At 57.4% G+C, this 57,671-nt stretch carries 50 protein-coding genes and 1 pseudogene (1 of these 51 running past the window's edge); 28 read left to right on the top strand and 23 right to left on the bottom strand.

Annotated elements, in window-relative coordinates; all coding sequences use genetic code 11:
- From trbG to ERE07_RS19360, 4 genes are all read left to right on the top strand, one after another.
- Positions 1-191, top strand: the final stretch of a protein-coding gene (trbG, locus tag ERE07_RS19375; RefSeq protein ID WP_130010689.1) for a P-type conjugative transfer protein TrbG. The gene continues 814 nt to the left of window position 1, outside the view; only the last 191 of its 1,005 coding nucleotides appear in the window; its start codon lies beyond the left edge, outside the window; the stop codon is at positions 189-191.
- Between the two features lie 2 nt (positions 192-193).
- Positions 194-1,471, top strand: a complete 1,278-nt coding sequence (locus ERE07_RS19370) for a TraB/TrbI/VirB10 family type IV secretion system protein (protein ID WP_130010688.1) — start codon at positions 194-196, stop codon at positions 1,469-1,471.
- Positions 1,468-1,680, top strand: a complete 213-nt coding sequence (locus ERE07_RS19365) for a DUF2274 domain-containing protein (RefSeq protein WP_130010687.1) — start codon at positions 1,468-1,470, stop codon at positions 1,678-1,680. Before ERE07_RS19370 ends, ERE07_RS19365 begins: the two co-directional genes overlap by 4 nt.
- A gap of 315 nt (positions 1,681-1,995) precedes the next feature.
- On the top strand, positions 1,996-5,907 hold the full coding sequence (locus tag ERE07_RS19360; protein ID WP_245153790.1) for a reverse transcriptase domain-containing protein: 3,912 nt from the start codon (positions 1,996-1,998) through the stop codon (positions 5,905-5,907).
- Positions 5,908-6,252: 345 nt separating this feature from the next.
- On the opposite strand, the gene ERE07_RS19355 is transcribed toward ERE07_RS19360, so the two are convergent.
- The 4 genes from ERE07_RS19355 to ugpB are packed head-to-tail and all read right to left on the bottom strand — an operon-like array spanning position 6,253 to position 10,496.
- Positions 6,253-7,347, bottom strand: coding sequence for a sn-glycerol-3-phosphate import ATP-binding protein UgpC (locus ERE07_RS19355; protein WP_130010685.1), 1,095 nt, complete (start codon positions 7,345-7,347; stop codon positions 6,253-6,255).
- 55 nt (positions 7,348-7,402) lie between these two features.
- Positions 7,403-8,245 carry a sn-glycerol-3-phosphate ABC transporter permease UgpE gene (gene ugpE / locus ERE07_RS19350; protein ID WP_130010684.1) on the bottom strand — a complete coding sequence of 281 codons (843 nt, stop codon included), beginning with the start codon at positions 8,243-8,245 and terminating at the stop codon, positions 7,403-7,405.
- A gap of 39 nt (positions 8,246-8,284) precedes the next feature.
- Positions 8,285-9,166 carry a sn-glycerol-3-phosphate ABC transporter permease UgpA gene (gene ugpA / locus ERE07_RS19345; protein WP_130010683.1) on the bottom strand — a complete coding sequence of 294 codons (882 nt, stop codon included), beginning with the start codon at positions 9,164-9,166 and terminating at the stop codon, positions 8,285-8,287.
- Positions 9,167-9,188: 22 nt separating this feature from the next.
- A complete protein-coding gene (gene ugpB / locus ERE07_RS19340) occupies positions 9,189-10,496 on the bottom strand; it encodes a sn-glycerol-3-phosphate ABC transporter substrate-binding protein UgpB (protein WP_130010682.1) in 1,308 nt (435 codons plus the stop codon).
- A 201-nt stretch (positions 10,497-10,697) separates the two neighbouring features.
- Between ugpB and proC the strand changes: the two genes are divergently transcribed.
- The 6 genes from proC to ERE07_RS19310 all read left to right on the top strand — a co-directional run bounded on the left by proC (position 10,698) and on the right by ERE07_RS19310 (position 16,678).
- Positions 10,698-11,531 (top strand): pyrroline-5-carboxylate reductase, encoded by an 834-nt coding sequence (gene proC / locus ERE07_RS19335; RefSeq protein ID WP_130010681.1) that lies wholly within the window; start codon positions 10,698-10,700, stop codon positions 11,529-11,531.
- Positions 11,532-11,781: 250 nt separating this feature from the next.
- Positions 11,782-12,903 carry a high-affinity branched-chain amino acid ABC transporter substrate-binding protein gene (locus ERE07_RS19330; protein ID WP_130010680.1) on the top strand — a complete coding sequence of 374 codons (1,122 nt, stop codon included), beginning with the start codon at positions 11,782-11,784 and terminating at the stop codon, positions 12,901-12,903.
- A 100-nt stretch (positions 12,904-13,003) separates the two neighbouring features.
- Positions 13,004-13,930: a high-affinity branched-chain amino acid ABC transporter permease LivH gene (gene livH / locus ERE07_RS19325; protein ID WP_130010679.1), complete on the top strand. Its 927-nt coding sequence runs from the start codon at positions 13,004-13,006 to the stop codon at positions 13,928-13,930.
- Entirely contained in the window at positions 13,930-15,159 is a 1,230-nt protein-coding gene (gene livM / locus ERE07_RS19320; RefSeq protein ID WP_130010678.1) for a high-affinity branched-chain amino acid ABC transporter permease LivM, read from the top strand. The genes livH and livM overlap by 1 nt, the downstream gene beginning before the upstream one ends.
- A 32-nt stretch (positions 15,160-15,191) precedes the next feature.
- Positions 15,192-15,977, top strand: coding sequence for a high-affinity branched-chain amino acid ABC transporter ATP-binding protein LivG (livG, locus tag ERE07_RS19315; RefSeq protein WP_130010719.1), 786 nt, complete (start codon positions 15,192-15,194; stop codon positions 15,975-15,977).
- Positions 15,977-16,678 carry an ABC transporter ATP-binding protein gene (locus ERE07_RS19310; protein WP_130010677.1) on the top strand — a complete coding sequence of 234 codons (702 nt, stop codon included), beginning with the start codon at positions 15,977-15,979 and terminating at the stop codon, positions 16,676-16,678. The genes livG and ERE07_RS19310 overlap by 1 nt, the downstream gene beginning before the upstream one ends.
- A 5-nt stretch (positions 16,679-16,683) precedes the next feature.
- Here the strand turns inward: ERE07_RS19310 and ERE07_RS19305 are convergent, their stop codons facing one another.
- Positions 16,684-17,292 (bottom strand): glutathione S-transferase family protein, encoded by a 609-nt coding sequence (locus tag ERE07_RS19305; protein WP_130010676.1) that lies wholly within the window; start codon positions 17,290-17,292, stop codon positions 16,684-16,686.
- A gap of 27 nt (positions 17,293-17,319) precedes the next feature.
- Positions 17,320-19,164, bottom strand: coding sequence for an alpha/beta hydrolase family protein (locus ERE07_RS19300; protein ID WP_130010675.1), 1,845 nt, complete (start codon positions 19,162-19,164; stop codon positions 17,320-17,322).
- A 116-nt stretch (positions 19,165-19,280) separates the two neighbouring features.
- On the opposite strand from ERE07_RS19300, the gene ERE07_RS19295 reads away from it, so the two are divergent.
- Complete coding sequence (locus ERE07_RS19295) at positions 19,281-20,249, top strand: D-2-hydroxyacid dehydrogenase (RefSeq protein WP_209021192.1); 969 nt, start codon at positions 19,281-19,283, stop codon at positions 20,247-20,249.
- A gap of 1 nt (position 20,250) precedes the next feature.
- On the top strand, positions 20,251-21,414 hold the full coding sequence (locus ERE07_RS19290) for a glycerate kinase (RefSeq protein ID WP_130010674.1): 1,164 nt from the start codon (positions 20,251-20,253) through the stop codon (positions 21,412-21,414).
- A gap of 6 nt (positions 21,415-21,420) precedes the next feature.
- On the opposite strand, the gene ERE07_RS19285 is transcribed toward ERE07_RS19290, so the two are convergent.
- Complete coding sequence (locus ERE07_RS19285) at positions 21,421-22,353, bottom strand: LysR family transcriptional regulator (protein ID WP_130010673.1); 933 nt, start codon at positions 22,351-22,353, stop codon at positions 21,421-21,423.
- A gap of 155 nt (positions 22,354-22,508) precedes the next feature.
- On the opposite strand from ERE07_RS19285, the gene ERE07_RS19280 reads away from it, so the two are divergent.
- On the top strand, positions 22,509-24,056 hold the full coding sequence (locus ERE07_RS19280; RefSeq protein WP_130010672.1) for a CoA-acylating methylmalonate-semialdehyde dehydrogenase: 1,548 nt from the start codon (positions 22,509-22,511) through the stop codon (positions 24,054-24,056).
- 20 nt (positions 24,057-24,076) lie between these two features.
- Here ERE07_RS19280 and ERE07_RS19275 read toward each other — a convergent pair whose 3' ends face one another.
- Complete coding sequence (locus tag ERE07_RS19275) at positions 24,077-25,576, bottom strand: MFS transporter (protein WP_130010671.1); 1,500 nt, start codon at positions 25,574-25,576, stop codon at positions 24,077-24,079.
- Between the two features lie 126 nt (positions 25,577-25,702).
- Here ERE07_RS19275 and ERE07_RS19270 point away from each other — a divergent pair, with 126 nt between their 5' ends.
- The 8 genes from ERE07_RS19270 to zwf all read left to right on the top strand — a co-directional run bounded on the left by ERE07_RS19270 (position 25,703) and on the right by zwf (position 34,617).
- Positions 25,703-26,584 (top strand): LysR family transcriptional regulator, encoded by an 882-nt coding sequence (locus ERE07_RS19270; protein ID WP_130010717.1) that lies wholly within the window; start codon positions 25,703-25,705, stop codon positions 26,582-26,584.
- 116 nt (positions 26,585-26,700) lie between these two features.
- Positions 26,701-27,777 (top strand): type I glyceraldehyde-3-phosphate dehydrogenase, encoded by a 1,077-nt coding sequence (locus ERE07_RS19265; protein WP_130010670.1) that lies wholly within the window; start codon positions 26,701-26,703, stop codon positions 27,775-27,777.
- Positions 27,778-27,806: 29 nt separating this feature from the next.
- Entirely contained in the window at positions 27,807-29,207 is a 1,401-nt protein-coding gene (gene fumC / locus ERE07_RS19260) for a class II fumarate hydratase (protein ID WP_130010669.1), read from the top strand.
- A gap of 62 nt (positions 29,208-29,269) precedes the next feature.
- Positions 29,270-29,632 carry a DUF488 domain-containing protein gene (locus tag ERE07_RS19255; protein WP_130010668.1) on the top strand — a complete coding sequence of 121 codons (363 nt, stop codon included), beginning with the start codon at positions 29,270-29,272 and terminating at the stop codon, positions 29,630-29,632.
- Between the two features lie 73 nt (positions 29,633-29,705).
- On the top strand, positions 29,706-31,349 hold the full coding sequence (locus ERE07_RS19250) for an NfeD family protein (protein ID WP_245153789.1): 1,644 nt from the start codon (positions 29,706-29,708) through the stop codon (positions 31,347-31,349).
- A gap of 2 nt (positions 31,350-31,351) precedes the next feature.
- Complete coding sequence (locus ERE07_RS19245) at positions 31,352-32,113, top strand: slipin family protein (RefSeq protein ID WP_130010667.1); 762 nt, start codon at positions 31,352-31,354, stop codon at positions 32,111-32,113.
- 24 nt (positions 32,114-32,137) lie between these two features.
- Complete coding sequence (gnd, locus tag ERE07_RS19240; protein WP_130010666.1) at positions 32,138-33,163, top strand: phosphogluconate dehydrogenase (NAD(+)-dependent, decarboxylating); 1,026 nt, start codon at positions 32,138-32,140, stop codon at positions 33,161-33,163.
- Entirely contained in the window at positions 33,160-34,617 is a 1,458-nt protein-coding gene (zwf, locus tag ERE07_RS19235) for a glucose-6-phosphate dehydrogenase (RefSeq protein ID WP_130010665.1), read from the top strand. Before gnd ends, zwf begins: the two co-directional genes overlap by 4 nt.
- Before the next feature lie 29 nt (positions 34,618-34,646).
- Here the strand turns inward: zwf and ERE07_RS19230 are convergent, their stop codons facing one another.
- Entirely contained in the window at positions 34,647-35,072 is a 426-nt protein-coding gene (locus tag ERE07_RS19230) for a universal stress protein (RefSeq protein WP_130010664.1), read from the bottom strand.
- Positions 35,073-35,204: 132 nt separating this feature from the next.
- Between ERE07_RS19230 and ERE07_RS19225 the strand changes: the two genes are divergently transcribed.
- Together ERE07_RS19225 and ERE07_RS19220 are read left to right on the top strand one after the other, a co-directional pair.
- Positions 35,205-37,001, top strand: coding sequence for a glycoside hydrolase family 15 protein (locus ERE07_RS19225; protein WP_130010663.1), 1,797 nt, complete (start codon positions 35,205-35,207; stop codon positions 36,999-37,001).
- A 29-nt stretch (positions 37,002-37,030) separates the two neighbouring features.
- Positions 37,031-37,327, top strand: coding sequence for an acylphosphatase (locus ERE07_RS19220; RefSeq protein ID WP_130010662.1), 297 nt, complete (start codon positions 37,031-37,033; stop codon positions 37,325-37,327).
- A gap of 18 nt (positions 37,328-37,345) precedes the next feature.
- On the opposite strand, the gene ERE07_RS19215 is transcribed toward ERE07_RS19220, so the two are convergent.
- The 7 genes from ERE07_RS19215 to paeA all read right to left on the bottom strand — a co-directional run bounded on the left by ERE07_RS19215 (position 37,346) and on the right by paeA (position 45,210).
- Positions 37,346-38,608: an NAD(P)/FAD-dependent oxidoreductase gene (locus tag ERE07_RS19215; RefSeq protein WP_130010661.1), complete on the bottom strand. Its 1,263-nt coding sequence runs from the start codon at positions 38,606-38,608 to the stop codon at positions 37,346-37,348.
- Positions 38,609-38,788: 180 nt separating this feature from the next.
- Complete coding sequence (locus ERE07_RS19210; protein ID WP_130010660.1) at positions 38,789-40,294, bottom strand: tripartite tricarboxylate transporter permease; 1,506 nt, start codon at positions 40,292-40,294, stop codon at positions 38,789-38,791.
- 12 nt (positions 40,295-40,306) lie between these two features.
- The gene (locus tag ERE07_RS19205) at positions 40,307-40,768 is read right to left on the bottom strand and encodes a tripartite tricarboxylate transporter TctB family protein (RefSeq protein WP_130010659.1); all 462 of its coding nucleotides are present in this window, start codon (positions 40,766-40,768) and stop codon (positions 40,307-40,309) included.
- Between the two features lie 225 nt (positions 40,769-40,993).
- Positions 40,994-42,385 (bottom strand): HAMP domain-containing sensor histidine kinase, encoded by a 1,392-nt coding sequence (locus ERE07_RS19200; protein ID WP_130010658.1) that lies wholly within the window; start codon positions 42,383-42,385, stop codon positions 40,994-40,996.
- Positions 42,382-43,098, bottom strand: coding sequence for a response regulator transcription factor (locus ERE07_RS19195; protein WP_130010657.1), 717 nt, complete (start codon positions 43,096-43,098; stop codon positions 42,382-42,384). The genes ERE07_RS19200 and ERE07_RS19195 overlap by 4 nt, the downstream gene beginning before the upstream one ends.
- A 132-nt stretch (positions 43,099-43,230) precedes the next feature.
- Entirely contained in the window at positions 43,231-43,872 is a 642-nt protein-coding gene (locus ERE07_RS19190) for a phosphoribosyltransferase (RefSeq protein ID WP_130010656.1), read from the bottom strand.
- Between the two features lie 12 nt (positions 43,873-43,884).
- On the bottom strand, positions 43,885-45,210 hold the full coding sequence (gene paeA, locus ERE07_RS19185; RefSeq protein WP_130010655.1) for a polyamine export protein PaeA: 1,326 nt from the start codon (positions 45,208-45,210) through the stop codon (positions 43,885-43,887).
- Between the two features lie 251 nt (positions 45,211-45,461).
- Between paeA and ERE07_RS19180 the strand changes: the two genes are divergently transcribed.
- The 4 genes from ERE07_RS19180 (at position 45,462) to ERE07_RS19165 (ending at position 48,623) form a co-directional block, all read left to right on the top strand.
- Entirely contained in the window at positions 45,462-46,250 is a 789-nt protein-coding gene (locus ERE07_RS19180; RefSeq protein ID WP_130010654.1) for an amino acid ABC transporter substrate-binding protein, read from the top strand.
- A 35-nt stretch (positions 46,251-46,285) separates the two neighbouring features.
- Positions 46,286-46,939, top strand: a complete 654-nt coding sequence (locus ERE07_RS19175) for an amino acid ABC transporter permease (protein ID WP_130010653.1) — start codon at positions 46,286-46,288, stop codon at positions 46,937-46,939.
- A gap of 40 nt (positions 46,940-46,979) precedes the next feature.
- Positions 46,980-47,732: an amino acid ABC transporter ATP-binding protein gene (locus ERE07_RS19170; RefSeq protein WP_130010715.1), complete on the top strand. Its 753-nt coding sequence runs from the start codon at positions 46,980-46,982 to the stop codon at positions 47,730-47,732.
- 63 nt (positions 47,733-47,795) lie between these two features.
- Positions 47,796-48,623 carry an isocitrate lyase/PEP mutase family protein gene (locus ERE07_RS19165; protein ID WP_130010652.1) on the top strand — a complete coding sequence of 276 codons (828 nt, stop codon included), beginning with the start codon at positions 47,796-47,798 and terminating at the stop codon, positions 48,621-48,623.
- On the opposite strand, the gene ERE07_RS19160 is transcribed toward ERE07_RS19165, so the two are convergent.
- From ERE07_RS19160 to ERE07_RS19130, 7 genes are all read right to left on the bottom strand, one after another.
- Positions 48,595-49,527 carry a spermidine synthase gene (locus ERE07_RS19160; protein ID WP_130010651.1) on the bottom strand — a complete coding sequence of 311 codons (933 nt, stop codon included), beginning with the start codon at positions 49,525-49,527 and terminating at the stop codon, positions 48,595-48,597. The two genes, ERE07_RS19165 and ERE07_RS19160, sit on opposite strands and share 29 nt — an antisense overlap.
- Before the next feature lie 183 nt (positions 49,528-49,710).
- A complete protein-coding gene (locus tag ERE07_RS19155; RefSeq protein WP_130010650.1) occupies positions 49,711-50,061 on the bottom strand; it encodes a cupin domain-containing protein in 351 nt (116 codons plus the stop codon).
- Positions 50,062-50,063: 2 nt separating this feature from the next.
- Positions 50,064-52,025, bottom strand: a complete 1,962-nt coding sequence (locus tag ERE07_RS19150) for an amidohydrolase (protein ID WP_130010649.1) — start codon at positions 52,023-52,025, stop codon at positions 50,064-50,066.
- Positions 52,026-52,051: 26 nt separating this feature from the next.
- Positions 52,052-53,029, bottom strand: coding sequence for a Bug family tripartite tricarboxylate transporter substrate binding protein (locus ERE07_RS19145; RefSeq protein WP_130010648.1), 978 nt, complete (start codon positions 53,027-53,029; stop codon positions 52,052-52,054).
- A 219-nt stretch (positions 53,030-53,248) separates the two neighbouring features.
- A complete protein-coding gene (locus tag ERE07_RS19140) occupies positions 53,249-54,205 on the bottom strand; it encodes a LysR family transcriptional regulator (protein ID WP_130010647.1) in 957 nt (318 codons plus the stop codon).
- Between the two features lie 59 nt (positions 54,206-54,264).
- A complete protein-coding gene (locus tag ERE07_RS19135) occupies positions 54,265-55,290 on the bottom strand; it encodes a CobW family GTP-binding protein (protein ID WP_130010646.1) in 1,026 nt (341 codons plus the stop codon).
- The gene (locus ERE07_RS19130) at positions 55,287-56,921 is read right to left on the bottom strand and encodes an amidohydrolase (protein ID WP_130010645.1); all 1,635 of its coding nucleotides are present in this window, start codon (positions 56,919-56,921) and stop codon (positions 55,287-55,289) included. The genes ERE07_RS19135 and ERE07_RS19130 overlap by 4 nt, the downstream gene beginning before the upstream one ends.
- 581 nt (positions 56,922-57,502) lie before the next feature.
- Between ERE07_RS19130 and ERE07_RS19125 the strand changes: the two are divergent.
- Positions 57,503-57,671: pseudogene (locus tag ERE07_RS19125) on the top strand (alcohol dehydrogenase catalytic domain-containing protein); the annotation flags it as partial.

The raw sequence follows: 57,671 nt of genomic DNA, 5'->3' as shown, positions 1-57,671 counted from the left end.
TCGCCCAGGGCGAGTTGCCGCCGCTGTTTGTCATCGGCACGCAGGGCGACGGGCAACTGGTGAACTATCGCTTCCGCTCGCCGTACTACATCGTGGATCGGCTGTTCGGCGCGGCCGAACTGCGCCTGGGGGCCGACAAGGGCGACGCGGTGCGCATCGAGCGCACGGATGGCATCGCCGGGAGGAACTGAACATGAGCCAGGACGATACTCCCGACCTTGCCACGCCGCAGGCGGACAAGGAGGCACCCGAGGCGGTGGCGCTGCGCGCCCAACCGCGCCCGGTCACGCGCCTGAACCGGCGCACGCTGGCCATCCTCGCCGGAGGCTTGTCGGTCGGCGTGATGGGCGCACTGATCTGGTCGCTGCAACCGCAGCAACGCGGCGCGGGCGAATCCACCGAGTTGTACAACGTGGATCGTGTCTCGAAGTCGGAAGGGCTGGATGCGCTGCCGACGGACTATTCCAAGCTGCCAGCGCTGCCGCCTGACGTGCCGGAGCTGGGGCCTCCTTTGCCCGGCGACCTGGGGCCAGCCATCGTCAATTCGCAGCAGCCGGTCGCCGCCACCTATGCCGCGCCGGGTTACGACCCCAACGATGCGCTGCGCAAGGAGGAAGAAGCGGCGGCAGCTTCATCGGTGTTCTTCCGCACCGGCTCCCCACAGGCTGCGCCCGTGGCGCAGTCGCAGGTCGCTGCCGCGCCAGGCTTCGCTGCCAATGCCGCCTTCGATCCACTGGCCGCTGGCCCGGCCTCCACGGCGGCCCAGCCTGCTGATCCGACTGCCGTGCAGAACCGGCAAGACCAGAAAGAGGCGTTCCTGACAGGCGGCTCTACGGAAACCCGCAATTCCGGCAACCTGCAAATGCCCACCTCGCCGTATCAGGTGATGGCCGGAACGGTCATTGCCGGGGCGCTGGTTACGGGCATCAAGTCCGACCTGCCGGGCGATGTGATCGCCACGGTGACGGAACCGATCTACGACACGGCCACTGGCAAGTTCCTGCTGATCCCGCAGGGTTCGCGCATCCTGGGCAAGTACAACAGCCAGGTCAGCTACGGCCAGAGCCGCGTGCAGGTGGTGTGGAACCGCATCATCCTGCCGGACACGTCTTCGCTCACGCTCGACAACCTGATCGGCACCGACCCGGCAGGCTATGCCGGTCTGGAAGACGACGTGGACTGGCACTGGGATCGGATTTTTGCCGGTGCGGTGCTGACCACGCTGCTGGGCGTCGGTGCCGAACTGGCCGCGCCCGAGAACCGCCAGGACGGTGATCGCGTCATCATCGCCGGGCGCGACAGCCTGCAGGACACTGTGAACCAAGTCGGCCAGGAAGTGACCCGGCGCAACCTCTACATCCAGCCCACGCTGACCAGCCGCCCGGGCTTGCCGGTGCGCATCATCGTGAACCGTGATCTGGTGTTGCGGCCTTATCAGCCGCTTTTCTTCAACAAGGGGACTTCACGATGAGCACGACCAGGAAACTGCGGCTGGGTCCGCTGCCCAAGACCGAGAGCATCAAGCTGACCTTCGCTTGCCCGGCCAGCCTGAAAGCCGACCTCGACCGCTACGCCTCGCTGCACGCGCAGGCGTATGGCGAGGCGGTCGATGCGGCGACACTGATCCCGTACATGCTGGGGGCGTTCATGGCGGGAGATCGGGGATTCAGAAAAAGATAAACTAAACAGGAGGTAACAAAATACAAACTAAATTTTATAATGCCTGGAGTGGACCAACTCAACGCATCGTCATGACAGCATCTGTTGTGCCCTAGAAGCACTGCGGCGCGCCACATTTTGCGTTGAATTTGCCTAATGCGCAGCGCAGGTATTGCAATCCATGCTGCAGATTGATCCTAACCTGATGGGCTTTAGTTTGACTTCGTATGCTGTCAGGTGTTCGGGGCGCGTGCGCAACAAGAACAAGGGGAATGAGTGTCTATTATCAAAGAAGAGTATCGAGATCTTCCGCCAAAAGGCGATAAGCTCTGTGATGTGGTTGTCCTCGCACAAGCATGGAAGAAGTCGCATACCTACATCCGCCGCCATAACTGGTATGCGGATGTTTTGGAGTTAGATGCTTCAACTATCGACCTGGAAAATCAGCTAAAGCATTGGGCAGCTCAAGTTTGCCAAGCCGATTTCCGACCGAAGGATTTGCAGCTCGTTCCCGCGCCCAAGAACGCTCATTGGTGGTTTCGCCCGATACCCACGATTACTTCCGAACAATTGTTGGAGCTTAACGTCGATGACCTAGGCAGTGAGCCGACGTTTGACGATTGGACGCCCAGCGAGCCAAGTCTGGGAGAAAATCCTGGTGTGCAGACAGAACAAGAACAGCCACGCCTGAAGCTGCGACCACTGGCCCACTTGTCTATTCGTGACCAAACCTTGGCGACGGCGGTAATGATGTGCTTGGCGGAGGCTGTTGAGTCTGCGCAGGGCGATACGACGGGCGCAGATATAGGGGCAATGCGCGCCAGTGGGGTGGTGAGCTATGGCAATCGGCTGCACTGCACATGGGTAGTCAATGCTGGCGTCCGGCCCCGCGCCAAATTTTCCTGGGGAAACAGCAGAACATATCGCCAGTACTTCCAAGATTACCGGGCGTTCCTCGCACGCCCTCGACGGGTCTGTGCGGATTTGGCGCATCGACTGCGGCCACGACGAGAGCTGTTCGTGGTGTCTTTGGATATCAAGTCGTTCTTTGATCATGTCGATCGCGATGCCTTGCTCGCAGAGTTGAAGGTCTTCGAGGAGGAGCATCAGGCGGAACACGGGTTGCCTGACTGGGCGGCGGCAGACGCACAATTCTGGGAGCGAGTTGCGCGAATCTTCTCTTGGCAGTGGCGCGCTGATGATCAGCAAGAGGCCGCACTGATTCGCGGCGAAGAGCATCAAGAGCTTGAGCTCGGGTTGCCCCAAGGGCTCGTCGCCTCGGGCTTTCTGGCAAACGCGTATTTGATTCGTTTCGACCGCGACATGCAAAAGTCTGTAGCCGATGGGACCATGGTCGGCGACGACGTCAAGCTGCTGGACTACTGCAGATATGTCGATGACATGCGTCTCGTTTTCGAGGCCAAGAGTGGGGCTGGCGGGCTTGGGCAGGCTGCGTTGTTGGAACATGTCAAAAGTTATGTGACCTCAGTTCTGAAGGCACATTGCGAGCGCATGGGTGCGCGGAGATCACTTGAACTGTCGTTAGATAAGTGTGTGGCCACCTCATACCGAGCGATCTCGGCGCAGAGTCACGTGTCCGCTTTGATGGAGATGCTTAACGCAGAGTTGAGTGGGACCTTTGACCTAGAGTCTCTGGCACAGGCGGCGGGCGGCCTTGATGGGCTATTGTGGGTATCTGAGCAGATTGAAAGCGTCGCCGATCCCGCGCCATCTCGATTGGGCTTGGCTACGGTTGCTGTGCCCAACACTGACGTGAGAGACGACACCGTGAAGCGGTTCGTCGCGACGCGAATTGCCCAGTTGATGCGGCATCGGTTGGCGATGACGGATCTCGAAAGTCCGGCTGGCTCATCCGAGACTATTAGTGACCACGTGACACAGGGAGTGGTGCTGTCTCATGAGTTCGAATCGACGGCACGCAAGCTCATCAAATGCTGGGCCGAGAATCCTGCGCTGGTCTTGCTGCTGCGGTGTGGCTTGGACCTGTTCCCTCACCCCCGCCTGTTGAGTCCCGTGACCGAGGCACTCAGCATCAAGCTTTTCGACGTGGCGGCGGGTCTGGACGCAGCAAAGCGCAGGCAAGTGCGCGTAGCAGAGTATGTTCTGGCGGATCTTTTGCGAGCGGGTGCGGTGGAGACTGGCTTCCGTGAGCCGGAGGATTACCCGGAGGGCGTTGATATTCAAGGTTACCGCGAGGATCTCGGCGGAATAGCGCGTCGCATTTTGACTGAACGGACTTCATCGCCTTGGTATCTCCGCCAGCAGGCCCGCCTGTATCTGGCTTCTATCGGTGATGCGTCACTCGCTATGGTGGTCGAAGTTGCCCCCGAGGTACAGGCGTACGCCGCATTGCAACGCGCGGCTCTGTTTGAGCCCGTGCGAGGTGAAGCGCTGAGAGATGTCATACCCTTAGCGATCGTGGCGCAGCAATTGCAGCCGAATGTACGGCGCTTCGGTGTGTGGTTGTCGGAAGGGTTGCGGCGCACAGATGAAGAAGGGATTCGGGAGGATGTTGTGCAATCCGTGGCGCTGAGTCGTCCGGATTTGTTGATGGCAGCGCTGAATGGGCGACGGGCCGCAAACTGGCGCCAGTTTGTGCCAGCCGCTTTGGTCCAAGCCACCAAGCGGCAAAGCAACTCTCGGAGGCATCCGGCTAAGTTGAAGGGTGTTCAGTCCCTCCTGCAAATCATCAGCGAGCCTAACAACCTTTTCGACCAAGAAAATTCTCTGCTCATGCTCGCTGATGCGTTACTTCGATACCAGGGCGTGGAAGAGCAGTTGTCTGCGGGGAAGAGCGCCGTTGACATCATGCTTCGGTGCGAGGATTGGCAAAAGCTATCGGAAATGCCTGAGCAGCCGGGCTTCTTGCATGTGGAGTCAATTGAAGGAGGAGATGCGACAAACCCACTGTACGACAGTCCTCCTTGGGTGGCACCCGAAAAGGCTTGGCTCTACGGACTGGGGCGTATCCTGCGCTCGGCCCTTACCGGAGAGTTTGACTTCACGAGCCGTCGCTACCTTGTCACCGAGGAGGTGGGCCGATACAGTGGCCTGCGCAGCACTTGGTTCAAACGTCGTTTCGGCCTTTTGAACTCCGGACGTGGGTTGCTGGACGAGCCTGGGCCAGTGTCGCCGTGGCTCTCCAGCCTGCTTTCGACGCTCCTGCAATGGCCAGGAGTTGAGTTTCGCGCAAACGCAGCGTCGGCAGCGGGCGATGTCCGGACCGCAGCCGAACTGCTTGCGCTCGTTCAAGAGCGCATCGTGGCCCAGCGCACACTGTTTGGCCACCGAAGCAATACACCGATGTACGTGGTGCCTGTGGATGATCATGAGCCCTTGCAGGATCGGCCATTGCGCGTGGCCATCGTTCAGCCGATGCGCCCGCGGCGAGAAGAGTTTGATGACAAAGACCCGACGCATTGGACGCCGGGAACTTTGGCAGAACATCGCCGCCATCTGGCTGAGGTTTGCAGGCTGACTTATCAGAAGCTCAAGACCTGGTCATCGGCAAGCTATGCAACTACATCCAACAAGAGCGATGAGCCGGTAGTCGATGTCATTCTGTTCCCGGAGTTGGCCGTGCATCCGGAGCACGTCTTTTTGCTGAGGCGACTTTCAGACAAGATCCGAGCCAACATTTTTACCGGCTTGACATTCCTTCATTCGCGCAAGGCTGGCGGCATCGTCAATCAAGGCCTGTGGCTGATTCGAACTGAGTCTGCAGGCCACGGGCGGGCATTCCAGTACGCTTGGCAAGGCAAGCAGCATCCGATGAAGGACGAGGTGAGGATGGGTGTGAAGGGCCACCGGCCACATGTGACGCTGGTCGAGTTGCCGATTGGCGCCAAGACCCGCACACGCATTGCAGCGGCCATTTGCTACGACGCGACGGACTTGGACCTTGTGGCCGACCTTCGTGACAGATCGGACATGTTCTTGGTCGCAGCGCTGAATCAAGATGTGCAGACGTTCGACAATATGGTGGCTGCGTTGCATTTCCACATGTACCAACCGGTTGTCCTCGCCAACTCAGGCGAGTTTGGCGGATCGACGGCACAGGTGCCGCTGCCCAAGCACGAGCGTCTCATCGCACATGTGCATGGAAATCAGCAGGTCGCTGTCAGCGTGTTTGAAGTTGACCCTTCTATCTTCAAATCCACGGCAGCAGCCAAGGCTCCGAAAGCTCTAAAGGCACCGCCGGCTGGATACAAGGGGCGGCCCCGATGACGGGACGAAATCAAGAAAGTGAAGTCAGAAGCAGTAAGGACCCTATGAGCGATAAGCCCGATCAGCTTGCGAAACGATAGGCGAGATTGAGAAACCAGTCCGTTGCCACTTTGATATTCGGCTCGCCACAGCGCGCTTCGGCTTGCTTTCCCCAGGCACTCATGTGGCTCCCAGCCCACAACGCCGCATCCCCTGCAAGCGGCACGAAACAGAGCTAACCTATTGCCCCATATATGGTTTCAAGCCCCATGTGTTTTCCATGAAGGGCTTGACACCGGCCCTTTTTTGAAAGCGCTCCGGCATACCAGGCGATACACGGGCAATCAACACCCGGATCCTCGCCAGTCAGAACAACTCATCGCCGATGCGCTTGCCGCTGTCGGGATCGAACCAATGCAATGCGTGCTGGCCATCGGTGCCAATCTGCACTGCCTCGCCTATTGCCAGCGGATCGTCTTTGGTCAGGCCGATCGGGCTGCGCAGCACGATGGGTGTATCGCCGTGCCGCCCGTGTATCAATTGCTCAGAGCCCAGGATTTCGATCATTTCGATTTGAACGGGTATCCCCTGTGCGTGCAACTTGATGTGCTCTGGGCGCATTCCCATGATGACCTTGCGATTGGCGAGCATCGCCGGTACAAGTGCAGGATCAAACGCCAGCACGGCTCCATTTTCATCACAGACGCGGCACTGGTCATCAATCTGGACCGGAATCAGATTCATGGGCGGCGAACCAATGAAGCTCGCCACGAAAATGGAAGCGGGTTTCTCGAATACCTCGACGGGCGTGCCTATTTGTTCCGGAATGCCTTTGTTCATCACCACCATGCGCTGAGCCAGCGTCATGGCTTCGACCTGGTCGTGCGTGACGTAAAGGCTGGTGGTGCCCAGACGCCGATGCAGCTTCTGGATTTCAAGACGCATCTGTACGCGTAGTTTTGCATCCAGGTTGGACAAGGGTTCGTCGAACAGAAACACCTTGGGGTCGCGCACGATGGCCCGTCCCATGGCGACGCGTTGGCGCTGGCCGCCCGATAGCTGACCCGGCCGACGATCCAGCAAATGCGTGAGTTCGAGGATGCGTGCGGCATCCTGCACCTTTTCACGGATTTGCGTCTTGGTGAATTTGCGTATTTTCAGGCCATAAGCCATGTTGTCGAATACGCTCATGTGGGGATACAAGGCATAGTTCTGAAAGACCATGGCGATGTCCCGCTCGGCCGGTTCCAGGGTGTTGACGACCTTGCCGTCTATCGCGATGTCGCCACCGGTGATGCCTTCCAGCCCGGCGACCATGCGCATCAGCGTGGATTTTCCACAGCCTGACGGGCCCACAATGACGATGAACTCTCCATCGGAGACTTCCATATTGATGCCGTGTATAACGGGGACACCATTCGAGTATGTCTTGGTTACGTTGCGAAAACTGAGCGTTGCCATGATGGGATTCCAGATTCTGTTCGGTGTCGTCCAGCGTTGAGGAAGCAGGGCGTTTTTATTTTTCGGCGTCCACAAGGCCTTTGACGAACCATTTTTGCATGAAGACGACCACTGCCACGGGTGGAATCATGGCAAGCAATGCGGTCGCCATCACCAGGTTCCATTCCGTGACGCTATCGCCGCCCGCGATCATGCGCTTGATGCCAATCACTACGGGATACATGTTTTCCTGAGTGGTAATAATCAGCGGCCACAGGTATTGATTCCATCCGTAGATGAATTGAATGACGAATAGCGCTGCAATACTGGTGCGTGACAGCGGCAGCAGAACATCCCAAAAGAACCGCATGGGCCCCGCGCCGTCGATGCGGGCGGCCTCGATGAGCTCATCGGGTATGGTCAGGAAAAACTGGCGAAAGAGAAAGGTGGCCGTTGCCGACGCGATAAGTGGCAGTGTGAGGCCGGCGTAACTGTTGAGCATGCCCAGATCGGCGACGACTTTATAGGTTGGGGCAATGCGTACTTCGACCGGCAGCATCAGGGTGACAAAAATCATCCAGAAAAAGAACATGCGAAAGCGAAAGCGGAAATAGACCACCGCAAACGCGGACAGCATTGAAATGGTGATTTTGCCGATGGCGATGACCAGCGCCATGACCGTGCTGATCCACATCATGCGCGCAACCGGCGGCGTGTTGGCGGCGCCGCCGGCCAGCACGGTCCAGTAGTTCTCCAGGAAGTGCGAGCCGGGCAGCAAGGACATCGGCGCGCGAGCCACTTCTTGGGCTGTCTGTGTGGAGGCCACGAAGGTGACATAAATTGGAAAGGCGATAATTGCCACCCCGATCAGCAGAATGATATGGGTGACAACATCCAGTACGGGGCGGCGTTCGATCATGTCGGCGTGAGCGTAATAGCGGATAGTGGACGCGGAGCGTCAGTAATTGACCTTGCGGTCTATATAGCGGAATTGGACGATAGTCAGCGCTATCACGATAAGCATCAGTATCACCGACTGCGCGGCCGATGAACCAAGATCCAGGCCCTTGAATCCTGTGTTGTAGACGTTGTAGACGAGAATCGATGTGCTGGAGCCTGGCCCGCCCTGCGTGATGATGTCAATAATGGCGAACGTGTCGAAGAACGCGTAGATGACATTGATGATGAGCAGGAAGAACGTTGTTGGGGACAGCAAAGGGAATACGATGGTCCAGAAACGCCGCACGGGGCTGGCGCCGTCGATGGCGGCTGCTTCAATCAGCGAGCGGGGAATGGACTGCAGCCCTGCGAGAAAAAACAGGAAGTTATAGGAGATCTGTTTCCAGACGGAGGCCAGCACCACCAGCGTCATGGCGTCGTTGCCATTCAGGCGAGGGTTCCAGCCTATGTTCAGCTTGGTGAGAAATACGGCGAGAATCCCGACGGATGGCGAAAACAGAAATAGCCAGAGTACGCCAGCGACTGCGGTGGCTACAGCGTAGGGCCAGATCAGCAGTGTTTTGTAGACCCCCGCACCCTTGATGACGCGGTCTGCCATCACGGCAAGCAGGAGGGAAATGGCCAGGCCCGCGCCTGCCACGAGCAGAGAGAACAGGGCGGTTATCTTGAAGGAATTGATGTATTCGTCGCTGGAAAAAAGCTCGGCGAAGTTGGAGAACCCCACGAACTGCGAGGACAGCCCGAAAGGATCCTCCAGACGGAACGATTGCCACATGGCCTGCCCGGCGGGCAGGAAGAAGAACACTACCGTAATGGCCAGCTGCGGCAGAAGCAGCAGATAGGGAAGTGTCTTGTGTGTAAAGACGACGCGTTTTTCCATGTGGCGATTTTAATACACTGTGTTACTTGACGCTTTTCTCGAACCGTTCGAGCAGTTCGTTTCCGCGCTTATTCATATTGGCCACGCCTTGCTCCGCGGTTTCCTTGCCGGAGAAGATGCTTTCCATTTCTCCTTCCTCGATTTCGCGGATCTGGGGCAGGTAGCCAAGACGGATGCCGCGCGAGTTTTCGGTCGTGGTGGCATCCAGCTGCTTGACGGGGATGTCGGTGCCAGGGTTTTTCTCGTAAAAGCCTGATTCCTTGGTGACTTCGTAGCCCGCTTTAGTCACAGGGACGTAACCGGTAGCCTGGTGCCACTGGGCTGCCTTTTCGGGGCTGGACAAAAACTTGAAGAACTTGGTCACGCCCTTGTAGACTTCGGGCGACTTTTTGCTGAACACCCACAGCGAGGCGCCACCGATGATGGAGTTCTGGGGCGCCCCTTTGACGTCGTCGTAGTACGGCAGGAACGAGGTGCCGAAGTCGAAGTTGCCGGTCTTGATGATATTGGCACGGTTGCCGCTGGAGCCGGTAAACATGCCGCATTTGCCCGAGGTGAACAAGGCATTGGGCGCGTCGCCCCGGCCGCCATAGGTAAAGGTGCCTTCCTTGGACATCTTGGCCAGATTGGTCAGGTGGCGTACGAACAGCGGGTTGTCGAGTTCCAGGCGCGCTTCGGGGCCATCAAACCCGTTGTTCTGCGATGCGTAAGGAATGTTATGCCAGGCGGCAAAGGTTTCCAGTTGAATCCAGGACGGCCAGGAGGTGGTGTAACCGCACTCCATGCCCGCTGCGCGCAGCTTCTTGCCCGCTTCTTCGACTTCTTGCCAGGTTTTGGGTGGGTTTTCGGTATCAAGTCCTGCCTTCTTGAAGGCATCCTTGTTGTAGTAAAACACCGGTGTGGAGCTGTTGAAAGGCATGGAAATCAGCTTGCCTTCGCTGGACGAGTAGTAACCCGCCACGGCACCCAGGAAGTCATCGGGGTTGATGGGATCGCCAGCCTTTTCGGACATTTCCTGGACAGGCATGATGGCGCCTTTGGCATGCATCATCGTGGCGGTGCCAACCTCGAATACCTGGAGCACATCCGGCGCATTGCCGGCACGAAATGCCGCGATACCGGCATTCATGGACTCGCCGTACGAGCCTTTGTAAATCGCATGCACAACGTAGTCGGACTGGCTTTTATTGAAATCATCGACCAGCTCATTGACGCGCTCTCCGAGCGCGCCCTGCATGGAGTGCCAGAAATTGATGTCGGTGGCCGCATGCGCTGTTCCCATGCTGGCGATCACGCCGGCAAGCGACAACGCAAAAAGTTTTGTTCGCATAGATATTCTCCTGGTAAGGGCCCTGCCTGTGCGACATGGCGGGCCACATTTTGAAGTTTATGACTCGTATGTGACACGGCGGTGACTGTAACGACAATCCCTGGGCCCGGTCAATCAAAACATTGAACCGCAAGCAGTTATCTTGGCACTCCCCTTACAATAGCGCTATTCATTTATTACAAACGAATCATTACAGATCCCATGTCTAAAGAACTCAAGCTCGCATTCATTGGTGGCGGCAATATGGCGAGCGCCCTGGCGGCCGGTCTTATCGGCAAGCGCTGCGGTGCGCACGATGTGCATATCATCGATCCCAACGAACAGGTACGTGGCCAGTGGACAGCGCAGGGGGCTACGGCCGCTGCGCAGGCCGATCAAACGCTGAGCGGGCAGCATGTGTGGATTTTTGCAGTCAAGCCACAATATCTGAAGCAGGCAGTGGAAAGCTGCCGCCCCTATCTGGCTGTCGACACGCTGGTTATCAGTGTCGCGGCCGGCATCTCCACGGGCACGCTCGCGCAATGGTTGGGCACCGCAGATCAGCCCTGGACCCGGCTGATACGCTGTATGCCCAATACCCCCGCTTTGATTGGCGCGGGGGCAACAGGGTTGCTTGCGCTGGACGGCGTCTCCGAAGACGACCGCGCCATTGCACAGCAGATGCTGCGCGCGGTGGGGGAGGTGGTCTGGGTGGATGACGACGCCGGGATTGATGCCGTGACCGCACTCTCGGGCAGTGGGCCGGCTTACGTCTTTCTGTTTCTGGAGTCCCTGATCCAGGGCGGCGTGGAGCAGGGGCTGGCGCCAGACGTGGCGCGCAAACTGGCGCTGGCGACGGTTACAGGCGCCACCCAGCTTGCCGGCCTGTCGTCCGAAGATCTCGTGACGCTACGTGAACGCGTGACCTCAAAAGGGGGTACTACCGCCGCTGCGCTTGACGTCTTCAATCAAGAGGGCTTTGGCGCCATTGTCCGGCAAGCCATGAAGGCTGCCCGCGAACGCGCCGCCGAGCTGTCGACCGAGTTTTCAGGATAAACGGAACTCCCGGCGCCTGTGCTGCGATGTCGCTGTGCCGGCTGCTGGCTGCCAGTTTTGACATAAGGCGAATCTGAACAAAAAAAATTAAACTGTCGTAAGGGCTTATCCGTAGTGACAGGGGCGTTACATATCGTCAGAATACGCTTGCCGTTTCAGGCGGAAGCTAACAACATGGCTTGCCGTATTCGATACGCGGGCCCGTAACATGGGCGTGCATTACGGCAAGCTCAACAGGAGATCTACGGGCATGAGGTTCATCAAGAAAATATCGCCTTTGCTTTTGGCGCTGGGCGCAGCAGCGATAGTCGGCAATGTTTATGCCGCCGACAACATCAAAATCGGCATTCCACAACCCATGACCGGGCCCGCAACCCAGTACGGCGATCAGATCCAGGCTGGCGCGCTTACGGCCATTGATGCGATTAACGCAGCAGGCGGCGTCAAGGGCCGCAAGCTTCAACCACTGCTTATCGACGACGGCTGCGAGCCCAAGCAGGCCGTCCCAGCTGCCAACCGCGTCATCAACGAGGGCGCCAAGTTTGCGGTGGCCCACGCGTGTTCGGGCACCACTGTGCCGGCAGTCAACGTCTATGAGCAAGAAGGCATCGTCGCGATCACCCCGGGCGCCACCTCGCCGCTGGTTACCGACACCATCAAGCCGCATTTCTTTTTCCGCACGATAGGCCGCGACGACCAGCAAGGGCCCTTTGCGGCAGACTATATCCTGAAGCAACTCAAGCCCAAGTCGATTGCCATTCTGCATGACAAGCAAACCTATGGATCGGGTGTCGCAAATCAGGTTCGAGACAATCTTACGAAGGCCGGCGCGAATATCGCATTGTTCGAGGGCATCAACGTTGGCGACAGTGATTATTCCGCTGTGATCACCAAGCTGAAGTCGCAGGATCCAGATCTTATCTATTTTGGCGGCTATCATGCCGAACTCGGCTTATTGCTGCGCCAGGCGCGCGAGCAAGGCTTGAAGACGCAATTCATGGGCCCTGAAGGCGTTGCCAACAAAGACCTCGTGGCCATTGCCGGACCGGCTGTCGAAGGGCTGCTGGTCACACTGCCGGCAGACTTTACCAAGCTGCCCAGCAACAAGGACGTGCTGGAACACTTCACCACTTACAAGCGCAGCCCGGATGGGGCGTTTACCTTTCCGGCCTATGCCGCCGTGCAGATACTGGCCGACAGTATCAATGCCGTCGGCGATGACCCCGAGAAAGTCGCCGATTACATGCACAGCAATACCTTTGATACGGCAATCGGCAAGGTCGAGTACGACGAAAAGGGCGATCTGAAGCACTTTGAGTTTGCGGTCTTCAAGTGGGATGGCCAGGGCAATCTTGAACAGATGAAGTTCTAGTATTGGCAAGCCGCCCCGGCCGGTCGGCCGGGGCGGGTGTATCATTCTCCCGCGCCTGCCACAGTGCATTCGCCAGGCTGCCTACCGGAATATCTGTTTTATGTCTGAACTCATCCCCCAGCTCACGCAACAATTGTTCAATGGGCTGTCACTCGGCGCCATCTATGCGCTGATCGCCATCGGCTATACGATGGTCTATGGCATCATCGGCATGATCAACTTTGCCCATGGCGAGATCTATATGATCGGCGCTTATGTGGGCCTTGTCACATTGTCCGCCATCGGCGTGAACAGCGGCCTGCCATTGCCGTTCATCATTCTTGCAATGATTGCTGTTGCGGTATTTGTGACCGCGGTCTATGGCTACGCCATCGAAAAAGTGGCCTACGCGCCGCTACGCGGCGGCCCGCGTCTTGTGCCGCTGATTTCGGCCATTGGCATGTCGATTTTCCTGCAGAACTGGGTAGCCATCGGTCAGGGCGCGCGCGACATGGCGGTACCTGCCCTGGTGACGGGCTCGGTCCAGTTTCAGCTCGGCAGTGAATTTGTCATCACAGCGCCGTATTCGCGCATCATGATTATCGTGGTCACCGTCTTGCTGATGATCGCTTTGTCGCTCTTCATCAAGTATTCCCGCATCGGCCGCGCTTCGCGCGCCTGCTCGCAAGATCTGCGGATGGCCAACCTGCTGGGCATAGACACGAATCGCATCATCTCCTTCACCTTCGTGATCGGCGCAATGCTCGCCGCCGTGGGAGGTGTGCTGATCGCGCTGGCCATAGGCAAGCTCAATCCCTTCATCGGTTTTCTGGCAGGCATCAAGGCCTTTACGGCCGCCGTGCTGGGCGGTATAGGCAGCATACCGGGCGCCATGCTGGGCGGTGTACTGCTGGGGCTGGCGGAAACCTTTGCCGCCGCATATATATCCTCCCAGTATAAGGATATTGTCGCCTTCGGACTGCTGGTATTTATTTTGCTCTTCCGGCCCACGGGGCTGCTGGGCAAACCCGAAGTGGAAAAAGTGTAATGGTCAAGAATTTCAAGAATGCGTTTTTCGCGGCCATTATGGCCGGCATTATTATTGCGCCCATTTTTGGCGTCAATATTGTGCGCGCCGGGATGCAGAGCACCTTGCAGCCTGAGTGGCGCACATTGTTTTCAGGAATGGGCATTGTCTTTGTCTTCCAATGGTTGATCCGGCCCGCGCTGGCCAAATTTTTCGGGCGCAAAATCACCAGGCGCGCTTTGCCGGTCATGTCCGAAACGGTGCGCCGCGGGCTGATTGTCCTGATGATTGCGATCGCGCTGATCTGGCCGATGTTTACAGGCCGGGCCCAGGTGGATATCGCAACACTGGTTCTGATTTACATCATGCTCGGCCTGGGCCTGAACATTGTCGTTGGTTTCGCAGGGCTGCTGGATCTGGGTTTCGTCGGCTTTTACGCCGTGGGCGCATATACGTATGCTTTGCTTTACCACTGGGCCGGCTGGGGGTTCTGGCAGGCATTGCCGCTCGCTGGCGCGATGTCTGCGCTTTTCGGCTTCGTGCTGGGCTTTCCGGTGTTGCGCTTGCGGGGCGACTATCTCGCCATTGTCACGCTGGGGTTCGGCGAAATTATCCGCCTGCTGCTCATCAACCTGTATAGCTTTACCGGAGGGCCCGACGGCATTTCGGGTATTCCCAAGCCATCGGTTTTCGGTTTTCCCATGTTGCGCCGCGCACCGGAGGGTGTCACGACGTTTCATGAGCTGGTCGGCTGGACCTACAGCACCCAGGATGTCATCGTGTTCCTGTACCTGATGGCGCTGTGTCTTGCATTGATTACCTTGTTTGTATCGAACCGTGTGATACGCATGCCTATCGGTCGCGCCTGGGAAGCATTGCGAGAAGATGAGATTGCCTGCCGGTCACTTGGCCTCAATCCCACGCGCATCAAGCTTTCGGCATTCACCATGGGCGCGATGTTTGCGGGCTTTGGCGGCGCGTTCTTTGCCGCGCGCCAGGGCCTGGTCAATCCGGAGTCCTTTACCTTTATCGAATCGGCGTTGATCCTGGCCATTGTGGTGCTTGGTGGCATGGGTTCGCAGGTGGGTGTCATTCTCGCGGCCATTGTGCTCACCGTGGTACCCGAAGTGGCGCGAGAGTTTGCCGAATACCGGATGCTGATATTCGGCTTGGTGATGGTGTTGATGATGATGTGGCGGCCACAAGGCCTGCTGCCGGTCAAGCGCCCGCATGTGGAGCTCAAGACATGAGCGTCGTTCAGGACATCAGCGTTGATCAGAGCATGGATACAAATACAAACACGGGCAGCACGCTACTCGAGGTAGCGGGGCTGACCATGCGGTTCGGGGGGCTGTTGGCGGTTGACCAGGTCGCTTTTAATGTAAAAAGCGACGAGGTTTTCGCGATTATTGGTCCGAACGGGGCAGGCAAGACCACCGTGTTCAACTGTGTGGGCGGATTCTACAAACCCACCACGGGCACCATCCTCATGGATGGCAAGAACATCACCGGCTTGCCCAGCCATAAGGTGGCCCTGCAGGGACTGGTGCGCACCTTTCAGAATGTGCGGCTCTTCAAGCATCTCACCGTGCTTGAGAATCTGCTGGTTGCGCAGCATGCACAGATGGAGACCAGTTTGCTCCGAGGGTTGCTCAAGTTGCCTGGCTATCGCGCCTCCGAGCGCGATGCGCAGCGTAGAGCGGTGGAATGGCTCGATTTCATGGGCATACGCGCTTATGCAAACCGCGAGGCCGGCAATTTGGCGTATGGGCACCAGCGCCGTCTTGAAATCGCGCGCTGCATGATTACCAAGCCGCGGCTTTTAATGCTGGATGAACCCGCCGCGGGCCTGAATCCTCAGGAAAAACGCGAGCTCCAGCAGTTGATCGATCAACTGCGCAGGGAATTCGACGTTGCGGTGCTGCTGATCGAACACGACATGAGCTTGGTGATGGGCGTATCAGACCGCATCATGGTCATGGAGCAGGGCAAGCCCATCATGACAGGGCTGCCGGCCGAAGTACGCACAGACCCACGCGTCATCAAAGCTTATCTGGGGGAAGAGTAGTGCTAAAGCTGGAGAATGTGCACACGTACTACGGCGCGATCCAGGCGTTGGATGGCGTGTCGGTCGAGGTCCATCAAGGCGAGATTGTTACGCTGATCGGCGCCAATGGCGCCGGCAAAACAACGCTGCTGATGACGGTATGCGGCACGCCGCGTGCCAGCAGCGGCACGGTGAGCTTTCTGGGCGAAGACATTACGCAATGCGATACCCATACCATCATGCGTCGTGGCATCGCCATTTCCCCGGAAGGAAGGCGCGTGTTCCCGGACCTTACCGTCACGGAAAATCTGCAAATGGGTGGTTTCTTTCTCAAGAAGGCAGACATTGCCGCAGGTCTGGATCACGTTTTCGAATTGTTTCCACGCTTGAAGGAAAGGGCGGCGCAGCGGGCCGGAACCATGTCGGGCGGTGAGCAGCAGATGCTGGCCATTGGCCGAGCGTTAATGACCCGGCCCAAATTGCTGCTGCTCGACGAACCTACGCTGGGGCTGGCGCCACTGATCATCGCCCAGATTTTCGATATCATCCGCACCATACGCGACGAAGGCGTCACCGTTTTCCTGGTCGAACAGAACGCCAGCAAAGCGCTCCAGGTTGCCGACCGGGGTTATGTGCTCGAAACCGGCAAGGTCGTGCTTGCCGACACCGGCGCCAACTTGCTGGTCAATGACGAGGTGCGCAAGGCTTATCTTGGCGGTTAACTGGCTCAGGCAATGCCCTGGGCCTTGAGGGCTGCCTGCACACCCGGATCGGCCTCCATTCGCTCGTAAAAAGCGTGGAGGTTTTTCAGGTGAGATATCTTTATTTCCTTGGCCTTGGCCCAGCGCATCAGTGTGTACAGGTAAGGGTCCACAATGCTGCGTGAGCCAGTAACCCAGTCTTTGCCATCCAGTTGCTTATCGACAACCTCAAAGAGCGCGACGATTTTTGCGCTGGCGTTGGCGATCAGCTCCGCCTGGGCTTTTTCGTCGGTAACCAGGCCTTGCGCTCCAAAGATATTGCCGAACGTGCGATGGATGTCGGCATTGCAGATGCCCAGCCAGCGGCGCATTTCTGCCCGGTCTCGCGGGTTGTCCGGTATCAGCGCCGACTGTGGGTTGAGTTCGGCCAGGTATTCCAGGATGGCTGCGCTCTGGGTAAGGGTAAAGTCGCCGTCGGTCAGTACAGGCACGGCCCCGATCGGGTTCATGGCCAGGTAAGGCGGCTGCTTGATTTCGTCGCGGCTCACTTGTTGTGTTTCGTAAGGCTTGCCTATCCACTCGAGCGCAATATGAGAAGCCAGAGGGCAGGCGCCCGGAAAAAAGTAGAGTTTCATTCGTCGATCTCCTGTTGCCAAGTATGATTAAGCTCGCAAGTGCTGGGCAAGAAAGGCTTCCATTCGCTCATAGAACTCGAACTTGTTCTCGTCGTTGTGAAAACCATGGCCCTCGTTGTCTTTGACCATGTATTCCACTTCGACGCCGCGCGCACGCAAGGCGGCCACCATCTGGTCGCTTTCGTTCTTGTTGACACGCGGGTCATGGGCGCCTTGGGCAATGAACAACGGGGTGCGTATCCTGTCGGCATTGAGGGCGGGCGAGGTGGCCTCCAGGCGCTCGCGATCCGTTTCTGGATTACCCACCATGCTGTGCATCTTGGTCAACATGGGTTTCCAGTAAGGGGGAATCGTGCTCATGAAGGTAAGCAGGTTCGAAACGCCAACATAGTCAACAGCCGCTGCGTAGAGGTCTGGCGTACCCACGATACCCGCCAGCGTGGCATACCCGCCGTAACTGCCGCCATAAATGGCAATGCGGGCGGGGTCGGCAATGCCTTGCTCCACCAGCCAGTGCACGCCATCGGTAATGTCGTCCTGCATCCGCAGCCCCCATTGCCCGAAGCTGGCTTCCCAGAAACTGCGCCCGTAGCCTGTCGACCCGCGGTAATTCATTTGCAGCACGCAATAGCCGCGATTGGCCAGGAACTGGGCCTCGGGATTGAAGCCCCAGCTGTCTCTGACCCACGGTCCGCCATGCGGGTTGACGACGCAGGGAAGGTCGCGCGCTTCTTTGCCCACCGGCAAAGTCAGATAGCCGTGTATGGTCAGCCCGTCGCGCGAGGTGTACAGGATGGGCTTGACGACAGCCATATCCGTTTCGGGCAAGGCGGGATTGATGTCGCCCAGTTTGTCGAGCGTGTTCGCCTGCGCATCATAGATATAACGGCTGCCTGGCGTACGGTCGTTGTAGGCGGCAACGATAAATTTGTTTTCGTCGCGCGTGGCGCTTTGCAGTGCAACCTCGTAGCCCGAGAGTTTTTCTGAAAGACGGGTATGGCGAAGCGCCGTGACTTCGTCGAAAAAATGGTACTTGGGCTTGTCTGTCTGGTAAACGGCGGCTGTCAGCACATGGCGCAATCGCGAATAGGCGGCGCCGTTCAGATCGTAGCCGGCCACCTCGAAGACCATCTGCTCGTCGTCGGGCCTGGAAGGATCGATAATGACAAGTGCGAGACAATCGCGCCCCCGATTGCTCAGCGCGTAAAGACGGCGGTTGTCAAAGGTGAAAAACTGCGGGCTGACGGTGGTGCGAAAATCGGTGTTGATGATGGGGCGGAACGCGTCTTCTTCGCTGTCCCGATACAGCAGCACACTGTCCAGGCCATCGCTGGCGATGGCGGCGCGCACCAGGCCATGGTGGTCGGTTTGCCAGCCGACAATGTTGCCCGGGTTCTCGGCGACCAGTTCAAGGTCCCCGCTATGAATATTCGCGCGGTATACATCAAAGACTTCCGGATTGCGGCCATTGTGGCTGATGAGGATGTGGTCGGAATCATCTTCGAGATCGTCTTCGATGCCCGCCCGTACACCGGGAAAGGGCGTCAGGTCGCTGACATCGCCACGCTCGATGTTCACGGCCAGCACATGGAAGTTTTCATCACCGTTGAAGTCCTTTTCGTAGATGATGGTATCCGACCCCTTCCAGAAAAACTGCGCGATATCGCGTTCTGTTTCAGATGTAAGCCGGCGGGCCTCGCCAACGGGCGTGCTGCCTTGCAGGGATTGAACGAATATATTCATGCGCGCTGGCTGACCGTCTATGCTGACCGGTTCCATGAAACCCAGCGAGGCGCCATTGTCCGAGATTCGGAAGAAAGCGCGTTGAGGGTTGCGGAAAAAATCCTGTACGGCGTATTGGCGTGGCGACATTTTGTGCGAATCCTGTGTTGCATGGCACGCGGGGAGCATTTGAGTCCCGCGTGAATCCCGTTACTATATCGGATCGTTGCGCAAGCTGTGCGCTTATCCTTTTTCGAGGCTATGTTATGTCCGACCGCGTGCAAGTCGTGTTCCTGGATCGCGAAACCATTTCTCCGAATACCGTGCTGCGTCCCCTGAATTTCGACCATGATCTGAGCGTTTATGGGCGCACGGCCGCCAGCGAGGTCAAGCAGCGCATCGCCAACGCAGACATTGTGATCACGAACAAGGTACGCCTGGAACGCGATGCCATCATCGCGGCGCCCAGGCTCAAGCTTGTTGCCATGGCGGCAACAGGCACTGATAACGTGGACCTGCAGGCCTGTAAAGAAAAGAATATTGTCGTTTCCAATATTCGGGGTTATGCGCAGCACACATTGCCCGAACATACTTTTGCGCTCATTTTTGCGCTGCGACGCAGCATTGTCGCGTATCGCGAGTCCGTCAAGGCTGGGCGCTGGCACGAAGCGCAGCAGTTCTGCTATTTCGATTATCCCATCAAGGATCTGGCCGGCTCGACGCTGGGCATCATCGGAGAAGGCGCCCTGGGCCAGGCCGTCGCTGCGATCGGGCGGGCGCTGGGCATGCGCATACAGTTTGCGTCGCGCAAGGGCGGGGCTCGGCAGGGCAGCCTTTATACACCGTTCGAGCAGATGCTGGAAGAAAGCGACATCATTACCCTGCATTGTCCGCTGAACGCGCAGACGCGAGGACTGATCGGCGCGCCGGAGTTCGCGCGCATGAAACGCAAGCCCTTGCTTATCAACACGGCGCGGGGCGGTCTGGTTGACGAAGCTGCGCTGGCCGAGGCATTGCACACTGGGCAAATAGGTGGTGCGGGTTTTGACGTCACCTCGCCGGAACCGCCACCGAATGACCATCTTTTGGTCCAGTTGCTGGAACTGCCAAATTTCATTCTTACCCCGCACGTGGCCTGGGCCAGCGAAGAGGCTATCCAGGCACTTGCCGACCAGCTGATCGACAATATAGAAGCCTTTCACAACGGCGCACCGCGCAATGTCGTGGGGAACTAAGATGCGTGTCGTGATTGCGCCGGATTCATTCAAGGAAAGTCTCAGCGCCGCCGAGGTGGCACAGGCGATTGCGCAGGGAGTACGAGATGTGATTCCGGATGCCGATATTGTTTGTGTTCCCATGGCAGACGGCGGCGAAGGATCGCTGGATGCCGTGCTGGCCGCAACCGGCGGGCAGCGACGTACCGCATCTGTTCTCGACGCCAACGGCCAACCCTGCGAAGCGAGCTGGGGCTGGCTGGGAGACGGCAAGGCATTCATTGAAATGGCGGCAGCTGCAGGGCTGGAGCGAATTCCCGTGTCGGAGCGCAAACCGCTGCAAGCCTCCAGCTACGGCGTAGGACAATTGATACGCGAAGCGCTTGACGCGGGAGCAAACCAGATCGTGCTTGGGCTCGGCGGCAGCGCCACCAACGACGCAGGCGCGGGCCTGCTGCAGGCGCTGGGCGCCCGCCTGCTGGATGCGCAAGGTCATGAGCTTCCGGCAGGTGGCCTTGCGCTCTCCAAGCTGGACAGCATACAGCTCGACGATCTCGACCCCAGGCTAGGGGACGCATGTTTTGAGATTGCCGTCGATGTGGATAATCCCTTGTGTGGACCGCGGGGCGCCTCTGCGATCTTTGGTCCGCAAAAAGGCGCCAGCGAGCAGGATGTGCAGGCGCTGGACAAAGCGCTGGCGCACTTTGCCGATGTATGCGCCCGTCATAACGGAAATGATCAGCGCAATGAGCCAGGGATGGGTGCGGCGGGTGGCTTGGGGTTTGCCGTCAAATCATTCTTTCAGGCGCGATTCCGGCCTGGCGTGGAACTGGTCGCTGAGCTATCTGGATTGGATGCGGCGCTGCGGGATGCGCAATGGGTCTTTACAGGAGAAGGGCGTATGGATGCCCAGACCCTGCTGGGAAAGACGCCAGTCGGTGTAGCCCGCTACGCGAAGCGCCGGAACATCCCGGTGGTGGCGATTGTCGGTGCATTGGGTGAAGGCTACGAAGCTGTCTACGAGGCTGGCATCACGGCTGCCTTCAGCCTGGTATCAGGCCCGCTTGCGCTGGAGCAGGCCTGTTCACAAGCTGCCGGTTTTTTGCGTCAGCGGGCGGGCGACTGCACACGGCTTATGCTCGCGGGCACACGGTTGCCGGCGTCCGATGCCGAGCGCCCCGCTTGAACTCCGTCATTCCACACTGTACATCTTCATTTCGGCCTTGAGATAATCGACCAGTGTGCGTACCGCGCGGGGCACATAGATGCTGTATGGCCGGATTGCATAAATGGCATCCCCGAACGCGCCGACAGGCGTCCATTGGGTTAGCAGAGGCGTCAGGCGGCCCGCCTTGATGTCATCCACCGCTGAAAAGTCCGGCAAAAGAGCGATACCTTGCCCATCCAGCGCGACTTGCCGCAAGGCTTCGCTGTTGTTGGCGCTGAAATTGCCGCTGATCGGGACACTGTGCCGTTCCCGTGGACGCCGCAAGGGCGTAAAGCTCCAGGCGGGTGCACCCCCGGCGCGTAGATAGTACAGGCAGTTGTGCCGTGACAGGTCGTCGGGGTGCCGTGGCGTGCCATGGGCTTGAAGGTAGTCGGGCGCAGCCGTCAGGATGCTGCTGCTGGTACACAATAGCCAGGCGACATGCGTTTCGGGCACCGTACTGGCATGGCGAATGGCCAGGTCGAAACCCTCTTGGGCAAGTGAACTCAAGTGATCGAAGAGTTCGATTTCTATGCGCACCTGGGGATGAGCTTTCAGAAAAGGAGCCATCAGTGGCAGGATGCGCTGCCTGCCCAAAGCTACCGGCGCAGTGACGCGCACCACGCCACGCGCATGTTCAGACAGATCGCGAACGCTGTCGAAGCCTTGCTCAATCTGTTCAAAGCCCTGCCGGGTGCCGCTGACCAGCGCACGGCCGGCTTCTGTCAGGCGCACGCTGCGCGTGGTGCGCTGCACCAGCGTAATGCCTGAGGCTTGTTCCAGTTCTGTAATGCGCAAACTGACGGCCGCCTTGCTGACACCCAGGCGTTTGGCCGCCGCGGTATAGCTGCCGGCATCGTCAAGCATGCCCAGCCAGTAGATATGCGACCAAAGCAGTTCTTTTTTGTAGTCATTCATCTCGAGAGATTTTCCGCAACGGAGACAGGTGCAACATTGAAAACATCTATTGTTTAGTTTATTAAACAATATTTCAAGCGAAACGGCATTGTGAGGTCTCCGCAAGCTGCCTATACTTTTCGCTATATTCCCCTACATTCAAACAAGGAGTGGCAATGAAAGACCAGAATCCGGCAGATGGCACACTCGCCGCACAAGCGCCTTACACCGACACCAGCGATGTCGGCAATTACATCAATGGCAAGGTGAGCGTGAGCACCGACGGACGCCGGCAGGATGTCTATAACCCTTCGCTGGGGAAGGTCGCGCGCCAACTGGTGCTGTCAACCGCTCAGGATGTCGATGCTGCGGTGGCATCAGCCCGTGCCGCTGCACCTGGCTGGGCCAACACCACGCCCTTGCGACGGGCACGCGTACTGAACAAGTTTCTGCGTTTGATGGAAGACCATGTCGACGAGCTGGCTGCGATGATCACTGCTGAGCACGGCAAGGTGTTTACGGATGCCCAGGGCGAAGTGGCGCGCGGCATTGATGTGATCGAGTTTGCCTGCGGGATTCCCCAATTGCTCAAGGGAGACTACACCGAGCAGGTCTCCAATGGCATCGACAACTGGACCATGCGTCAGCCATTGGGCGTGGTCGCGGGTGTTACGCCTTTCAATTTTCCCTGCATGGTGCCGTGCTGGATGTTTCCGGTTGCATTGGCCGCCGGCAACGCCTTTATTCTAAAGCCCAGCGAGCGCGACCCCAGTGTCTCGCTGTTGATGGCCCGGCTGCTCAAGGAAGCAGGCTTGCCCGATGGTGTTTTCAATGTTGTCCAGGGCGACAAGGTCGTGGTGGATGCGTTGCTTGAACATCCCGATGTTGCGGCAATCAGCTTTGTTGGCTCCACGCCGATCGCTCAGTATATCTACGAGCGTGGCGCTCATTTCGGCAAGCGCGTGCAGGCGCTTGGCGGGGCAAAGAATCACATGATCATCATGCCGGATGCTGATATTGAGCGTACCGTCGATGCCCTGGTCGGCGCCGCGTACGGCTCGGCGGGCGAGCGGTGCATGGCGATATCGGTGGCGGTCCTGGTGGGTTCGGCAGGCGAAAAAATCCTGCCCGCGCTCAAGGCGCGCGCGGCGTCGCTCAAGATCAAGGACGGCATGCATCTGGATGCCGAGATGGGGCCGGTCGTCACGCGCGAGGCACTGCAGCGCATCGAAGGCTATATACAGACGGGCGTGGAGCAGGGTGCAGACCTGCTGGTCGATGGTCGCCAGCTGAAAATCGAAGGTCACGAAGAAGGGTTTTATATCGGGGGAACGCTGTTTGACAACGTCACACCCGACATGCGCATTTACAAAGAAGAGATCTTTGGCCCCGTATTGGCCTGCGTGCATGTGGACGACCTCGGTGCGGCGGTTGACCTGATCAACGCGCACGAGTTTGCAAATGGTGTTTCGTGCTTTACCAGCGATGGGCACACGGCGCGCGAGTTCGCGCGACGTATCCAGGTTGGCATGGTCGGCGTCAACGTACCCATTCCCGTACCGATGGCGTGGCATGGCTTCGGTGGCTGGAAACGCAGCCTGTTCGGCGATATGCATGCGTATGGTGAAGAGGGTGTACGGTTTTATACCAAGCAGAAATCGGTTATGCAGCGCTGGCCCGAGGACATCAGCAAGGGCAACGCGTTTGTCATGCCTACGATGTAATGGCATGGATGGCGGCCGGACTATTCGGCTGCCACGCGGGCCAGTTGATGAGCGCGGTCGGTTTCTTCCGTCTCCGGTTCGGCATGGAGTGCGGTCTTGCTGCGGGCAGACATAAAGGCCAGCAGCAGCGCAAGGAAAAAGCCGGCACCCATCAAGGCATTTGCCCATGGCAAAGCCTGCGTCCAGTCTGGCTGTGCATGCAACACCAGGCCAATAATCGCAATGCCCACCAGCACACCCGTCTGACGATTGGCATTAAGGGCTGCGGCGGCGATGTTCGCATAAGCCTGTCCAGCCAGGCCCATCATGGTTGTTGTCATGGCTGGCACTGACATCCCAACGCCCAGGTACGAGACGCAAGTCAAGATAGCCAGCGGCAGATAGTCCAGATCGCCACCCAGAATGACGAGTACGCAGGACATCGACGTGGACACCGACAGACCGGCCAGCAGGGTGACGCGTGCCGAGTAGCGATTGCTGATGCGCGCAGACAATAGGCTCGACAGCGTGATCGCAACCATGAGAGGCAACAGGCCCAGCCCAGTGTGCCAGGCGTTCATATGCAATGCCTGTTGCAGATATAAACTCACAAGAAAGAACTGGCCATAGCCAGCCAGATTCAACAGCAGCCCGATGCCGTTGGTGGAAATAAAGCCGGCTGTGCGTCGCAACGCGACGGGGATCACAGGTGTTGCAGCTCTATTTTCGTGCCAGAGAAAACCTGCACTGCCGGCCAGCGCCACGCTGGCAGCGAAGAGGGTAGGCCTTGATAGCCAACCCGAATGACCGCCATTGATCAGGACAAAGGCTGTCCCGCTCAATGCCAGAACAGCCATCAGATGGCCCATCAGGCTGCGGGGCTGCTTGCCTGTGGGCGAGGCGTCAATGTGGCGCAACGTCAGCCATATGCCCAGTATTCCCATCGGTAGATTTACCCAGAAAATGCTGCGCCAGCCCAGATGGGCGACCAGCGCGCCGCCCACGAAAGGGCCTATGGCACCCGCGGCGGCCACCGTTGCGGCCCAAATACTGAGGGCTCTCGTACGTAATTTTTCGTCCTGATAGGCCTGAGCCAACAGGCTCAGCGACGCGGGCATGAAAAGCGCCGCGCCTACGCCTTGAAGCAGGCGGGCGACCACCAGTTGAGCGGTAGTGGCTGCCAGTCCACAGGAGACAGACGCTATGATGAAAATCATAAGCCCGCTCAGGTACAACCGCCGCGCACCATAGCGGTTCGCCAAGCCTCCGCCGGCAAGCAATAGCGCAGCAAAAGTCAGCGTGTAGCCATCGACTACCCACATTAAGCCCGTCAGGCCCATGGCCAGGCCGGACTGGATATGCGTGGCGGCAACGTTCACGATGGTGACATCCAGCAAGGCCATCACAAATCCCATGGCAACCGCCATCAGAGGGCCGGCCGTCAGCCTTTCTGGCCTGTGCAACGATGAAGGGCTGCACGCGCGTGATCCAGATTCAGCCATCTTTCCCGTTGTCGGGGTTCGATTCAATTCTTTCTTCATGATGCGGTCCGGTTGATGCGGTGATGATGGAAAACAGATACCATCGTATTGCGCTGCAGCGCTTCAAAAAAGCCGAGAATATGCGGCGCACCAATGCAAAAATGCATCACGAACAAGGTCATTCACATGGATTGGGACAACACCCGCATATTCCTGGCGATTTATCGGCAAGGCACGCTTCGGGGGGCTGCCGCTGCGCTCTGCATAGACCAGGCCACGGTGGGCCGGCGCTTGGCGAGCCTGGAAAAATCCCTTCAGGCCAGACTCTTCCTGCGCACGCCATCCGGTTATGTGCCGACACCCGCCGGCGAGCTGGCATTCCAGGCCGCTGAGCGCATGGAGGCCGCAGCGCTGCAATTGCAGCGGCAGATGCAAGGCATTGACGAACAGTTGTCAGGCACCGTTCGGGTGGCGTGCACTGATACGACCAGCCGTTACGCATTGATGGACGCCATACAGCAGGTACACCTCCAACACCCTGATATCCGCGTGGTGTTGAGCGTTTCTACCCAATTGAGCAGCTTGACCCGCCGCGATGCCGATATCGCCGTCAGACCGGTGCGGCCTGAGGACCCCGACCTGATCACTCGCCATCTGGGTCGCCTTCAAGTGGGCGTCTATGCATCTCGTACCTATCTGGCGCAGCGCGGCCAGCCAGAGCGCGGCACAGCGCTGGCCGGGCATGATGTGGTGATCTATCAACGCAATATCATGCGGCGCCCGCAGTTTGCACTCGGTGACGAGTCCCTGGCCAACGCACGCGTTGTACTTGAAGTCAATTCAGGCATGGTGCTATTGCACGCACTGCAGTCTGGCCTGGGATTGGGCGAGGCCATAACGATACTGGCGGACCAGTGCCCAGATCTTGTACGTATCTGGCCCAATATCGCCGAGCATTACGATATGTGGCTGGTGCTTCACAGCGATCTGAACCGGACGGCCCGGGTGCGGGCCGTGGCCGACGCGATCATCGCGGTATTTGGACGTCTGTCGGGCACGGGAACTTGACGCATGTGGACCGGTGTGGTGCCGTTCGGCCCCCCGCACAGCACACGGCGACTTGAGGCGGCTATATAAAGTAGTACAGTAATACTATCCGCATTTTCCCGCATCGAGAACTCCACATGAATCGTCCTTTACGCTTGGCAATCAATGGTTATGGCCGCATCGGCCGCTGTGTTCTTCGCGCGCTGCACGAGGCGCCGGACAGGCGCGGGCTGGAGGTTGTCGCCATCAACGAGCCCGCGGCAGATATCGATACGATGTCCTATCTTACGCAGTTTGATTCCACGCACGGCGTGTTTCCAGGGGTAGTCGAAAAAGGGCAGGGAACGCTCATCGTCAATGGCGCGTCGATCCAGGTCAGTCATGCCGCCACGCCTCAAGCGGTGAACTGGCGCGATCTGGATATTGATTTGTTGCTGGAATGCTCCGGCCGTTTCAGTTCGCGGGCGCAATTGGAGACTTTTCTGGACGCTGGGTGCGAGCGGGTACTGGTGTCTCAGCCTGGCAATAGCGCACGGGATGTGGATTACACCGTTGTGCATGGCATCAATGACGGCGGCCTGACAGGCAAGGAGCGCATCGTTTCCAACGCCTCTTGCACCACCAATGCCATTGTGCCGGTGTTGCATGAGCTGCAGCAGGCCTTTGGCGTCGATCATGCTTTTCTCACGACATTGCACTCGGTCATGAACGACCAGCCCATGATAGATGGCTATCATCATTCAGATCTGCGCCGCACACGTTCAGCCATGCAATCCATCATCCCTGTCGCCACCGGCCTGGCCCAGGGTGTGGAGCGCCTGTTGCCAGCGTTGACAGGCAAGGTTCAGGCAAAAGCGATACGGGTGCCCATCCTGAATGTCTCGGCGATTGATCTGATGGTCAAGCTCGGGCGGGATGTCACGGTCGAGGAACTGAACGCCTTGATGAAAAAAGCGACGTGCCGTTATCCGGGCCTGATCGCCTATTCCAATCACCCGCACGCCTCCGTTGACTTCAATCACAATCCGCACTCGGCCATCATTGATGGCAGCCAGACTCGCAGCAATGGCGACGGATTCGCCAATCTGTTCATCTGGTTCGACAACGAGTGGGGATTTGCCAACCGCATGCTGGATGTGGCCTGTATGTGGGCCGAACGTATCCAGTCCGCGCCTGTGCCGCAGGCGAAGCAGGCTGGTCAGGCCCTTGTTTAACGCACAAATCCGATAGCAGGAGAAACACTATGGCGGATAACCGCATCGAAACCGACTCCATGGGGGAGATCGACGTTCCGGCAAAGCATTATTGGGGTGCGCAAACGCAGCGTTCCATCCAGAATTTCCCGATCGGCGTCAGCCGTTTTCAGTGGCAGCCTCCTGTTATTGCGGCGCTGGGTATTCTGAAGAAAGCGGCAGCCCAGGCAAACGCCGAACTTGATCAGCTCCCCGGCGAGATTGCCGACCTGATCGTCTGGGCGGCGGACGAGGTGATCGAAGGCAAGCTGAACGATGAGTTTCCGCTCGTGGTATTCCAGACGGGGTCGGGCACCCAGTCCAATATGAATGCCAACGAAGTCATCTCCAATCGCGCCATTGAGCTGGCAGGCGGCGTCAAGGGCAGCAAGAAACCTGTGCATCCCAACGATCACGTTAATCGTGGACAGTCTTCCAATGATACGTTTCCAACCGCCATGCACATTGCGGTTGCGCGGCTGCTGGCAGACAAATTCTTTCCCTCTGTCGGCCAACTGCGCAACACGCTCGAGGCCAAGTCTCGGGAATACGCCGACGTAGTCAAAACCGGCCGCACCCATCTACAGGATGCCACGCCGATCACGCTAGGCCAGGAAATCGGCGCCTGGGTCGCGCAAATCGATTTCGCGCTTGACGCCGTCCAGGCCGATCTGCCGGGGATTTACGATCTCGCTATCGGTGGTACGGCCGTTGGCACAGGTCTGAATGCGCATCCGAAGTTCGGTGAAACGGCAGCCAGATACATCGCCGAGATCACTGGGTTGCCGTTCCGCAGTGCGGAGAACAAGTTTTTTGCGCTCTCGGCCCACGATGCCCTGGTCAACCTGTCTGCGTCGTTGCGCACGCTGGCAGGCGCGCTGATGAAAATGGCAAATGATGTCCGCTGGCTGGCCAGCGGTCCGCGCTGCGGTATTGGTGAGCTTGTCATTCCCGACAATGAGCCGGGCTCGTCCATCATGCCTGGCAAGGTCAATCCTACGCAGTGCGAAGCCATGACCATGGTGTGCGCGCAAGTTTTCGGCAATGATGCGACGGTGGCGTTTGCCGGCAGCCAGGGAAATTTCCAGCTCAATGTGTACAAGCCAGTCATGGTGCACAACGTACTGGAAAGCATCGAACTGCTCAGCGACGCCTGCCTGGCCTTCAATGATCATTGCGCTGTCGGCATCGCGCCCAACCGCGAGGTCATTCAGTCCAATCTGGACAAGAATCTGATGCTGGTTACTGCGCTGAATCGGCACATTGGCTACGACAAGGCAGCGGCTATCGCCAAAAAAGCCCAAAAAGAGAAAACCACGCTACGCGCGGCAGCGCTGGCGCTGGGCTATCTGACTGACGAGCAGTATGACGCCTGGATCAATCCCATCGACATGACGCATCCCAGCGAATAGGTCTCCAGGGTGAAGTCCGGGCGTGCCTGCCCGGGCCGCCGGGAGGGTTGCAGGAGATTTCAATGACAGAAAAGGTGAAGATAAAGCGCGTATACGATGCAGCGGAACGAAGCGATGGCGTGCGAATACTGGTGGATAGGCTTTGGCCACGCGGCGTGTCCAAAGAAGATCTCAAGTACGATATCTGGAACAAGGATCTCGCGCCAAGTCCGGCACTGCGCAAGTGGTTTGGCCACAAGGTCGAACACTGGAAGCAGTTTCGCGACAGTTATCAGTCTGAATTGCGCGCGCCCGAGCAAGTTGAACGTATGCGCGCCGTGATTCATGAGGCCAAGGGTCGGAACATAACGCTGGTGTACGCAGCAAAGGACCCAGACCACAATCATGCATTGATTCTGGCGCAGGAATTTAACCGTCTATACTGACTACTGATGTCATCTTCGGCCGCGATGAATAGTCGGGGTTACGCCTACATCCTTTATGCCAAGGAGGGCAGCGATGCGCAAGTCGCGAATGTTCTGGTTTATCTGCTGCATCCTGTTGGGCGCAGTGATGCTGGCCGGCTTGCCGGGTCAGGAACAAAGCCATGCCCAGGCGGCACAGGAACAGGCATCTCAGAATACAAGCGCCACACCGTCTGATTCCCCGACGCCTCGGCCTGACGCCGGCGGCGCTGATGCCACCGCGTCGCCGGATGGCAGTGCGACAACGCCAGCGACCCGTGGCGGCACGCCTACGGTCACTGTCCTGAACGTACAAGGCATCATCAGTCCCGCAACGTCAGATTTTGTTACTCGGGGCATACGCGATGCCGCGGAACAGCGCGCCATGCTGATTATCCTGCAGATGGATACTCCGGGGGGCCTTGATACCTCCATGCGATCCATCATCCGCCAGATTCTGGCATCGCCCGTACCCGTGGCAACCTTCGTCAGTCCGGGCGGCGCCAGAGCTGCCAGTGCCGGTGCATTCATTCTTTACGCCAGTCATATCGCGGCGATGACACCAGCCAGCAATCTGGGCGCGGCCTCGCCGGTATCGATCGGCGGCGCCGCGCCATCTGGCGATCAGCCCGATACCAAGCCCGCGGGCAAGACAGCCCAGAATCCGTCAGGCGATACCGGCCAAGCAGACAAGGCCAATCAAGGGAAAACAGAGGGCGATGCCGCCCGCGACAGCGATTCGCAGCGGGGCGCGCCCATCGAGGGCAGCACCAGCACAGACACCATGACGCGCAAGGTCACCAACGACGCGGCGGCCTACTTGCGGAGTCTCGCGCAACTGCGCGGGCGAAATGCCGAGTTCGCCCAGGAGGCCGTGCTGCAGGCGCGTAGTCTGTCTTCAAGCGAGGCGCTGGAAGCCAAGGTGATCGACCTCGTTGCCAAAGACGTACCCGACCTGCTGCACCAACTGAACGGGCGGGAGATAACGCTGGATGACGGGCGCCTGGTTACCCTGCATACGGAGCACGCCGACGTTGTCTACGAGGAGCCCGACTGGCGCACCAATGTCCTGGCGTTAATCGCCAATCCGCAGGTAGCGCTTGTATTGATGATGATAGGTGTCTACGGCCTGTTCTTTGAGCTGACCAGCCCCGGGCTCGGGGTGCCGGGGATAGCCGGGCTTATCAGCCTCCTGCTGGGTCTTTACGCCTTTCAACTGTTGCCCGTCAACTGGGCGGGGCTGGGCCTGGCGGTGGCAGGGCTGGCCATGATGATAGGAGAGGTGTTCCTGCCTAGTTTTGGCGCGCTTGGCATAGGTGGCATCATTGCGTTCGTCTTTGGCGGGCTGATGCTGATGGATACGGGTATCCCGGCCTATGACCTGTCTATTCCTTTCTTGATTGGACTGGCGATCGTCACAGCGATGTTCATTATTTTGACAGGCTTGATGGCCAGAAGAGCGCATCAGCAGGCCGTCGTCAGCGGGCGGGAAGGCATGTTGGGACGCAAGGGCGTTGTTACATCCATCGCCAACAATACGGTATATGCCGAGGTGGATGGAGAAAGCTGGCGCGTACGCGCCGATCAGCGCCTGAGTCCTGGCGATGAGGTGGAAGTAGTCAGCATGGATGGTTTGACGCTGCAGGTAGTATTGCGGCCGTCAAGCGCCATGAAACGTGAACCAACCGAGGGATCCTGATCATGTTCTACAGTATTAATATCGGATTATCCGCGATCGCTATTGTCCTCTTGCTGGTGATTATCAACGCCATCAAGATCTTGCGGGAATATCAACGCGGCGTGGTGTTCACGCTGGGTCGTTTCACAGGCGTCAAAGGCCCTGGACTGGTCTTTGTGATCCCCGTTCTGCAGCAAATGGTGCGCGTGGATCTGCGCGTCGTGACCATGGACGTACCCAGCCAGGATGTGATTTCTCGTGACAACGTGTCCGTGAAGGTCAACGCCGTGGTGTATTTCAGGGTGGTTGCCCCCGACAAGGCCATCATCCAGGTCGAACGTTACCTGGATGCCACCAGTCAATTGGCTCAGACGACTTTGCGCGCTGTGCTGGGTAAGCATGAACTGGACGAGATGCTCTCCGAACGCGAGAAACTGAATTTCGACGTCCAGCAGATTCTTGACGCTCAGACGGATTCGTGGGGCATCAAGGTAACCAACGTAGAGATCAAACATATCGACTTGAACGAAAACATGGTACGCGCCATTGCCAGACAGGCTGAGGCCGAGCGTGAACGGCGCGCCAAGGTCATCCATGCGGAGGGCGAAAAACAGGCCGCTCAGGCGCTTATGGAAGCCGCAGAAATTCTTGCCGCCCAACCATCGGCTCTGCAGCTCCGTTACTTGCAAACGCTCACGCAGGTTGCCGGCGACAAGTCTTCAACAATCGTCTTTCCCATTCCTGTCGATTTGCTGACATCATTCCTCAGCAAGAAATCGGAATAGGGGTCATTATCTGGAGAAAAATAAATGCAAATAGGTATGGTCGGGCTGGGCCGCATGGGTAGCAATATGGTGCGGCGGCTATTGCGCAACGGTCAGGAATGCGTGGTCTACGACTCGCATCCTGATGCTGTGCGTGCGCTGGCCAGTCATGGCGCCATTGGCTGCGATACCCTGAACGACATGGTGTCTGCCTTGCAGACACCGCGCGCGATCTGGCTGATGGTGCCAGCCGCTGTGGTTGATCAGGTGCTTGAGCGTCTGGTGCCTATGCTGGATTCCGAGGATATTGTCATAGACGGCGGCAACTCTTCATATCACGATGACATTCGCCGTGCGGGACAATTGCGCGATGCCGGCCTGCACTATATGGATGTGGGCACCAGCGGCGGCGTGTATGGTCTCGATCGGGGCTACTGCCTGATGATCGGCGGCGACGATGCGGCGTTCCAGCGCATGGAGCCTGTCTTTGCGGCCCTGGCGCCGGGCAAGGATAGCGTGGTCCCAACGCCCGGGCGGCCAGAGGGCGGGTCTGCGGACCTGGGCTATCTGCATTGCGGCGCACACGGTGCAGGCCATTTTGTGAAAATGGTTCATAACGGCATCGAGTACGGCATCATGGCAGCCTACGCCGAAGGGCTCAATATTTTGCATCGTGCGGGCATCGGTGCCCATCAGCGCGAAATGGACGCTGAAACCACGCCGCTACGCCATCCTGAGCATTATCAGTACAACTTTGACCTGCCCGAAATTACCGAACTCTGGCGCCGAGGCAGTGTCATAGGTTCATGGCTGCTGGATTTGACTGCTCAGGCCCTTCAGGGAAACGCCACGCTGGACAACTATTCCGGCCATGTATCGGATTCCGGAGAAGGCCGTTGGGCGCTCTCCGCAGCCATCGACGAGGGCGTTCCTACGCCTGTCCTGAGTGCCGCGTTGTTTTCACGATTCGAATCCCGTGGCAACGCCGATTTTGCCAACAAAGTGTTGTCTGCCATGCGTCACCAATTTGGCGGCCACATCGAAAAATCGCCAGGAGGCAAGCACGAATGAGCAAACAGTCAAGCGCGAACAGGCCTGATGAATTGCTGGCGCAGGCCGACGCGCTGGTGCTGTTTGGGATGACAGGAGATTTGGCCTACAAGAAGATCTTTCCTGCGCTGTATTTCATGGCACAGCAAGGCCGCCTGAACGTACCGATTGTTGGGGTCGCCAGTTCGAGCATGAATCGGGCGCAGCTGACAAAACGCATTCGGGAGAGCGTAAAAGCGCTTAATCGCCGCATCGACAGGCAAGCCTTCGATCACCTGATTTCCCAAGTCAGCTATATAGATGGCGACTATCGCGCGCCAGAAACATTCGACAAACTCAGGCAGGCGCTCCGCGGCGCGCAAAGGCCGGCTCATTATCTGGCCATACCGCCGTCCCTGTTTTCGACCGTGATCGAAGGGCTGGACCGCAGCGGGCTGGCGAAAGATGCGCGCGTCATAGTCGAAAAGCCGTTTGGCCGCGATCTTGCCTCAGCACGCGAACTCAATCGCCTGGCCTCTTCCGTGTTCCCCAAAGAAGCCATTTTTCGCATTGATCACTTCCTGGGCAAAGAGGCGATCATGAACATTCTGTACTTTCGATTTGCCAACGCGTTTCTGGAACCGTTCTGGAACCGAAACCATGTAGAAAGCGTGCAGATCACGTTGGCGGAGAGCTTCGGCGTTGGAAGCCGGGGCGCTTTTTACGAAAGTGCGGGCTGCTTGCGCGATGTAATCCAGAATCATTTATTTCAGATCATGGCGCTGCTCGCCATGGAACCGCCTGCGGCCAAAGGCTACGCCGCCGTACATGCTGAAAAGGCCAAAGTGTTCAAGGCCTTGCGCCCCATGAGGCAAGAAGATCTGGTGCGCGGGCAATATCGCGGCTATCGCAAAGAATCGCATGTGGACAGGCGCTCGGACGTCGAAACGTATTGCGCAGTGCGATTGTTTATTGATTCATGGCGCTGGTCGGGCGTCCCATGGTTCTTGCGCTCGGGGAAGTGTCTGGCAACCAATGCCGCGGAGGTTGTGGTGCGCCTGAAGCCGCCTCCTCAGTCACTGTTCGATGATGCTCAGGCCAACTTGGGAACGCCCAATTATCTGCGGTTTCGATTGGCCCCCCGCTCGGCGGTCGCGCTTGCTGCGCGGGTGAAAAAACCTGGTAAGGAGTTCACCGGCGCGCAGCACGAACTCTATTTGCTCGACGCCGATACCCGCGAAGAGCCACCCTATGCACGCTTGCTCTCGGATGCGCTGTCGGGTGATCGGGCGCTATTCACCAGCGAAAGCGCCATTGAAGCCGCGTGGGCGGCAGTGGAACCCGTTCTGAACCACCACGATAAAGCACTGCCATATGCCCAGGGCAGTTGGGGCCCGAGACAGGCAGAGGCGCTGGTGGCTGACCATGGTGGCTGGCATAACCCAGAACCCGAGTCATCACCCTGCGATAATGGCACGACGCGCGCGGCGATCTAGGGTGGCGCGAGAACTCGGGCCTTGAGTGCTTATTTCACCAGGGTAACCGGTACCTTTGAGAGGCTGATGACTTTGGTGGAAACAGATCCCAGCACCAAGCCCGTGACCAGCCCTTTGCCCCGCGTACCCATGATTATCTGGTCACAGTCGTGCTTGCTCGCGTAATCAGCAATAGAAATTCCGACCGGGCCAACGACCACCTCTACCGTGTGTGACAGACCCGATTTGTCAAGAACAGTCTGAGCAGGCGCGAGGGCATTGCGACCTTCTTCCTCGTAGTAGGCATGGATCGCCTCTGCCGAAAAGAAACGGGTGACATTGCCCGATACGATGGGCGGCTGGACGGTAATAACGTGCAAGTTCGCACCCTCAACAGACATGGCCATTTTGATGGCGGTCTGAAGCGCGCGTATCGACGATTCCGAACCATCAACGGGTATGAGAAAGTTTTTCATGAGAGCCTCTTGATATCGTTATTTCGGGTGTCGGCATGATGTTTAAATTTGGTGCATACCGGCCGACTGCTTTATATTAAAAGATGAAGTCACCAATCGTGGCATGATTTACATCAAACATGCAGGAGGACTATGACTGCCCGAATCGAAGACTACGCATTGCTGGGTAATTGCCGCACCGCCGCGCTGGTATCGAAAACCGGTTCTATTGACTGGCTATGCTTTCCGAGATTCGACGGGGCAGCTTGCTTTGCCGCTTTGTTGGGCACGTCTGAAAATGGCCGTTGGCAAATCGCTCCTTCAGCACCAGTGCTCGCGGTTCGGCGCAGCTATCAAGATGGCACGCTCATACTTGAAACCACGTTTGTGACGGAGCAAGGCGAGGCCAAGCTGATTGATTTCATGCCCTCTACCTTCCGTCACTCCAGCGTCGCACGGATTGTGGTCGGCGTCAAAGGTTCTGTGGCTTTCAATATGGACTTGGCCATGCGTTTTGACTATGGCCATACCGTGCCATGGGTCGAACGCTATGAAGCGCAGACGCTAACGGCGGTTGCAGGGCCAGATATGCTTGTGCTGCGCACGCCAGCAGTCCTGAAGCCCCGGGCAAAGCACACAACCAGCCAGTTCACTGTCTCGGCGGGAGAACGCGTCCATTTCACGCTTACCCACCAGCCCTCGCACGAACCCGTAACAGCCGCGTTCGATGTGGATACCGCACTCACCAAGACAGATTACTTCTGGCGTGAGTTCTCCAGCCGGTGTCCGGATGTCGGTCCCTGGACGGATTTGGTCAAGCGATCACTGATCACGCTCAAGGCGCTTACCTATCTGCCTACGGGAGGGATTGTGGCCGCTGCCACGACCTCGCTCCCGGAACAACTTGGCGGGCAACGTAACTGGGACTATCGCTATTGCTGGCTGCGGGATGCCACCATTACGCTGATGGCATTTATGAAACTGGGTTATTTCGACGAGGCTCATGCGTGGCGGGAGTGGCTGGCGCGTTCCGTGGCCGGGCGGCCTGATCAGATGCAGATCATGTATGGCCTGGCAGGTGAGCGTCGTCTTCCTGAACTGGAGATCCCCTGGCTGGCAGGCTACGAAGGCGCCTCGCCCGTGCGAATAGGCAATGCTGCCGCAACGCAGCGCCAGCTTGATGTTTTCGGCGAAGTGGCAGACGCCATGGAGCAAGCGATCAAGGGGCATCTGCCCCAGCATCCCCGCATAGAGGCCATCGCCCAGGTCATCGTGCCATTTTTGGAGAAAGCCTGGCGACAGCCCGACGAGGGCATATGGGAGATTCGCGCCCAGCGGCAACATTTCACGCACTCCAAGGTCATGGCCTGGGTGGCGTTTGATCGAATTTCCACCGTAGCGCATGGCATCGAGAATGGTCAGGAGTTTGCGGCAAACTGTCGCCGCATTGCGAACGAGATCCATGAACAGGTGTGCAAGGAAGCCTACGACGAAGAGCTTGGGAGCTTCGTGCAGTATTACGGATGCAAATGCCTGGACTCCAGCCTGTTGCAGATCCCCTTGACCGGTTTCCTGCCGCCGGACGATCCGCGCGTTGTCGGCACCGTCGCCGCCATCGAGAACCGTCTGATGCGTGATGGCTTGCTGATGCGCTACGAATCCGAATCCGGCGTTGATGGCTTGCCGCCGGGTGAGGGGGCTTTTCTGGTGTGTTCCTTTTGGCTGGCAGACGTCTATGTATTGCAGGGCCGGCATGATGATGCCCAGACCTTGTACGAACATCTTGCCGCCCTATGCAATGATGTCGGTTTGCTCGCCGAGCAATACGACACGACGGACAAACGCATGTTGGGGAATTTCCCGCAGGCTTTCAGCCATGTTGGTATCATCAACACCGCGCTGAACCTGCATCGCATTCAAGGCCCAGCCCAGGAAAGGGCGCAGGGCTGATATTCAGACATACTGCATCCACACGCAACATGAAGAAGCTGTCCAATGATCACAATATTGAAACCATTGTTGCCCGCGTCAGCGGCCATGTGCAAGGAGTGGGATTTCGCGCAGCCACTGTACGCCAGGCACATTTATTGAGCGTGCGCGGATGGGTACGCAATCTTGATGACGGCGCTGTGGAGGTTCTGATGCAGGCCACGCCCGACAGAGTGGACCGCCTGCTGTCATGGCTCCATACAGGCCCTCCCGCTGCCCGCGTTCGAGAGGTAACGCATGAGGTGTCGCACACCGAAAGACGCCACGATCGTTTCGAACAGATATAAAACAAACGCGGTGCTGAATCAGGGCTCAATGGACGGCAACTGATCAGGAAAATCACGCTTTTTCTGTATCGCTGGCACAGCCCGCCCTTTGAGCAGAAGATGCCAGTAAAAATAGGGTAGCCAGGTTTTCTTGAGTGACCAATACAGGCGGCGTGGTTGGCGTGGATCCAGGGGCAGGCTGGGGGTGACCACGCCACCGTAGCTGAACTCCGCGAGCAGTACCTTGCCTGCCGAGGTGGTGAGCGGACAGGCGGCATAGCCATCGTAGCGCGCCTGCAACGGGGCTGCCTTCAAATGAGACAGCACATTCTTCACCACGACCGGAACTTGCGCCTTGACCGCAGCGGCTGTCTTGCTGTTCGGCGCGGAAGTGCAATCGCCAATACCGAAAATGTTTGCATGGCGTACGTGCTGTAGCGTGGCGGCATCCACCTCCAGCCAACCGGCCTCGTTCGCCAATGTGCTGGACCGAATGAAGTCGGGCGCGCCTTGGGGCGGGACCACATGCAGCAAATCAAACCTGACGTGCTCGCGTTGTGTTTCGCCATCCACCTTGTGTTCGAATGTCGCGGTTTTGTTCGGGCCATCAACAGCGACCAGCTCGCGGTTGAATACCGTATTGGCGCCATAGGCTGCCATGACCTCGTCCAGCGCTTTGGCGTAGAAGGGTACGCCAAATACCGCGCCGGCGGCGGAGTAAAAATACAGCTCGGCCTTGATACCTTGTCGGCGGAAGTAATCCGCCGACAGGTAAAGCGCTTTCTGGGGCGCGCCAGCGCATTTGATCGGCGTGCCAGGCTGCGTGAAAATGGCCGTGCCGCCCTTGAATTCGTTTACACAGCGCCAGGTATAGGGTGCAAGATCGCGGCGATAGTTGCTGGTTACGCCATTGTGTCCAAGCGTTTCGCTCAGGCCTTCTATGGCGTTCCAGTTCAGCTGTATCCCAGCCGCAACAATCAGCACCTCGTAGGCAATGCGCCGGCCATCCTGCAATCCGACCAGTTTGTTTTCCGGCATGAAACTTGTTGCCTGCCCGTTGATCAACACGGTGGAGGGGGGCAGCAGGCTGGCTGTGTCGCGGCGCGTTGCGTTGATGTTGTACTGCCCGCCGCCCACCAGCGTCCAGCCCGGTTGGTAATAGTGGGAGTCCGAAGGCTCGATCAGCGCGATTTCGAGGCCTGGGTTGGCCCGGCGCAATGAAGCAGCGACGGCGATTCCTCCCGTGCCTGCTCCGATGATGACGACGGTATAACGTGCTGTTTGCTCACGGTCTGTATTCATCTGCATGCCTATATGCTTATCGATAACCACTATCACGGCCACCATGGGGATACTTGATTCAGGATAACGGCAGATATCTGTTTCCTGCAATAGCAAGCCCCCAAATATCCGGGTTTGTATCCTGATATTTGGGGGCCAGGCGAGCATGGTTGCAGGTTTATGTTGCAAACCTGCGATGAATTAGTCTTCTTCGACGAAAGCCTCTTCGCGTTTTTTCTTGACCGATGGCAGCGCCACGATAACGACGAGCGCAAACGCAACGATCAGCAACGACAGTGAGAGCGGCCGTGTAACAAAAGTGGTGTAATCGCCGCGGGCCAGCAGCAGCGCCCGGCGGAAGTTTTCTTCCATCATGGGGCCAAGCACCAGGCCGAGCAGCAATGGCGCACCTTCACACTTGAGCTTGGCCCAGGTGTAGCCGATCAGGCCAAATGCCGCGGTCATCCAGATATCGAAGACGTTGTAGTTCAGCGAATATACACCTATCGTGCAGAAGACCAGTATGGCTGGAAACAGGATTCGATACGGCACTTTCAGGAGCTTGACCCACAGGCCCACCAAGGGCAGGTTCAGGACAATCAGCATCAAGTTGCCTATCCACATCGAGACGATCAGGCCCCAGAACAAATCCGGGTGGCTGGTCATCACCTGGGGGCCAGGCTGGATGTTGTGGATGGTCATCGCGCCTATCATCAAGGCCGTCACAGCGTTGCCAGGAATACCCAGTGTAAGCAACGGGATGAAAGACGTCTGCGCCGCAGCATTGTTGGCGGACTCAGGGCCGGCCAGGCCGGCAGGGTGACCTTTGCCAAAACGCTCAGGATTCTTGGAGATTTTTTTCTCCAGCGTATACGAGGCAAAGGAAGACAGCACGGCGCCGCCGCCTGGCAGAATTCCGAGACAAGATCCCAATGCCGTTCCGCGCACGCAGGCGGGCCACGCTTCCTTGAACTCTTGCCTGTTGGGATAGAGAGAGCCGACTTTGTCCGTGATATCGACACGCTGATCGCGCAGCTCCAGGTTCGTCATGATTTCGGCGAAACCGAACACGCCCATCGCAACCACGGCAAAGTCAATACCATCCTGTAGTTCGGGGATGCCGAAATCGTAGCGGGCGACGCCGGAGTTCACATCCGTGCCGATCATGCCCAGCAGCAGGCCCAGCAGGATCATGCAGATCGCTTTGGGCAAGGAGCCCGAGGCGAGCACGACGGCGCCGATCAAGCCCAAGACCATCAGCGAGAAGTATTCGGCGGGGCCGAACTTGAAGGCAACCTCAGCCAGGGGAGGCGCAAAGCCAGCCAGCAGCACGGTTGCAAAACAACCAGCGAAGAATGAGCCGATGGCGGCGATGGCCAGCGCTGCGCCGGCGCGCCCGTTGCGCGCCATCTGGTGGCCATCGAGCACCGTGACCACCGCAGAGGTTTCACCGGGTAGCGCCACGAGAATGGCTGTCGTTGATCCTCCGTACTGCGCGCCGTAGTATATGCCTGCCAGCATGATCAGGCCTGCCACCGGCGGAAGCACATAAGTAATGGGCAACAGCATGGCGATGGTAGGCACCGGACCGATACCGGGCAGAACGCCGATCAAGGTACCCAGCAGACAGCCCAACAGGCAATAGGCGACGTTCTCCATCGTCAATGCCACGGAAAAACCCAGGCTCAAATGTTCAAGCAATTCCATTTCTTATATCCCCTAGGTTCCGAGAAAGGTGGGCCACAGCGGGAAAATCAGCCCTAAACCCTTGATGAAGGCCAGCCATACGAACAGCGTCATGAAAATGCCGTTAATGGCGGCAATCTTCCAACTGAACACGTGACTGGCGAAGCTGCTGAGAAACACCAACAGGAAAACCGAGATGTAAACACCCAGGAAATTCATGATGACGCCGGTAAAGGCGACCGAGCCGATAATGATGAAGGCAATGCTGAAGTCGAATCGCTCCAGCGAGAGCTTTTCGGCCTTGGATGACAAGGCGCTCAAGCCGACGACCGACCCGAGTATGGCCAGACATAACCCCAGCCAGAAGGGAAAATAGCCTGGCCCCATGCGCGCTGCGGTACCCATGGAGTACCGGGTTGCGCCAATGGCGAATCCCAGGCCGATGACGACGAACATGACGCCGGCCCAGAAATCCTGTTTATTTCTGATCTTCATTTTTGTTGATCCTCTCTCCACACCCTGTGATAACGGAACACACCGTAAATCGTCGAACACACGCCACAAGAACTGTCGCGCAAGCCCGTTAACTGCCGGAATGAAACGAACGTGAAATCATAGGAGAGATAGGGTGGGGCTGGCGCAAAAAGAGGATTACCACAACATTACCGAACGGTAATGGGGGGCTGGTGACGTTTGCATGGACGCGGGCGAGAGGCCCTGCTAGTGCTCCGCCAGTGGAAGCTGAATGCGTACGCGAAAACCAGGTTGTGCGTCCTCGAACCACACCTGGCCTTCATGCAGGGAGATGATGGCTCTGACTGACGCCAGGCCCAGCCCATAACCCGGCGCATCGGGGCGCAGGCGATAAAAGCGCGTGCCAACATGCTCCATGAACTGGGCTTCAACACCGGGGCCATCGTCGTCAATCGTCAAGATGGCGAATCGGCCTTCCCGGCTTGTGTCGATCACAATATTGGTGCCGTCGCCGGCGTATTTCAGTGAGTTTTCGATGATGTTCACGAAGACGCCAGCCAGAAGGTCGGCGTCCGCCCATACGCGCGGGTCGGCCCCGCAGCGCAGGTGTAGGGTAATGTGCTTTTCCGCGGCTAGGGGTTCAAACAGATCGACGACATCCTCCAGAATGCCGCTTAGGCACAGTTTCTGGAAGGATTGGCGGCGCACGCCTGATTCCGCCTCGGCAATCAGAAGCAGCTTCTCCGTGACGGTAATGAGATCCATGATCTCGCGCCGCGCCTCGTCGATGGCCGCTTCCTGTGCGGGGCCGTCCAGTCGTCGGTGCTGGGCTGCGTGCAGGTTGGCCAGAACTCGGGCCAGAGGCGTGCGTAGATTATGCGCGATTGAGTCCGACACGTTGCGCACGCCGCTCATGAGTGCCTCAATGCGATCAAGCATATGGTTGATGTCGTTACGCAGCCCTGCAAATTCGTCTTCTTCCTGCGCATCCGGTACTCGCCGCGTCAATTCGCCTGTACCCACATGCCTTACCGTATCGCGGATATCCTGCACCCGCCATGTCAGCGCCAGGCGGAACACATAAGTGCCAGCCGCCACCAGCAACATGGCAATGAACGTCGTCAACAGCATCGCCTGGCTGATCAGATGCTTGATCTCCTGCAGGTCGCGTACATCATGGCCCACCACCAATAGCCATCCATTGTCCAGGCGTTGCAGGCGCAAAAAACCTTCTCTTGGGATGCCGTCGCGCAGTACCGCTTCTGAAGTGGTGCTGGACAGCTCATGATCGCCAGGCCCGATATCCATGGGATCGAGATTGCCGGCCAGCTTTACGCCCTGCGCATCCAGCAACAGATACATTTCCGAATCGACATCCGTTTGGTCCGACAACAGGGTGGTGATGGCTGAGGACAGGGCGTGCGCACCCTCATTTTCGTACAGGGCAACCAGTCTGTGCGCCGCCAGTGATATCTGGCGGGAGAACTGCATCTGCAGCAGATTCACTAGCTGCAGGTAGACAAACAGCAGTACGACGATGGTCGTGCCGGCGGCGAGCAGGCTGTAATTGAACGTGAGGCGAAAAGAGACAGACCCCCACAATCGACGCCAGGCTTGTCCTATCTGGCCGATGGTCATGAGTCGTTGCGTGTGTTGCCCGACGGATGATCTCGTTCGGCGAGCATGTAGCCGGCGCCTCTGACGGTATGAATCAGCCACGGTGGTGCATAGGCGCCGTCGATTTTTTGCCGCAAACGGCTGATGGCGGCATCGATGACATTGGTTTGAGGATTGAACTGGTATCCCCATACCGACCCCAGAAGCATGGCGCGCGTGAGGGTTTGCTCTGGATGCATCATCATGTAAGAAAGCAACCGGTATTCACGAGGTTGAAGTGCAATGACCTTGCCGCCACGTGTTACGCGCGGCACGGTCAGGTCCATGCGCAAGTCGGCATACTCGAGCAGCAGGTCGCTCTGGTCGTTCTTTGATCGCCGTATCAGCGCTTCTGTGCGGGCCAGAAGCTCCATCAATGCAAAAGGCTTGACGAGATAGTCGTCGCCGCCGGATTTGAGCCCACGGACGCGCTCGTCGAGCGTCGTCAGCGCACTGAGCACCAGGACGGGCACTTTTTTGCCCAGGCTACGCAAGGTGGTGAGAATCGCCAGCCCATCGATCTGGTTGGGCAGCATACGGTCGAGGATAATGACATCCCATTGCTCGGTCGTCGCCCGCCGCAGGCCCTCGACGCCGTCGTAACAGACCACGGGATGATGCCCCAGCTCACGAAAGCCTTCCGCTACGTAGTGGGCATTGTCCCTGTCGTCTTCGATTATCAGGCATTTCCACATGGACAAATCCTCCGCCGCGCTGTCGCCCGAGTTGGCGCATCAGCCGGCCGCCTGAATTTTAACCGCTATGTAGAATAAGGCTGGAAACCTGCCGGCGCTTACCGGCAAGCCCGCATTATTGCTGGCAAATACCTACCGTTCTGCCAAGATCTGGAGAACTTCTTCGTCGGATGTCTGGGGAAATGATCGATACCATAATCCAACAGCGCGAAATATCTGCGGAATGGACAGACAGACAATATCTGCAACGCCAAGCCGCAAGGACTCCCAGGCTTCTTCAGAGGAAACCGGGGCGGCAACAACGATTTCTGCCGGGTCATGACTGTGGATGGCCGCTACCGCAGCGCGCATGGTACAGCCCGTTGCCAGCCCATCATCGACCACGATCACAATCTTGCCGGCCAGATTCAGCGGCGCGCGGCCGGCGCGGTAGAGCTGTTCGCGGCGACGCAGCTCGGCTTGCTCGAGCACCTTGGCGGTGTCGATCGCGGCCCGATCAACGCGCATGGCCTGCAGTACGTTCTCGTCCAGCACCATGACGTCGCCCGTGGCGATCGCACCCATGGCGTATTCCTTGTGCCCGGGCAGGCCAAGCTTGCGTACAGGCAGCACATCCAGCTTTGCATGCAGCGCCCGAGCAATCTCGGCAGCAACCGGCACACCACCGCGGGGCAAACCCAGTACGATGACATCGCCTCGCCCAGCGTAGGCGTCGGACAATGCGGCGGCGAGCTGGCGACCGGCGTCGCGTCTGTCTTCAAAAAGTGCGTCCATAGGGACTCCGTGTTATTCCTTGGCGGGTGCTACGACGACGGGCAGGGCAGGCGGAGTGATTCGCGTGACCAATACCTGGTCGACACGATAGGTATCGACGTCCATGACCTCAAACTTGTAATCGCCCAGCCTGACCGTATCTGTGCGGCGAGGAACCCGGCGAAGCATATCCATCAGAAACCCTGCCAAGGTTTCATATTCGTCGTCGTGCAGCAATTCTTCCAGCGACAGCGCCCTGCGCACATCCTGGATGGGCGTGGCGCCATCGATCAGCCAGGAGCTTTCATCGCGCTGGATGATCTGGTCTTCATCCCAGGGCGATACCAGATCGCCCATGACGGTGCTCATGACGTCGTTCAACGTGACCACGCCCACGACCAGACTGTATTCATTGACGATGATAGCGAAATCCTCACCCACCTGCCGGAACTGTTCCAGTACTTCGGCCAGTGTCAGGCGATCGGGAACGACCAGGGCTTTATGAATGAGCTGGCCGTCAGCCAGGGAAATCGGCTGGTTGTTCAACACGCGCTGAAACAGGTCGCGCGCCTCGACATAGCCAACCACATGATCGATGTCGCCCTGACAAACGGGATAGGTGGAGTAGGGCTCCTCGGAAATCCGGGCTCGAATAATGTCATCCGGATCATCGAGATGAAAATAGGCGATTCGGTCTCGCTGGGTCATGGCGCTGGGTACTGTGCGCGTGTCGAGCTCGAAAATATTCTCGATGATCTGCTGCTCACCCCTGGCCAGCAGGCCTGAGCGTGCGCCCGCTTCTGTGAGGGCAAGAATGTCATCGGAGGTTACACGGTCATCGCGGCGCATGGGCAGCCCCAGCAAGCGCATCAAGCCGTCGGCGATATGGCTGTAAATCCATACCAGTGGCTTGAACAGTTTCGCCAGAAAAAGCATGAGACCAATCACACGCACGGCAAACCGTTCCGGCTCGGCCATCCCGGCCTGCTTGGGAATGAGGTCCGTAAGCACAATAAACAGCGATGTCACGAGAATAAAGGACACCAGAAACCCCAGGCTGGCAGACAATTCGGGAGCAAGCCACTGTTCCAGCAACCGCGCCGCATAGGGGCTGAACAGGCCTTCGCCGACAATGCCTCCGAGGATGGCCAGGGCATTCACGCCGATCTGGATAACAGTAAAATAATGGCCGGGCTGTTGCTGAACCCGCATGACCTTATCGGCACGGGCATCGCCGTCTTCCGCCATGCGGCGCAGGCGCAACCGTCTTGACGCCGCCAGAGATATCTCGGCGAGAGAGAAAAAGGCAGCAGCGATAACGAGCGCCGCCAACAGCAGCAGATTTTGACCCAGCGACATCAAAGCATGGTGGAAACGCCGGGAGCGCTCCACGGATATTGAAGATTTTCCGAGTTTACCGGAGTTGCCGGCCGAGGATACTTCTATATGCTTTTTAGCGAGATTCGACAACAAAGAAGGATGGCGCGCATCCACGGTGCCCGCTATCGCGCGCTATCGGGCGGGCTGCCGACGCTGGCTATAATAATGGATTCGGCCACTTCGAGCCGCTACTACATCCCATCCATTACCGTGCCCCTGGCACTGCCAACATGAAAAAACTGATTGCTGTATGTATGTTCTCCGCAACGGCGCTGCTTGCCGCTTGCGGTCAAAGCGACGACGCCCCTCAGGCCAGCGCACCGGCCGAAACCCGGAAAATCGTTGTCGGCCTGGACGACAATTTCCCGCCCATGGGCTTTCGGGATGAAAGCAACCAATTGGTCGGCTTTGATATCGATATGGCCCGCGAGGCCGCAAAACGTCTTGGTGTCGACGTCGAATTCAAGCCCATAGACTGGGGCGGCAAGGAAGCGGAGCTCAACGGCAAGCGTGTGGATGTGCTCTGGAACGGCCTGACGATTACCGAAGAGCGCAAGAAAAACATCGCATTCACCGCGCCGTATATGGTGAACCATCAGATTATCGTCGTCTCCGGCAAGTCTTCCATTCAGGACAAGGCAGATCTGGCAGGAAAAATCGTTGGCGCGCAGGAAGGCAGCAGCGCGGTGGATGCCATCAAGAAGGAGCCTGACGTCGCCGGCAGCCTGAAAGAGCTCAAGACCTTTGCCGACAACGTTTCTGCCCTGATGGACTTGTCAACCGGGCGTTTGGATGCCGTCGTGGTGGATGAGGTGGTTGGCCGTTATCTGTCCAGCAAGCGCGAGGGCGAATACCGTATCCTCGACGAAAACTTTGGCACTGAAGACTACGGGGTAGGTGTTCGCAAGGACGACACCGAACTGCTTGGCAAGCTGGATGAAGCCCTGGTCGCCATGAAAGAGGATGGCACTTCCGGCCGCATTGCCAACCAATGGTTTGGCGCGGACATCATCAAATAACAGGCTGGCACGAGATGGCTCGGAGAGCCTGATAAATGGAATACATTATTTCCCTCTTGGAGCCATTGGCCCAGGGCGCGAAGGTCACCCTGGCGCTGTTCTTCATAACGTTCGCGTTGTCCGTACCGCTGGGGCTGGTGCTGGCCCTGGCCCGGATATCCAGATGGCGTACGCTTAGTCGGCTGGTGAACGGCTATATCTGGCTCATGCGCGGCACGCCGCTGATGCTGCAGATGCTGTTCATTTACTATGCCTTGCCGTTCGTGCCGGTGATCGGCATACGGTTGCCGGATTTTCCGGCAGCCGTCGTGGCCTTTGCGCTGAATTACGCCGCCTATTTTGCGGAAATATTCAGGGCCGGCATTCTGGCGGTCGACCGAGGGCAGTACGAGGGCAGCAAAGTGCTGGGCATGAGCTATCTGCAGACCTTGCGGCGCATTGTGCTTCCGCAGATGGTCCAGCGTGTATTGCCGCCCATGAGCAACGAAACCATCACACTGGTCAAAGATACCTCGTTAATCTATGTGCTGGCGCTCAACGATATCCTGCGAGCGGCCCGGGGAATCGTGCAGCGTGATTTCACCACGACGCCCTTTCTGGTGGCGGCTGTTTTCTACTTGCTGATGACGTTGTTGCTGACCTGGATGTTCCAGTACATGGAAAAACGCTATGACAAATACGACCAATAATCCGCCGCTCGATCAGACGGGCACGGATGCGCGTCCTGTCATGATCGCCGCTCGCAATATCGTCAAATCCTACGGCGACAACCGGGTGTTGGACAATGTGTCCTTGACCTTGCGAAAAGGCGAAGTCGTTGCCGTCATCGGCCCATCGGGTTCGGGCAAAAGCACTTTTTTGCGTTGTTTGATCAACCTCGAAACCATAGATCAGGGTAGCATAGCAGTCGAAGGCCAGGCGCTGGCAACGTCGGAAGAGGGCGGCAGCAGCCGATACGTCAGCGATGCAGAAGTACGCAGATTGTGCCGAAAGATGAGCATGGTGTTTCAGTCCTTCAATCTCTTCCCGCACATGACCGTGCTGCAGAATATTATCGAAGCGCCGCTGACGGTCAAAGGCATGTCCAGGGACGCCATCATTCCCAAGGCTGAGGAACTGCTAAGGAAAGTAGGGTTGCTGAACAAAAGGGACAACTATCCCAACCGGCTTTCAGGCGGCCAGAAACAGCGTGTCGCGATAGCACGCGCCCTGGCGATGGAACCCGACATCATGCTGTTCGACGAGCCAACGTCAGCGCTGGACCCCGAGCTCACCGGCGAAGTCTTGCGCGCCATGCGCCAGCTGGCCGACGAACACATGACCATGCTGGTCGTCACCCACGAAATGGGATTCGCCCGCGAAGCCGCGCATCGCGTGATTTTCATGGATCAAGGAAAAATCGTCGAGGAAGCCCCATCTCACGCCTTTTTCACGGCGCCGCAGCATGAGCGCAGCAGGATGTTTCTGGGTCAGATGCTATAGGCGACACTCGCTCTACAATGGGTTCCGGTCATGGTTTTGATCATTCACCCTTCGGAGGCTGGCATGTCGTCAACAGTAAAAGAAAAACGCGCAGCATTCAAAGCCCTGCACGAGCAGGGCTGTTTTGTCATTCCCAACCCCTGGGATGTTGGCAGCGCAAAAATGCTGCAAGGGCTCGGTTTCAAGGCATTGGCCAGCACCAGCTCGGGCTATGCATGGTCTTCAGGCTGCGCAGATGGCGCAATGTCGCGGGATAGCGTGCTGGCGCATTTGCGCACCCTGGTCGCTGCCACCGATTTGCCTGTGAATGCTGATTTTGAAAGCGGCTACGCAGCGGATCCGGAAGGCGTAGCCATCAGTGTTCGAATGGCCATAGATACCGGAGTTGCCGGGCTTTCCATTGAAGACGCCTCGGGCGATCCTGCCATGCCTGTGCGCGATATCAGCGACGCCGTCGACAGACTGCGCGCAGCCCGCAGGGCCATCGACGACGCGGGCGGTGATACCTTGCTGGTGGGCCGGGCAGAAAATTTTCTGTTGGGGCGGCCCGATCTGACCGACACCATTGCCAGGCTTAAAGCCTATGCGCAAGCGGGTGCTGATTGCCTGTATGCCCCTGGCCTGCACACCCGGGAACAGATTCTGGCTGTCGTGGCCGCTGTTGCGCCAAAACCCGTCAACCTCCTGATTGGCGGTGCCACGGCATTCAATGTTCAGGACGTCGCGGCGATGGGCGTAAGACGCATCAGCGTAGGGGGTGCCTTGGCGCGCACTGCCTGGGCAGGGTTCCTGCAGGCCGCGCAAGAGATCGCTGAACAGGGCGAGTTCAAGGCCTTTGCCCATGCTGCATCAGGCCAGACGCTCAATCAGTTTTTTCAGAAAAAGGGCTGAGCTCGTCCACGAGAATCTGCACGTTTTCGTCCCAATCCCTATCCCGGGCGTACCATTGGAGCTGACGTGCGGCATCAATGCCAAAGGGCGCCAGCGTGTCTGTCAGCGCGGCAGCGTGTCGGGCCAGCGTCTGATCATCAGGTAGGTCGGCACGCGTGGCGATGATTACGCGATTGGCAGTGATAAAACGATGCTCGGCGCGCAAATTGAAGAAATCGCCAAATACCGCCGCATACGTGGCTGATTCCCGATCGTACATGTGGCTGGTGGTGAAAGAGTTGGCGGCCAGAACCCCATCGGGCGAGAGCAGGTCACGCACGAGCGTGAGAAATTCCCGGGTGAGCAAATGCGCGGGAATGTAGTCGACATCGAACGCATCCAGCATCACCATATCGTAGTGCCGGTGTGCCTGAACAGCGCGTTCTACAAATGCACGGCCATCCTCGACGAACACGCGCTGCCTGGGGCCCGGTCGATAGCCAAAAAAGCGTTCCGCAACCCGTACGACCGCCGGATCGATCTCCACGCTATCGATGACGGCATTGGGCAGAATCTTTTCCAGCGCCTTGGGCAGCGTGGCGCCGCCCAGACCCACCACGAGCACGTTGCGTGGCGAAGGATTGACAAAGAGGGCGCTTGTCATCATCCGGGTGTAATTGAAGACCATTTCGTCCGGATTTTCCAGACTCATGCAGGTATGCCGCCCGTCGTCCTCGATTGTGTTGAAGTTCATGCAGCGTTGCCCGTACTCTTCAAAAACCAAAATCGGGGCAAAGTCTGAAGGCTCTGTGTGAAGCAATCGCACCGACGGCGCCGACACAAGTGCGGAAATACCAAACGCCGCGCATGTAAGCAGCACCGCGGCCGCAATTCCGATCAGCAGACGATGACGGCTCAGTTTCATGGTGAATGGCTATCCCTTTAGTGGTCATCATCACGCGCTACTCTGCGCGGATGAAGTTTGGGGCAGGGTAGGCGCGCAGTGTGGCCCTGTGAGCGATCAGTATCGCACAGGTAGTGATGACCTCAAGAGGTAGCGGCGGTTTTGCCAGCACCGGCCAGCTAGTCTCTTCAATTGATGTTTCCGCTAGGAAACAAAAATAAAATTCTTGCGTACGGTTTCCACTACCTCCCAGGTTCCTTTCGTGCCCGGCTCAATCGTGAAAATATCTCCCGCTTTCAGGTGAATTGCGTCGCTACCCTCAGGAGTAATGATGCTGTGACCCTCATGGAAATGGCAGTACTCCCAGCGGTCATAATCAATTTCCCATTTTCCTGGAGTACAAATCCATACACCGGTAATCTTGCGACCATCAGGAGATTGGGAAGAGACCATTGTGATGGTCTGTGGATTCGTTCCTTCAATCCTTTTCCAAGGTGTTGCATTAAGCAGTGGCTCGGGGTTTGCTTCACGCATGAGTGTGACAGGTTTATTCATTTCTAGTTCTCGCGAATTGTTTGAGAATAACGCAGCCATCCCCGTTCTTGCGTCCAGGCGGCTAGCTGACGCAGAAACAAGCAAGGGTCTCCGTCGATAGCGCAGCACCCCTTTTTGATGGCGCGCAGCCGACTAGGGCGCGAGCTTGTCCGGTTAACGGCAGGAGCGTTTGCGTTATCCGTTTTCGCTATCAGATTAAGTTTGGCGTTATCAGACTCTTGGGCTGAGAGGCTGCTGGCCAATGCCTTCGCGCGCAGATGGACCTGTCCTTCAAATACAGTGCCAGACACCCTTACGTCCTTTAGACGCTTGACCCCCAGCTCAAACGGGTCGTCTTCCAATATTGTGAAATCCGCCTTCTTGCCAGCGCAGATCGAGCCTATTTCGTGATCGAGATGTAGGGCGAAGGCTGCGTCGATAGTAATCCCCCGTAATGCTTGTTCAAGCGTCAATTGCTCTTGGGGGCACACCTCACGCCCGGACTTTGTTGTGCGTGTCGCTGCGCACCAGGCCAGGAAAAGAGGTTCTGTGGGTGCCATCATAAAATCAGAATGAAATGACACCCGCATCCCGCTTCGAATCAACGAGCCCGCGCGCACAATCTGAGAAGCGCGTTCCGGGCCAAGTCCCAGCAGAGAATAATCATCTGCCAACGCGTGGATAAAATAGGGGTTAACTGAAGCATGTGCCCCCAGTACAGACATTTTTCTAGACTGAGCATTGGAATGAAAGCCGACGTGATGCATCATGAACCGATGATCGAAGCGTGGCTTTTCTTCCTGCGCAGCCGCCAGGGCGGACAATACTGCGTCCATGCCACCGTCCCCATTCACATGCACATGGAGCTGGTAACCGGCATTCCAGAATACCTTTACACCCTCGGCTAGTACCTCTGGTGACATGAGCCATTCACCGTGGTGGCCGTCAATATATCCTGGGTGGTTCATTTGCATTAATTGGGAGAACATCGCGCCGTCCGCAAACAGTTTGACGGACTTTGAGAAACGAATCCGCTTGGTAGAACGCGACTGAATGTCGTCAATTGCTTTAAGGCCTTCCACGAATTCAGGACACTGCGTTGGCGCACCCATCACTTTTTGTCCTACAGCACGATTTGAGAATCCGCGAGCATCACAGACATTAACGATACGTAATGGTCGATTGGGTTTCTCGATACACGCTTCCAATGCGGCGAGTTCAAAGTCGGGATCAACGGCGCCAAATACCAAATCAGCGGCCGTTGTAATTCCGCCTTGCTGCATAAGGTCTGCGGTAATATTCAGACCGCGGTTATACCACTCAGGCCGCATCAGGTAGGGCAGCAGCCTCGCGACGACAAGCTTGTTGCCGGTTTCGAAAAAATGCCCACGGTCGAGCTTTACCTGTGGGTGATCGCCGACTACGTCTGGTGTGATACCCAGTTTTTCCAGTGCGGCACTATTCAGATAGGTTTCATGAAAGGAGCGGTGCCAAAGAATTACAGGACGAGTCGGGCACAACGAATCCAGCTCTTTTCGTGTCCATTTTCCATGCATGGCAGGCTGATATCCGAAAGAGATGAACCAATCATCCTTGTCCGTTTGGGCGGCTAAACGCTCCATGAGACGTTCGCGATAGCTCTCGGGCGAGGTAGCTGCCTGGGCCATTTCCCCACCCTCCATTCGCCATGCCTCAGGAGCAATTATCTCCATGGGAGTCAAGATAGCACCAAGATAGGGGTGCAAATGATTGTCAATGAAACCAGGCATCAAAATTTTGTCAGCCAACCGGTTATCAATGATGGTCTTTCTACCTTCCCGCCATGGCGCCATGGACTCAAGATCCCCTACAGCGACAATTCGATCCCCAATCACGCCCACAGCTGTCGCGTGCGGAAGTGATTCATCCATGGTGTAAATGAATTTTGCGATGAATATAGTGAGGGTTTCTGATGTCGGGCTTGCAGTGCTGGCCAGCGTTGTCATTAAATACTCCGAAACTATTGGTTCGCTTAATTAACCCTGATGTTTGTCGTCTTAACGAAATCGGCGTATATCTTTGAGTCCTTTGCGAGACTTTCCCTGGACTCAGCGGGAGTCGTGTCCATCCGCTCATAACCCAGGTCATTAAGGAAGGCAACGAAATCTGGCTCGGCGGTAATTTTCCTCACTACTTCATATATGTCGTTGATAATGCTGGGTGGCGTACCAGTTTTCACCGCCAGGACATGTTGGCCGAAGACCAGTAAACCGCCTTTATCTACCGGGGGTGACGCTGGAACGTCAGGTAGGCTTTCGATGGGTGTTTCCTGCAACAACAGTAAAGCTTTGGCTTTCTCTGCCTTGACAAACTGTAAAGAGGAACCAACTACATCTACGTGTGCGGTCGTTGAGCCGCCAAGCAGGTCAATCATGGCTGCCGAAGAACCCCGGTAAGGCACGACAATAATGTCAAGATTATTGGTTTTCGCCCAGCTTGCGAGAGCCAGGTGAGCAGAGCCACCGACTTGGTTGACACTAATGCTGACGGTGCCGGGGTTCTTGCGAATATAGTCGACAAATTCCTCAAACGTCTTTTCTGGCCTGTCTGCTCTTACAACGATCCAATGAGGCAAGGTGTTAATCAAGGTGACCGGTGTCAAGTCATTTTCTGGATCAATCGGAAGGTTTGAGTTGGTGTGTTTCATCACAGTGATCGAGCCTGACCCTGTAAATACCATGCTGTTGCCATCGGTTGCGCCTCCGATCACTTGTCTCATACCTACGATCGATCCGCCGCCGGTAATATTTTCGACCACCACCGACTGCTTGGTGATGAGCTCCATCTTGTTGGCAAGATATCTGCCAACGGCATCTGTTGAGCCGCCCGGACTGAATGGCACGACTATTCTGACAGGCTTAGTGGGCCAGTCTTGTGCGAATGCGAAGGAACTTCCTAAAGCGAGAACCGCAATAAGTACGAGTTGAAAAGCTTTTTTAAAATTCAGCATATTTGTCTCCGTTATAAGGCACAGGTCATTGCGAAAATAAACATTTCGCTTTGGCGCTGTTTCTGTAAAATTTATTTTGCTTCTATGGTTGGTGAAAAAACGTTGTGAAATATAAGTTCCAATGCTCCGCTGCGGAACGGTCCTGTGTTGAACGCTGTTTGTGGATATGGATCTAATATGGTCAGGGTGAGTCCTGGATTGAAAGCAGCGTATATTTTTCTATGGCCTGTTTCGATTGGACGACGGCGCATTCTTGGCGGCACCTTTAATCAGGTCGATCATCCGGCGCGCCGCGGGCGATGCGGTACGGTCTTTCAGCTGAATGATCGCAAAGTCCAGTTTCATGGCTTTTTGGGGTAAGGCCGGGCGTAGTTTCTGGCCCAAGTCAATGATGGTGCCGGCCGCAACATCGGCTTGCAGCCATGAGTCCCAGGTAAAAAGGAGCATGTCACTGCTCAGCGTGGCCTCACGCAGCAAGGACAGATTATTACTGGTCAGCGCCAGGGGCAGGGGAGAGTTGGCGGACATGCCAAACAGTGCCTGCATGCGCTTTGCGGCCGCATCGCGCAACTGAACGGTTGCCCAGCGATAATTGGGCAGATCTCGCGGGCTTGGTTGCGCGTCAGCACTGAGCAGTGGGTGGCCAGGGCGGCAGAAGACCGACGACGGTATCGCCGGCAGTGATGTAACCGTGAAGTCACTGTTATCCAATAATGAACCTGGGTAGCTGACGAAGAACTCGATGCGTTCTTGTTCAAGATGTTGTTGCAATTGTCTCCAATGGTTCACTTCAACATTGACAGTGAGCCGCGGGCTTTGACGCATGAGTTCGGGCAGCAGTCCGTTGAGTACGCCGTCAACGGCCATCAGGCTGGCTCCGAACGACAGTTCACCACCGTCTGCGTTGGCAATGCCTTCCACATCGAGGACGAGGTTGCGTGCCTGCTCCAGCAACTGACGCGCCTTCGCGACCAACTGTTGACCAGCGGCAGTAAGATGTACCGAGCGCGTTCCTCGATCAAAGACTCTGACATTCAGACGCTCTTCCAAAGCCAGAATACTGCGGCTGAATGCAGTCTGAGACAGGTTTGCGCGTTCTGCCGCCCGGGTGAAATTACGCTCTTCGGCCAAGAGGACAAAGTGCCGCAGGCGTTTTAACTCAATGTCTGTGTTCATAGTGTTATTTACACTCCACGCAGGGGATGCGATCAACCTCGATCCGCATCGTCAATATGTCAGCTTGATAGCGCCGTTGCGTCACATGCATGCGCCACACAGGCCTGTAGCCCGGTCTCCAGCCGCGTTGCCTTTAGTGCACCGCTCGCACCGATGAGTACCAACTCGCTTGCTGATACGCCACTCCCATGCTGCCCGAGCTCGATAGATGTACGCTTTCCTACCATCTGGAATATCGCTGCGCAGTCGGGATGTTCTGCCAGTCTTAGAATGCCTTTGGCCCGATATATCTCCTTGGGCAATTCATCGACCCATCGCATGAAGGCGGCCAGCGTCAGAGGCTTAGGCTCAATCCAGCTCCACGTTTCGAATCGTTCGTTGTGCTGATGATGATGCTCTTGCCCGTGTCCATCCGCGCTGAGTAATCGTTGCGGAGTCCTTGCGTGGCCCACTGTCGCAGTTGTGTGCTGCCCGAATAGCACGCTCATGGGCAGACACGCCTGCACCGTCTTAATCATCCGGGCCTGGGGAGCAGCCAAGCGAAGATCCGACTGCAGTTGCGTTACATCAGATAGCCGGGCGATATCCACCTTATTAAGTAAGATCAGATCCGCGATAGCCGCTTGGCGCAGCACCATCTCCGTATTCTGAAAGTCTTGCTCGGGGTAGGCTGCGGCATCACATACGGTTACCAGGGCATCGATACTCACAAAAGGTTCCAACTCGGGCTGAAATAGCGTTTCCGCAATGCCCAAAGGGTCGGAGATGCCACTGGCCTCAATTACCACATGCTCGGGTGCCGGATCGTGCGCCAGCAGTTTGAGCAAGGCCGAAACCAGATCGTCACGGATCGTGCAACAAATACATCCATTGGACAATGCGATTCTGTCATCTTCTACTGACACAACCAGGCGAGCGTCAATATTGATCTGACCGAAGTCATTGACCAACACTGCCATACGCCGGCCTTCAACATTCGAGAGGATGTGGTTGAGCAGTGTGGTTTTGCCTGCGCCCAGAAAGCCTGTCAGCACGGTGACCGGAACCGGTGGACGCGTGGTCGTGCCGGGTGCGGCCGTACTCATGATTCAGCACCCCATATTTGACGCCCATCCATCCATGTACCGTTGACCTTGATGGAGGCAAGTGTTTCGGGTGGCACCCGTCGTGGGTCGTTGTCGAGAATCACGAAATCGGCGCGCTTTCCCACCTCAAGGCTGCCTATTTCGTGCTCCATACCAATATGGTACGCCGCATCGATGGTCACAGCCCGCAACGCGTCATCGATTGATACCTGCTGATTGTGTCCGAGCACCACGCCCGCTGCAGTAAGACGCGTAACAGCAGTCTGGATAGACAAAAGCGGATCAGGCTCAGTCATCGGCGCATCGCTGTGATAGGAGATACGCATGCCTGCCCGCGTGGCAGAGCCGATGGGCATATAATTTTGGGCCCGCTCCGGACCCAACAGGGCGTCGCGAATCGGATCGCCCCAATGGTAGACATGCGCCACGAAGAAGCTGCACACAACACCCATAGCCTGAGCACGCAAGATCTGATCATCGCGCATCGTGCCGCAGTGCTCCAGCCGGAAAGGGCTGCCGGTATAGTTGTACTTTTCCAGGACTTTTTCGTAGATGTCGAGTACAGCATCTATCGTCTTGTCGCCTTGTGCATGGGTCGCAATCTGCCAGCCTTGGCTGGCATGTCGGTCAATCAAATCATGCAACTGCTCAAATTGATAGTTCATGTGCCCGACATAATCCTCGCTCAGCGATAGGCCTTTGAGGGTAACTTCAGAATTCAGGTAAGGGCGGGAGAGCCAGGCCGTACCGACAAATGGCGAGCCATCCGCCCAAACCTTAACGCCGATCGTTTGGACGTCGTCGCCACCCCAATCCAGGGCCTGGGCCGAAGGACCGTCGAATGCCACCCTGGCATATAAGCGCAGGCGGATCGGCATACCCTCTTGCTCCAGCAGTTGCTTGTATGCAGGAATCGCGCCTTCATGAGGTCCGGCGTCGGCGACTGTGGTAATGCCATCTTTAGCGAATTTCCATAACCCACCTGACAGTTCACGCAAGCCTCGGTCACTGCCAAACTGCTCACACACACGCGCGAAAGCCTGAAAGGCCGCGTGCTCAATCATCTTCCCGGTCAACTGACCTTGGCTGTCACGCTCATAGCGACCACCTGGCATGTCAGGAGTTGACGCGTCCAATCCCAACAAAGCCATCATCTGACTGTTGACGAAAAGTGAGTGGAAATTGAATGTGTAGATGGCCAACGGGTTGGCGGGTGCATAGGCATCCAGTTCCGCCAGTGTGGGCTCACGCATACCCTCGTGCCGCAGCGCATCCAGCCCGACGAAGGCTAGCACTTCACCAGGCGTTGCTTTGGCGACCCGGCGCTTTATGGTGGCAATCACAGCTTCGTAAGAGGGGATATGGGAAGCACGGATATTGACGAGCGGTTCCCCCCAGATTCGGCCATACCCAAACGGGTGGGCATGTGCCTCGACAAAGCCAGGCAGCAAGGTTTGACCATTCAGGTCAATCTGTGCAGTGTCGGAACCCACTAATGTACGCAGCTCGTCCTTGGTGCCCCGCGCCAGAACTCGGCCATCGCGTATGGCCAAGGCCCCAACCTGAGGGCACTCGGCGTCAATCGTCAGGATGGTGCCACCGGAAAACAAGGTATCTGCTAGTGCTTTCATAATCACTCTCGTAGCGTTAACGAGATTATTTAGCGCGGTAACTGAATGCCGGGAGCTTCTAACATTCAGCGAGCCGATTTAACTGGCCAATTAGATGTTGCCGCCGCTAGTTAACCCAAGAAATGTAATCATCCAACAAGGGAGAACGTATGTCTAATGCATTATTAATCATCTATTAATGCAATAAACGCAGGTATGAGATCGCGGTCATTTCCTGCTCGCTCTCTTAGGGTGGCATTTCAGACGGGCAGATTCAGTGGGTCCGTTTTTGCATCAATACAAAGGTAACTATGCATTGGACATCCATTTGCCATTCAACGAAGATTTAGTTCCGGTTCGCGCTTCTGGCAGGGGAATGGTTGGCAGTTGGCCCGCCGAGTTAGCATGCTTGATCGTTACCCATCCCGCAGGGCGCAGAGATGTATAAGCGCGTTTTGGCTGTCTTGATGTGAAAGCATCCTGGACAGAGATTTTGCTGCGCCCGTTTTGATTGCCAGGTTGCCATGTGCTTATGCAAAGCAGAAGGACGGTCATAGCGAGGCTGGTTCTAATATTCTATCTATATGAGTTTTGCGTCTTAAATGAAAACCAAAGCTGCTATTGCCTGGAAAGCAGGCGCGCCCCTCACTATCGAAGATGTCGAGCTGTCCGGCCCCAAGGCGGGCGAAGTACTGGTCGAGATCAAGGCCACGGGCATTTGCCACACCGACTATTACACGCTGTCGGGCGCTGATCCCGAGGGTATATTCC

Source organism: Allopusillimonas ginsengisoli (assembly GCF_004153455.1).
GTDB classification, from domain to species: domain Bacteria; phylum Pseudomonadota; class Gammaproteobacteria; order Burkholderiales; family Burkholderiaceae_B; genus Allopusillimonas; species Allopusillimonas ginsengisoli.
This window is presented reverse-complemented; position numbering and strand designations above follow the sequence as displayed.

Excerpts from the sequence above, each read along its gene's own strand:
- ERE07_RS19155 (WP_130010650.1), bottom strand. The coding sequence starts at position 50,061 with ATGAATAAACCTGTCACACTCATGCGTGAAGCAAACCCCGAGCCACTG.
- ERE07_RS19275 (WP_130010671.1), bottom strand. The coding sequence starts at position 25,576 with ATGAAGAAAGAATTGAATCGAACCCCGACAACGGGAAAGATGGCTGAA.
- ERE07_RS19210 (WP_130010660.1), bottom strand. The coding sequence starts at position 40,294 with ATGGAATTGCTTGAACATTTGAGCCTGGGTTTTTCCGTGGCATTGACG.
- ERE07_RS19295 (WP_209021192.1), top strand. The coding sequence starts at position 19,281 with ATGTCCGACCGCGTGCAAGTCGTGTTCCTGGATCGCGAAACCATTTCT.
- ERE07_RS19330 (WP_130010680.1), top strand. The coding sequence starts at position 11,782 with ATGAGGTTCATCAAGAAAATATCGCCTTTGCTTTTGGCGCTGGGCGCA.
- ERE07_RS19135 (WP_130010646.1), bottom strand. The coding sequence starts at position 55,290 with ATGAGTACGGCCGCACCCGGCACGACCACGCGTCCACCGGTTCCGGTC.
- ERE07_RS19195 (WP_130010657.1), bottom strand. The coding sequence starts at position 43,098 with ATGTGGAAATGCCTGATAATCGAAGACGACAGGGACAATGCCCACTAC.
- fumC (WP_130010669.1), top strand. The coding sequence starts at position 27,807 with ATGGCGGATAACCGCATCGAAACCGACTCCATGGGGGAGATCGACGTT.
- ugpE (WP_130010684.1), bottom strand. The coding sequence starts at position 8,245 with ATGATCGAACGCCGCCCCGTACTGGATGTTGTCACCCATATCATTCTG.
- livH (WP_130010679.1), top strand. The coding sequence starts at position 13,004 with ATGTCTGAACTCATCCCCCAGCTCACGCAACAATTGTTCAATGGGCTG.
- ERE07_RS19150 (WP_130010649.1), bottom strand. The coding sequence starts at position 52,025 with ATGACAACGCTGGCCAGCACTGCAAGCCCGACATCAGAAACCCTCACT.
- ERE07_RS19290 (WP_130010674.1), top strand. The coding sequence starts at position 20,251 with ATGCGTGTCGTGATTGCGCCGGATTCATTCAAGGAAAGTCTCAGCGCC.
- ERE07_RS19365 (WP_130010687.1), top strand. The coding sequence starts at position 1,468 with ATGAGCACGACCAGGAAACTGCGGCTGGGTCCGCTGCCCAAGACCGAG.
- livG (WP_130010719.1), top strand. The coding sequence starts at position 15,192 with ATGGATACAAATACAAACACGGGCAGCACGCTACTCGAGGTAGCGGGG.
- gnd (WP_130010666.1), top strand. The coding sequence starts at position 32,138 with ATGCAAATAGGTATGGTCGGGCTGGGCCGCATGGGTAGCAATATGGTG.
- ERE07_RS19190 (WP_130010656.1), bottom strand. The coding sequence starts at position 43,872 with ATGGACGCACTTTTTGAAGACAGACGCGACGCCGGTCGCCAGCTCGCC.
- ERE07_RS19355 (WP_130010685.1), bottom strand. The coding sequence starts at position 7,347 with ATGGCAACGCTCAGTTTTCGCAACGTAACCAAGACATACTCGAATGGT.
- ERE07_RS19305 (WP_130010676.1), bottom strand. The coding sequence starts at position 17,292 with ATGAAACTCTACTTTTTTCCGGGCGCCTGCCCTCTGGCTTCTCATATT.
- ERE07_RS19160 (WP_130010651.1), bottom strand. The coding sequence starts at position 49,527 with ATGAAACTGAGCCGTCATCGTCTGCTGATCGGAATTGCGGCCGCGGTG.
- ERE07_RS19245 (WP_130010667.1), top strand. The coding sequence starts at position 31,352 with ATGTTCTACAGTATTAATATCGGATTATCCGCGATCGCTATTGTCCTC.
- ERE07_RS19130 (WP_130010645.1), bottom strand. The coding sequence starts at position 56,921 with ATGAAAGCACTAGCAGATACCTTGTTTTCCGGTGGCACCATCCTGACG.
- ERE07_RS19255 (WP_130010668.1), top strand. The coding sequence starts at position 29,270 with ATGACAGAAAAGGTGAAGATAAAGCGCGTATACGATGCAGCGGAACGA.
- ERE07_RS19300 (WP_130010675.1), bottom strand. The coding sequence starts at position 19,164 with ATGTCGCCACGCCAATACGCCGTACAGGATTTTTTCCGCAACCCTCAA.
- ERE07_RS19180 (WP_130010654.1), top strand. The coding sequence starts at position 45,462 with ATGAAAAAACTGATTGCTGTATGTATGTTCTCCGCAACGGCGCTGCTT.
- ERE07_RS19220 (WP_130010662.1), top strand. The coding sequence starts at position 37,031 with ATGAAGAAGCTGTCCAATGATCACAATATTGAAACCATTGTTGCCCGC.
- ERE07_RS19285 (WP_130010673.1), bottom strand. The coding sequence starts at position 22,353 with ATGAATGACTACAAAAAAGAACTGCTTTGGTCGCATATCTACTGGCTG.
- ERE07_RS19140 (WP_130010647.1), bottom strand. The coding sequence starts at position 54,205 with ATGAACACAGACATTGAGTTAAAACGCCTGCGGCACTTTGTCCTCTTG.
- ERE07_RS19230 (WP_130010664.1), bottom strand. The coding sequence starts at position 35,072 with ATGAAAAACTTTCTCATACCCGTTGATGGTTCGGAATCGTCGATACGC.
- ERE07_RS19165 (WP_130010652.1), top strand. The coding sequence starts at position 47,796 with ATGTCGTCAACAGTAAAAGAAAAACGCGCAGCATTCAAAGCCCTGCAC.
- ugpA (WP_130010683.1), bottom strand. The coding sequence starts at position 9,166 with ATGGAAAAACGCGTCGTCTTTACACACAAGACACTTCCCTATCTGCTG.
- ERE07_RS19270 (WP_130010717.1), top strand. The coding sequence starts at position 25,703 with ATGGATTGGGACAACACCCGCATATTCCTGGCGATTTATCGGCAAGGC.
- ERE07_RS19215 (WP_130010661.1), bottom strand. The coding sequence starts at position 38,608 with ATGAATACAGACCGTGAGCAAACAGCACGTTATACCGTCGTCATCATC.
- ERE07_RS19175 (WP_130010653.1), top strand. The coding sequence starts at position 46,286 with ATGGAATACATTATTTCCCTCTTGGAGCCATTGGCCCAGGGCGCGAAG.
- proC (WP_130010681.1), top strand. The coding sequence starts at position 10,698 with ATGTCTAAAGAACTCAAGCTCGCATTCATTGGTGGCGGCAATATGGCG.
- ERE07_RS19200 (WP_130010658.1), bottom strand. The coding sequence starts at position 42,385 with ATGACCATCGGCCAGATAGGACAAGCCTGGCGTCGATTGTGGGGGTCT.
- ERE07_RS19145 (WP_130010648.1), bottom strand. The coding sequence starts at position 53,029 with ATGCTGAATTTTAAAAAAGCTTTTCAACTCGTACTTATTGCGGTTCTC.
- livM (WP_130010678.1), top strand. The coding sequence starts at position 13,930 with ATGGTCAAGAATTTCAAGAATGCGTTTTTCGCGGCCATTATGGCCGGC.
- ERE07_RS19170 (WP_130010715.1), top strand. The coding sequence starts at position 46,980 with ATGATCGCCGCTCGCAATATCGTCAAATCCTACGGCGACAACCGGGTG.
- ERE07_RS19370 (WP_130010688.1), top strand. The coding sequence starts at position 194 with ATGAGCCAGGACGATACTCCCGACCTTGCCACGCCGCAGGCGGACAAG.
- paeA (WP_130010655.1), bottom strand. The coding sequence starts at position 45,210 with ATGTCGCTGGGTCAAAATCTGCTGCTGTTGGCGGCGCTCGTTATCGCT.
- ERE07_RS19250 (WP_245153789.1), top strand. The coding sequence starts at position 29,706 with ATGCGCAAGTCGCGAATGTTCTGGTTTATCTGCTGCATCCTGTTGGGC.
- zwf (WP_130010665.1), top strand. The coding sequence starts at position 33,160 with ATGAGCAAACAGTCAAGCGCGAACAGGCCTGATGAATTGCTGGCGCAG.
- ERE07_RS19265 (WP_130010670.1), top strand. The coding sequence starts at position 26,701 with ATGAATCGTCCTTTACGCTTGGCAATCAATGGTTATGGCCGCATCGGC.
- ugpB (WP_130010682.1), bottom strand. The coding sequence starts at position 10,496 with ATGCGAACAAAACTTTTTGCGTTGTCGCTTGCCGGCGTGATCGCCAGC.
- ERE07_RS19205 (WP_130010659.1), bottom strand. The coding sequence starts at position 40,768 with ATGAAGATCAGAAATAAACAGGATTTCTGGGCCGGCGTCATGTTCGTC.
- ERE07_RS19280 (WP_130010672.1), top strand. The coding sequence starts at position 22,509 with ATGAAAGACCAGAATCCGGCAGATGGCACACTCGCCGCACAAGCGCCT.
- ERE07_RS19225 (WP_130010663.1), top strand. The coding sequence starts at position 35,205 with ATGACTGCCCGAATCGAAGACTACGCATTGCTGGGTAATTGCCGCACC.